This is a genomic window from Microcoleus sp. OTE_8_concoct_300 (assembly GCF_031383065.1).
GTDB lineage: Bacteria > Cyanobacteriota > Cyanobacteriia > Cyanobacteriales > Microcoleaceae > Microcoleus.
This window is the reverse complement of record NZ_JANMZH010000496.1, coordinates 1-50,755: the sequence shown is the minus strand read 5'-3', so window position 1 is coordinate 50,755 and position 50,755 is coordinate 1. Positions and strand designations below refer to the sequence as shown.

The window sequence follows — 50,755 nt, the reverse complement described above, 5'->3', positions numbered from 1 at the left end:
ATGCTGGTAACTCATTGTCAGATTTTTGATTTTTACAAATTATATATGTATGACTTTTTTGTGGAAAACCCTGAATTAATACCAACTTAATCATGATTAGTGAAGCCAGATTAGTTTGCAACTGATTTAGGATTGCTATAGCAATTGGGTAGCCAAATGACCAGAGAAAGATTAAGCGTTCATATTGCAGTGAGTCGGTTAGAGAAATTGCGGAGAATTGCCAAGCAAGAAGAAAAACAATGACTCAACTTATAGAAAACTGGATTGACAAACTCAAAGAGAAAAAGCCGTCCTAGAAGGACGGGGCTTTAAACCCAGCTTTTTGGTAAAGAAGTCCTTAAAGGCTGTCGCCGCCAAAAAAAGCTTTTTGCTGTTCGGGTCGCTTGGTCTCCACAATCTCAGCAATGGTGTGTAAGAAGCGCCACACCCCAGGATCAATGTAATAGCGGAAGCTGAAATCAATACTACCCAAATCCCCAACGCATCTGAGGCAAAATTTTAGATAAAGAAAGCCCAGCTCGCTCTCACCATGCCAAAGCAACAAATTCTTGAGATGGGCTGTCGCTTAAGGATGAGTTTAGGGGATCGATCGCCCATCTAAACTAATAAGTTTTGTACAAAACCCGGCCTGTGACTTGGAGAACTATCAGTTTTGCACCTGCATGACAGCCAAAAAGATTGTGCTAGAATCCTCAATACATAGTCGTAGGTTGGGCACAGGCCGAGAAGAGCAATCTTCTTGCAGTCTAGGGGAGGTTGTAGGTCAGCCACCATTTGGGTCTTCCCAGTTGAAAGCCATCCTGCAACGGCAGCCTAGAATCTGCAACCGCTTTTCCAGTGCGGCAGAGCGGTTGGGAGTGTCACGCTAGAATAAGCAGTACGAGTAGGGACACGGCATTGCCCTGTCCCTACGAGAACAAAAACGCTCGTTGTGCGAGCGTGACCTCGAAACGGGCACTTAGCAGCAGGTGATGGGAATAAATCATGTTTGAACGCTTCACAGAAAAAGCAATAAAAGTAATCATGTTGGCCCAGGAAGAAGCTCGCCGCCTGGGTCACAACTTCGTAGGGACAGAACAGATCCTCCTGGGTCTGATCGGTGAAGGAACCGGGGTTGCAGCTAAAGTCCTCAAATCAATGGGGGTCAACCTCAAAGACGCTCGGATTGAAGTGGAAAAAATCATCGGGCGCGGTTCGGGCTTCGTAGCAGTAGAAATTCCGTTCACCCCCCGCGCCAAGCGGGTTCTAGAACTATCCCTAGAAGAAGCTCGCCAACTCGGACACAACTACATCGGCACCGAACACCTGCTGCTGGGCCTGATCCGGGAAGGTGAAGGAGTAGCGGCTAGAGTCTTAGAAAATCTGGGAGTAGACTTGTCGAAAGTCCGTACCCAAGTGATTCGGATGCTGGGAGAAACCGCAGAAGTCGCAGCCACTGGCGGCGGCGCTCGCACCAAAACCCCCACCCTCGATGAATTTGGAGCCAACCTCACTCAAATGGCGGTCGATGGCAAACTAGACCCAGTAGTCGGACGCCAAAAAGAAATCGAACGGGTAATTCAAATCCTGGGTCGCCGCACCAAAAATAACCCGGTGCTCATCGGCGAACCCGGAGTCGGCAAAACCGCGATCGCCGAAGGTCTGGCCCAGCGCATCGCTAACAACGACATCCCAGATATCCTTGAAGAAAAGCGCGTTGTTACCCTCGACATCGGCTTGCTGGTTGCGGGGACGAAATACCGGGGCGAATTTGAAGAACGCCTCAAAAAAATCATGGACGAAATCCGCACTGCGGGTAACGTGATTTTGGTGATTGACGAAGTGCACACTTTGATCGGTGCAGGTGCGGCTGAAGGGGCGATCGACGCGGCCAACATTCTCAAGCCGGCTTTGGCAAGAGGCGAGCTCCAGTGTATCGGCGCTACCACCCTCGACGAGTACCGCAAGCACATCGAGCGCGATGCAGCCCTAGAACGGCGCTTCCAGCCCGTCATGGTCGGCGAACCCACTGTTGACGAGACGATCGAGATTCTCTTCGGTCTGCGGGAACGCTACGAACAGCACCACAAGCTGAAAATCTTGGACACGGCATTGGAAGCTGCCGCCAAACTCTCACATCGGTACATCTCCGATCGCTTCCTCCCAGACAAAGCAATTGACTTGGTAGACGAAGCTGGTTCTAGAGTCCGCTTGATCAACTCGCAACTGCCCCCCGCAGCCAAAGAACTTGACAAGGAACTCCGCCAAGTCCTCAAAGATAAAGACGAAGCGGTGCGTTCTCAAGACTTTGACAAAGCCGGCGAATTGCGCGATCGGGAAATGACCATCAAAGCCGAAATTCGCGCTATTTCCCAAGCTAAAAAAACCGACTCGGCCCGCACCGGCGAAACAGACCCATCGCCAGTAGTCACAGAAGAAGATATCGCTCAAATCGTGGCAAGCTGGACGGGCGTCCCGGTAAACAAACTGACCGAATCCGAATCCGAAAAGCTGCTGCACATGGAAGATACCTTGCACCAGCGCTTGATCGGGCAGGAAGAAGCAGTGAAAGCCGTTTCCCGCGCCATCCGTCGCGCTCGCGTTGGCTTGAAAAATCCCAATCGCCCGATCGCCAGTTTCATCTTCTCCGGGCCCACAGGCGTTGGCAAAACCGAACTCACCAAAGCCCTAGCCGGCTACTTCTTCGGTTCCGAAGACGCGATGATTCGGCTGGATATGTCGGAATACATGGAACGGCACACCGTCTCCAAACTCATCGGTTCTCCTCCAGGCTACGTCGGGTACAACGAAGGCGGCCAACTCACAGAAGCAGTCCGCCGCCGTCCTTACACCGTCGTGCTGTTTGACGAAATCGAAAAAGCCCACCCCGATGTCTTCAATATGCTGCTGCAAATATTGGAAGACGGCCGCCTAACAGATGCCAAAGGTCGCACCGTGGACTTCAAAAACACGCTGCTGATTATGACCTCAAACATCGGTTCTAAGGTGATTGAAAAAGGCGGCGGCGGCCTCGGCTTCGAGTTCAGCGAAAACCAAACCGATGCCAATTACAACCGCATTCGCTCCTTGGTTAACGAAGAACTCAAAAACTACTTCCGCCCCGAATTCCTCAACCGCCTAGACGAAATTATCGTCTTCCGCCAGTTGAACAGGGAAGAAGTGAAGGAAATCGCCGTGATTATGCTCAAAGAAGTGTTCGGCCGCTTGACAGAACAGGGCATCACCCTGGAAGTGACCGAAAAATTCAAAGAACGGCTGGTAGAAGAAGGCTACAACCCCAGCTACGGAGCCAGACCCCTGCGCCGCGCCATCATGCGGTTGTTGGAAGACAGTTTGGCTGAGGAAATCCTTTCTGGCCGCGTCAAAGACGGCGACACCGCTGTTGTGGATGTGGGCGAGGACGGAATTATCAAGGTAGTGCAAGGTCAAAAGCGGGAATTGCTGCCCCAAGGCGCTGAGTAAGAGTGAGTGGCGTGCGATCGCGAGTAAAGTTTTGAAATAACCAATCTCGCGATCGCCAATAATTCAAAATCCTCACGTAAAAAAGGTAGAGAATTTAAATTCTCTGCCTTTTTTATGAGGTAATATCAAGAGTAGACTTATTGCATAAATCTTTGATCGATCGGGCAACCGCAGATGTATTTCAAGATAGGAAAGCGAATGCCTGCACTTCAAGTCTAGTAATTAACAGCGACATACTTCAATGGTAAGCTTTACTGCATTTAAATTGTATATTTTGGGCGGGTTCGCGTGCCTTGCCCGCTCAGGGTTTGATTACTTCTTGAGATGCAATTTAAATGCTGAGCGAGCTTAATCAGAAAATTAGTGGCAACTATTATATAGCGAGGAATTTCATGACATCTGAAAACAATAATTTGGGTACAAAAGTAGTAGAAAATCCGCCTGAAACCTGGTGGCAGAAAGCGTGGAAGTCGGGCTTTGAAAATCTTCAGATAGTGATTATTGCTTTGAGTTTAGCAATAGTTATTCGAGCGTTGATCGCCGAACCGCGCTACATACCCTCAGATTCTATGGTACCAACTCTCCACGTGGGCGATCGCGTCGTAGTCGAAAAAATCTCCTACTACCTGCAACCTCCAAAAACTGGCGACATCGTAGTATTTGCCCCGCCTGAAAAGTTGCAAGAACAAGGCTTTACCCAAGACCAAGCATTCATCAAGCGGATAATTGGCTTACCGGGTCAAACCGTCGCTGTTAAAAAAGGTTTAGTTTATCTCAACGACAAACCCCTCGTCGAAAAATATATTGCCGAACCTCCTAAATACGAGTGGGGGCCTTATCCCGTCCCAGAAAATGAATACTTTGTGATGGGAGACAACCGCAACAACAGCAACGACTCGAGCAGGTGGGGATTTTTACCTAAGCAGAATATCATCGGCCGTGCGGTAGTGCGGTTTTGGCCTCTAGAACGCATCGGGGAAGTTTAAAGTCAGTTGACAGTTGACAGTTGACTGTTGACAGTTGACAGTTGACTGTTGACTGTTGTCATCGCCAGCCCAATGCCCAATGCCCATGCCTTATCCTGTACGGAAATTTCTACTTATTCTTGTGCCTTAAGGGGTAGGGACTTCCTCCGACAACTGATAAAATGGTACAAAAAGCAGCGGGATTTCTCGCCTAGATCAAAATTAGTAGAATATTAAAAAATTAGGAAAGCTATGGGATTTTTTGATTCAGAAATTGTTCAACAAGAAGCCAAGCTGTTGTTTGAAGACTATCAATCTCTCATCAAACTAGGCGGCAATTACGGAAAATTTGATCGCGAAGGCAAGAAAATGTTCATCGCTCAGATGGAATCAATGATGGAGCGCTACCGTATTTTTATGAAGCGCTTCGAGCTGTCTGAGGACTTCATGGCTCAGATGACTGTAGAGCAGTTAAAAACACAGCTCAATCAATTTGGCATCACGCCCCAGCAGATGTTTGAGCAAATGAACTCAACGCTGGAGCGGATGAAATCTGAGCTGGAAAAACAAGCATAAGTTCAACTGTTGACAGTTGACAGTTGACAGTTGACTGACTACGAATGACTGATAATTAGGGCTTGCTGAATAACGAGAAAAAAGTGACGCTAATTGGGTTTGTGAGCGCTACTTGGGTGGTAAGCGTGCCAGAAAAACTGCTAAAATAGCTCAAAAGCCGTGCATCCCCCTTGGCGATCATGTACCGAAAAGTGGAACAAGCCCCAAGCCCTGCAGAAGACTTTGACCTCCCCTTCGGGGGAAAGTTGGCAGCAGATAACCGTTGGGTGCAACTAGCCCAGCTAATTCCTTGGTCAGAATTTGAAGCAGAATATGCTCAAAACTTCGAGACAGAAGTCGGTCCCCCAGCTAAATCGTTTCGGCTGGCGTTAGGGTCATTAATCATTAAAGAAAAGCTGGGAATTAGTGATAGAGAAACCGTCGAGCAAATCCGAGAGAACCCTTACCTGCAATACTTTATAGGTCAGTTATCTTACAGCAATGAAGTGCCATTTGACCCGTCTTTATTAGTTCACTTCCGGCAAAGAATCAGCGCCGAACTCGTTAACAAAGTCAATGGAGAAGTCGTGAGAAGATTGCGAGAAATCGGCAGCGCCGACGGCGAAAAAAAAAATCAATCAGCAGAAATTGAGCCGCCGAAAAATCAAGGAAAATTAATCATAGATGCCACTTGTGCCCCAGCCGATATTAGTTATCCGACCGACTTAAAACTCTTAAATCAAGCCAGACAACACACGGAAAAAATTGTAGATGTCCTCTATGAACCACTGAAAGAGAAAATTCTTAAAAAACCCAGAACCTACCGTCAGATTGCTCGAAAAGACTACTTAAAAGTCGCTAAACAACGACGACCTTCCCGGCAACAGAAAAGAAAAGCGATTAAAAAACAACTCCAGTATCTCAAAAAAAACCTATCTCATATCGCACAGCTAATCGAGTCAGGAGCGACCCTAGAAAGCCTCAGTAAAAAGCAATATAAGATGTTGCTCGTGGTGTCCGAAGTCTATCGGCAACAGTTGGAGTTATTTAAAAATAATAAACAAAGTATTGAACACCGAATTGTAAGTTTAAGTCAACCCCAGATCCGTCCCATAGTCAGGGGAAAAGCCGGACAACCCGTAGAGTTTGGCGCAAAACTCTCAGCGAGCAGCTTTGAGGGATATGTATTTTTAGACCGGATAAGTTGGGATAACTTTAACGAATCAGGAGACTTCAAGGCTCAAGTAGAAGCCTATCGCAACTTGACCGGCTCTTATCCAGAATCTGTTCATGTCGATCGCATTTATCGGACGAGAGAGAACCGAGCTTGGTGTAAAGAAAGAGGGATTAGAATCAGTGGCCCTCATGACGGAAGACCGCCAGCAAATGTCAGTCCAGAAAAAAAGAAGCAAGCATTAGAAGATGAGAAAATTCGCAGTTCGATTGAGGGAAAGTTCGGTCAAGGAAAGCGAAGATTTAGCCTCGCTCTCGTAATGGCTAAACTTCCAAATACTTCTCGAACTGCCATTGCTATTACTTTTTTAGTCATGAATCTTTCTACCGGACTCAAACGGTTTTTGTGTGTGTTTTTGTGTCTATTTGCGAAAACAACACTTGTTTCCAGGCTAGTCATTATCAAAAACTATCACTCTACTTACGAGAGCCAACAAAAACTTATTCGAGCGTCGGCTTGAATCAATCATCAATCCTTCTCTGGGTCTTCCATTATTTATTCAGCAAACCCTAATTAAGGCCGCTCAAAAGCAGTTGAGAGTTGAGAGTTGACAGTTGACTAATGACTAATGACTAAGGACTGATGACTGATGACTAAGGACTAATGACTAAGGACTGATGACTAAGGACTAATGACTAAGGACTGATAATTAAGGCCGCTCAAAAGCTGAAGCAGGTTTGAAATTTTCTGCGGGAACTCCCTGCAAAGCTTGGCTCATAAAATCGCGCCAAACAGGGGCGACAATCCCACCGCCAGTAGCACCGTAGCTCATCGGTCTATAATTGTCGTTGCCCATCCAAACAGCCACGGACAACTGCGGCACGTAACCCACAAACCAGATATCCCGTTCTGAGGAAGTTGTACCAGTTTTCCCAGCAGCAGGCCGCCCAAGTTGAGCCGCCCTGGCTGTTCCGCTGTTAATTACCCCTTGCAGGGCGCTGTTGACAGATGCCGCCGCCCAGGAATTGAGAACTAATTTGGGTTTGGGCGTATTGTCGAGCAAGACGTTGCCGCTGCTGTCAGTGACTTGCACGATAAACGTGGTGTCAGAATGCCAGCCGTTGTTGGCGAAGGTAGCAAAAGCTCCGGCCATTTCTAAAGGAGTTAGGTCAACGGCACCCAAGGGCAAAGAAATCACCGGTTCCATGGGACTTCTGATGCCGAGTACCCGACAAATCTCAATCACTTTATTCAATCCGACTTCTTGCCCCAGCTTGATGGCGGGAATGTTCAGAGATACTTCCAAAGCTCTGCGGATGCTGACGGCACCGGAGAAGCCGCCGCCGTAGTTTTGAGGGTAGTAGTAGCCGTCGCCGTCGCGGTAGCCGACAGGGGAGTCGTAGACAACTGAATCCGGGGTGTATTTGCCGCTAGCAAAGGCAGCGTAGTAGACAAAAGGCTTAAAAGAAGATCCGGGCTGGCGGCGTGCTTGAATGGCGCGGTTGAACTGACTCTTTTCGTAATCGACGCCGCCAACCATTGCTTTGACGAAGTGGGTGCGGGGATCGACGGCGGCTAGGGCAATTTGACCTTCCTCGCGATCGTAAAACAGCCCTTGGTAGTAAAGCCTTTCGTGCCACGCTTTGACGGTTTCTTCGGCTATGCGCTGCATTTTGAGGTCGATCGTGGTTTGAACGCGCATTCCTCCCTTAACCACAGCATCTCGCCCGAAACGTCTCGTCAGTTCCTGGACTACGGCTTGCGTTACGTAAGGAACTTGAGAGCCGCCAAAAGAGGTAATTTTGCCTAGCTTAATTTTTTCCCCTCGGGCGGCAGTCTCTTGGGCCGGCGTAATCCATTTGAGCTCCTTCATCCGCTTTAAAACGATTTCCTGCCGATCTTTTGCCAACTTGTAATTGACGAAAGGACTGTATTCTTCGGGGGCAGAAATTAAGCCGGCCAGCATGGCTGCTTCTGAAAGAGTCAAATTATTTGCTGACTTGTTGAAATAGCTTCGAGAGGCTGTCTCTACGCCGTACAAGTTGTGACCTAAGTAGATTTGATTCAGGTATAGTTGCAAAATTTGGTCTTTGTTGAGAATTTGCTCCAAGCGGATAGACATTACCGCTTCAGCTACCTTGCGACTAAATTTTGACTGAGGAGAAAGAAACAGGTTCTTGACTAGCTGCATAGTCATAGTCGAGCCGCCTTCAACGGTTCTACCTTTCTCTAGGTTGACTATGAGAGCTCGGGCTATCCCGCCGGGGTTGATGCCTTTGTGGGTAAAGAAGTTGCTATCTTCGATCGCCAGAACGGCTCGTTTCAGGTTCGGGGAGATTTGGTCAAGGGGTACGACATCCCGGTTGGCTTCGTCGTGGATGCTGGCTAGGGGCTTGCCGTTGATGTCGTAAATGTGGGTAGTTTCTGTAGGAGAGTAGGTTTGCAAGATCCGAACATCTGGCAAATTGCGGAAGCTGATCGCTAAGCCAACCAGTCCGCCAGCGACTACGGAACTGGCAAGCATTGTCATGCTGAGTATGGTTCCGGCGGTCACTTTACTGACTGACTGAACAAACTCGAATACGGGGGCTGAGTTTTCCGTGTTTTTGCGGACTGCGTTGGTTGACACGTGGATTTCACTTCCTCACTCGATTTGGGGTGTAAGACTTTTAATTTTAGATGCGAACCCTAGAGATTGTCAGCTAATGAAAGCCGGTCAGCTTTGGGATTATAGTAGCTTGTTGACGTACTCCCCGGCATAAATGCACATGGATTCTCAAAGGATGTTACAAGGCAGACTGAAGCCGTGCCTCTCCACCGCAACTTCGCTGCTTCGTTGACTCTTAACTAGACTGTTAAGAGTCCCCGTCAGACCGTCTCCACAGGCAATTTGAGCCACGCTGCGTCCCAGCGCAGAGATTCCTTGAAAAGCGGATCACTTGTGCGGCCGCTACGTCTCGATGAGTCGTGTAACCGCATTCAGGGCAGGAATGAACTCTGTCCTTTAATTCTTTTTTTCCGCTATGCGTATCGCATTGAGGACAAACTTGCGAGGTGTAATCTTTGTTCACCCTGTCAAAGTAAACGCCACGCTTCCAACACACCCATTGCAGGATTGAAACAAATTGCCCGAATCCAGCATCTAAGATATGTTTACCCAGCATTCCTTTCGCCCCGACTCGAAAGTCGATATCTTCGACAAACATCATCCCAGCATCTTCACAAAGCGAGTGTGCTAGTTTGAAATGCCAGTCTTTTCGAGTATCGGCAATGCGTTGATGCAATCGTGCAATTTGCCGATTTAATTTGTGCCGATTGCTGGAGCCTTTTTGCTTTTGCTTCAATCTGCGTTGCAGCAATGTCAGCTTGCGGTGCAGCGAATCTAAGAATCGAGGACGTTCAATCAACGCACCATTGGAGGTGGCAACAAACTTGTCTAGACCTAAATCCAATCCTACGGGATAACCCGATGGTAAAACATCGGGCACATTCACGTCACATTCTAGTGTCAATATCACAAAATACCCGGAAGCCTTGCGAACAATCCGAGCTTGTTTAACTAAAAAACCGTCGGGAATCTTGCGTGACTTGACATACTCTAACCACCCCAACTGCGGCAACTTGATTTGATTGTCCTTCAGGAATTGAGCTTTACCCAGTTGCGGGTAAACGAATGACCGAATTTTGTACCGATTTTTGAATCGGGGAAACCCCATTCCCTTGCGCTTCATATCAATGAATGCTGTTTCAAGTTTTCTCAGGACTTGTTGCAGCACTTGGGCGTTAACAGTTTTCAGTTCTGGATACTGCTCTTTGGCAAGTGTTAAAGACTTGGCTTGAGCATTGTAGTTTGGGTAGAGTTCATTAGCTGGAATGATGTACTCAGAGATGATTGAACAAGCATTCACCGGACACTTGCGAGAATTAATCCAGTATGAGCGCTCACGCAGAGCAAAATTCCACACTTTTCGGCACAAGTCTAGGGTGTGTTCTATTAGCCGAATCTGCTCATTTGTGGGCATTGCTTTGTACTCGTAAGTCAGGGTTAACAGGGTTCAATCACCTCCTTCTACAAAATTTTACATTATCTTGTAGGATTATTTTAAAAGCGGTGACTGGGATCTTAAAAGCTGCTGCTGCGTTTCATCCCCGGCTGGAAAGACCGGGGTTCTCACGGCTTCGCGCTATAGTTATGTTTTTATGCGTCAACCACCAGTGAGTGTAACTAATTCTGCTGCACTTTGGCAAAATACGATGGACGATCGCTCCCCGATGATAACTCCTAACCTTTCAGCGCTTTACCGCGGCGTCAGCGAGATTTTTCCCGATCGACCTGCTTCTAGCAACCCTGACGAAAATTTAGCCCAACTGCTGGCAAAAGTCGATCGACCGTTGCGCGTCAAACTCGGAATTGACCCGACAGGCAGTGACATTCACTTGGGACACAGCATTTGCATCCGCAAGCTCCGAGCTTTTCAGGATGCCGGTCACACAGCGGTACTAGTCATCGGAGATTTTACCGCAAGAATTGGCGACCCGACAGGGAAATCTGAGATGCGCAGCCAGTTGACGGCCGAACAAGTGGCGGAAAATGCCAAGACTTATTTAGACCAAGTGCGTCCGATTCTAGATTTTGACACACCCGGGCGTTTGTCCATTCGCTATAACTCCGAGTGGTTGTCGAAATTGGATTTGGCGAAGATTTTGGAACTGCTGGGGACGATGACGGTGCAGCAGATGCTCGCTAAAGAGGGATTTGATAACAGGATGCAGCAGGAAAATCCAATTTATCTGCATGAGTTTCTGTATCCGCTAATGCAGGGTTACGATTCGGTGGCTTTGGAAGCGGATGTTGAGTTGGGGGGAACTGACCAAAAGTTTAATCTTGCGGTGGGGAGAGATTTGCAGCGGCATTTTGGGATGAAACCGCAGTTTGGTTTGCTGATGCCGATTTTGATCGGAACTGACGGGGTGCAGAAGATGTCGAAGTCTTTGAACAATTATGTGGGTTTGTCGGAAGACCCGCTGACGATGTATTCTAAGTTGGAGAAAATTGCTGATAGTTCGATCGCCCAGTATTTTGAACTATTGACAGATTTGCCGCTTGATGAATTGCCAGAAAATCCGCGAGAAAAACAGAAACTTTTGGCTGTGGAGGTGGTGCGCCAGTATCGGGGGAAGGAAGCAGCCGATCACGCACAACAAGATGCAATTGCGCTGGTTAAAGGTGCTGCGGGACAAGCGGATGCTGTGGCGGAGTTTTCTTTGGCAAACGTCCAGTTTCCGGCTAAGTTGTTTTATATTCTGAGTGCTAGCGGGCTTTGTAAAAGTAGCGGTGATGCGCGGAAGTTGATGCAGGGCGGTGGGGTGAAGTTGGAGGGCGATCGGGTTTCTGATGTTAATCTTACTTTTGAATCACCTGCTGATTTATGGGGTAAGGTTTTGCAGGTTGGGAAGAATAAGTTTGTGCGATTGGTGTCTTGAATCTCTTTTTTAACCGCAGATGAATACTGAAGATGAACGCTGATGAACGCTGATAATCGAATTATTGTTGCTTTGGATGTTTCGAGTCAAGAAGAGGCGATCGTCCTTGTGGACAAACTCCCGCAAGTATCTTTCTGGAAAGTCGGTTTGGAACTGTTTTTGAGCTCTGGCCCGGGGATTTTGGAAATTTTAAAACAGCGGGAAAAGCGGATTTTTCTCGATTTGAAGTTTCACGATATCCCGAATACTGTGGCTGGTGCTTGTCGTGCTGCTGCTAAGTACAATGTGGATTTATTGACGATCCATTCTACTTGTGGTAAAGATGCTTTGAAAGCGGCACAGTTGGCTTTGACTGAAGGGGCCGCGGCTGTCGATCGACCGACTCCTAAGTTGATTGCAATTACCCTGTTAACGAGTTTGAATTCGCGACAGTTGGCTTTTGAGTTAAAAATACCTTTGGAGTTGCCAGAATATGCTTTGCACATGGCATTGTTGGCTAAGGAAACGGGTTTAGCTGGTGCTGTTTGTTCTCCGCAAGAAGTGGAACAGTTAAGAATGAGTTGCGGAAAGGATTTTCTGTTAGTTTGTCCCGGTGTGCGTCCGACCTGGGCTGATGGGGGCGATCAAAAACGATCGATGACTCCAAAGGCCGCTTTAAAAGCTGGTGCGGATTATCTGGTGATTGGGCGGCCAATTACTGCTGCGCCCGATCCAGTGGCGGCTTTTACCCGTATTTGTGAAGAGTTGGAGTAACAATACAAATGTTGTTTTTTACCGCCGATAAAAGCCGATGAACGCCAAGGGAATTTTATCTGCGTTCATCTGTGTTTATCTGCTGATATCTGCGGTTGCAACTCCGACTTGGGCAGTTAATTTTGTGACAAATCCTGCTAACAGTATAAATCCCAGTCGGTATGATTTGTTAGTGCGATCGCCCTGTCCCGCTGATTTAGAAGCTTTGGTCGATCGTCTGTTGCAAGATTTGCCGAGTTATGCTAACCGCGTAATTGTGCGATCGCACTTTTCTCCTAAAACTTCTACACCGCCCGGTTACGCGCTGCCTCAAATAATTTTAGCCGGTCGCCCGGAGTTTGAACCGTTACCTTTAAATTCTGGGGATGCAATTCCTGAGAATGCTAGTCAAGTTTTCATTACTACTTTGGAACGGCAGTATCGCGGGGGAAAACCAGTCGAAATTGAGCAATATCATTGGTTATTTTTCACTAAAACGGAGAACGGGTGGGTGTTGGCAAAAATCGTTTCTCGGTTTGGTACTGCGGCGGATATTCGTCCTTTATTAGGTCAAGATAGTGAAAGCGAAATTGCTGAGGCTATTCGTTTGTGGTTGCGCGATTGTCATGCAAAAAATAAGTTGTCTCGCCACTAAATTGTATTTTTGGGCGGGCGAGACGCCCACCCCACATGAAATATTTTTTATTGTGGAACAGGCATCTTGCCTGTTCCTGACAGATAATAATTTTATTGTGGAACAGGCATCTTGCCTGTTCCTGACAGAGGTATCAGAAAATCCACGAATTTTCGGTTGAGGGATTTACCGTGGGGGCGGGTTTACGAGATTATCTGTTTTAGGCAATTATTGTTCGTGAAACCCGCCCATACAAAGCACAAACAAAAAATATTATAATTGCTCTTTGAATTCGTCTAGTTTAGCCTTGATTAGTTGCATATCTTGCCACATAAACCATTTCGGAGTTTCCGGTTCGCGGGAGGGGTTTCGCAGCAAGTACGACGGGTGAAAAATTGGCATACACAAACGATTTTCCCATTCAATCCATTGACCTCTAATTTTACTAATGGGCCGCTTGTCGCTTAGCAAACCTTTCAGGGCTGTAGCACCGGTTAATAAAATAATTTTGGGGTCTAAGATGCGAATTTGTTCGAGCAAGTAAGGTTTGCAAGCTTCGATTTCTTTTGCTGTCGGAGGGCGGTTGTTGGGAGGGCGACATTTGATGACGTTGGCAATGAATACGTCGGTTTCTGCACTCAATCCCACGGATTCTAAAATCTTATCTAACAGTTTGCCCGATCGCCCGACGAAGGGCAATCCGGTTTCGTCTTCGTTTTGTCCGGGCGCTTCTCCCACAATCAAAATTGAGGCTTGAGGATTGCCGCGCCCGATGACGGCGTGAGTGCGGCTGTTGCCCAATTCGCAGCGGTAGCAGCGGTTGCAGTGCTCGCCGATTTGTTCCATATTTTGATAAGTGCCCGGAGGAATGGGAATTTTGGCATTTGCTGGTATTGAGTCAGTTTGGAAAGTGGCACTTTGATTGTTGTCAAAAAGGCTCAGTTGCAAGTCGCTGGACATAAATTTTACAATTAGGGAGATTTTTTTGAGTCTAGAGTTTATAGTTTAGATCGGGTTTGGTGATTTGAGATTGGCTAGAAGCTTGTATGCGAGGCTGTCGATTCCCTACGGGATAGCTACGCACGCGCGCCCAATCTCCAATTAACACTCGCACAATCTCCAATTGTTTGGTTGAGCTCGTACAGGCAAAAATATGTTCTCTAACCCGTTTTTTGACGATCGCGCCGATGCTGGCGAAAAACTGGCCGAGGCAGTTGTGGGCGAGCTCGGCAAGTTGCATTTAACGGCACAGGAGGCTGTGAAACCGATTGTTTACGCCTTGCCGCGCGGGGGTTTGCCCGTTGCTGTGCCGATTGCGCGCCGCTTGGGCTGTCCTTTGGATGTGGTTGTCGCTAAGAAAATTACTCGCCCAGATAATTTAGAATTGGCGATCGGGGCTGCAACGGCTGACGGTCACGTCCTCTGGGAAAAGCAAAAGCAGCAGAATTGGCGCTTGCAAAAATCAGCATTGCCCGTGGCCCAAAATAATGCTCAATCTCTGCTGGCAGATTTGTCTCCGGGACGCCCAAATATCAGCGCGGCGGGGGCTTTGGCGATTTTGGTAGATGATGGCATTGCTACGGGGATGACGATGGCTGTGGCGGCTAAGGCTTTGCAGTCGCAGCAACCGGCGGCTTTGTGGATTTGCGCGCCAGTCGCCCCGGCAGATTTGATGGGATTTTTGGCGGGAATGGGCGATAAGGCGATCGTTCTGGAGACTCCTCACCCTTTTTACAGTGTCAGCCACTTTTACGGGCAATTTCCGCAGGTTGAGACGGCGGAGGCTTTAAGGTGTTTGCAGCAACAAACTCAATGGCGATCGTAGGTTAAGCTAGAAGGCTAAATCCAAAAGCTCGATCGCTAAAACATGAGACCTTGGCAATATTGGTTGGACACTTTGATTCTGTCTACTCAGCAGGATCCGCCTCGCTTTGTTGAGTTGGTGATGTTGACTTTGGCGATGATTTTGCTCGGGCTGTGGAGTGTAACATTGCAGTGGCAGTATTTAACGCTGTCTTTGAGTTATATAATTGGTTTGTCTTTTTCAATTTGGGTGCGGGAATGCCTCGACCCGCGGTCTCAATTTCAGCTAACTCACCTGACTGCTTTGTTGTTATTAATATTAATTATCAGTTTTTATAGTTTTGCTGAACTGATTAGATAGTTAAGGCAGTTTTGATTTGTAGAGGCTGGTTTTACAATGTCATTGCGAAGGTGGTGAAGCAATTGGATAAGTTATAGCAATCCTCAGCGGGTTGTGAACTAGATTTTTTTTTGAACGAACCGCGAAGACGCGAAGGAAGAGAAGAGAAGATCGAGAGTTCACAAATCATTAGCCATCATCCTAAATTCTCATGGGATTGATGTAAAATTATGCGGTTGCCTGCAGGATCGAAGGCATAGATTTCTAGACCGTGAGAAGCTTTGATAATTTCTCCGCTGGGCGGATAACCTAAAGCCCAAATTCGGGCGATCGCAGTTTCGATATCGCTGACTTCTAAACACAAACTCATGCCTGTTTTTCCTCGATTGGCAAATTCCGATTTGTGGGAATCTTTGGGTTTGAATATGCCGAGTCTTAAGCCGGGAAGTTGAAATTCAGCATAAGTATTGGGAATGTATGGGTTTGGTTCTATGTCGAGAAATTTTGTGTAAAATTTAACTAGAACTTCTTTATCAAGGTCTGCTAAAGTCACTAGGGCGGCGCTGTATTGGAAACTCATATAATAAATTGGTAATTGGGAATTAGTAAGGGGGAATTGGTAATATTATACAACATTCACTGCGATATCAAAACTTCGGAGCTAAAAGGGAGTGACTGTGCAAGTCTTGGTATAATCAATTGCTCGCCCTGCAATCCCTTTACTATTCAAAGTGAGATGAATCCAAAAGGAAATCAAGAGAACCAGAATCTTAGAAGACTCAGAGTCACTGCAACAACCCCAGCTTCTAGGTTGATTGAGAATCCAGAATCTAGATTTCCGCGTGCAGTTGCTATGGCGATAGATGATGCTCAAGAGGTTATGAACGATCTCTATCGGGAAGAGGCAGAGTACGGAGATGGAAGTTGTGCTTTTATGGTGATGAAGGAACAATTTGAAGGTAGAGTGGACAAGCCACCAATGTCCCTAAAAAAAGGCACTCTCCACGATACAAAGTGCATTGAATATATTTCAGCATTACAAAGCAAACTGCAAATTTTGCATTCTGCTCCTGAGGAGCCTAAAGAAAGGATTGCTAGAGAAATTCAAAAAATGGAAGAGGCGCTACAATGGGCTAAAGACTACTGCAACGGCAACGATCCGGTGATTCCCCGATGGGCAAAATCTTGGAAAGATCAGTTAGGAAAATAATCAATGGATATTATTAAGCTAGAGAACACTTACAAAACACCGTATCAGGGCAGGAACTGGCGGGATACAAAGCATGAGCTTCCTATCAAGCCAAAGGACACTCTGAGTTTCTGTGACTTAAGAAATTGCAGTCTAGAAGGACTCGACTTATCAATGGTAGAGTTCTTTGGTTGCCGTCTGAATGGTACCTTATTTAAAGGTGCAAAGTTGGATCGAGCGCGATTTATTGGCTGTTTTTCTTCGGATGATTATGATTATCCGCCAACGGATTTTAGGGGTGCTATTAGCCAAGATGTGTCTGTAGTAGATTCTCACCTTCACTACCAAGCAGACGAATTTCTAGGAGATTTTAATTATCTTAACGATAATTTTTGGATGGGAAAAAGTCCAGAGGCCAAGTGGCCTGATGTTGTGGCTGCTGCTGCTGCTACCGAAACACTTTCCGATCGCAATGATGTCAGATATAATGCTGCGGTCAAATTAGGAGTTTTAGATAATCCTGTTGTTGCTCCCATACTGGGTTGTCTCCTCGCTGACGATGAGTGGGATGTGCGATCGATTGCCCTCGAAACATTAGGAAATCTAAGGCATCAGGAATTCCCGCAGGGTGACAATATTTTATTGCAGTGGATGTTCTTACGTCTCGGAGATCGACATTCGATTGTACGGGAGAAAGCGAGAAACCTTGTTGAGATTCTATCACCACCAAACGATGTATTGCTTGCTTCTATTAACCGGATGAGGTCGTCGGAGTCTGAGGAAAGAATTTCGGGCGTACTTGCTGCTATTGAGTTGTGCAGGCTAGACGAACAGTATTCGAGGTTACTGGAGCCCCAAATTATTGAGAGTCTCTTGTTGGATGAAGCACCTGCTGTTCGGCAAAAATCTTCCTATCTTCGAGAAGTTTTAGACGATTGTTAGAAACTTTAACCGCAATCTGCTGTAAATTTATACCTCCTTAAAATCCTCCAATTCGTCCGACTATTTGGATTTTACCTTGTGGAGAGCCTTTGAGAATCACAGCTTCGCCGCTTTGCGGTACAATATCAGTAATCGCGGTAATATTTACTTGATGAGTTACCATAATAATCGCGCCTTTTCTGTTGCGGTTGTCAACAATTAATTTGCGAATGGCTGCTGTTTGTCTGGCTTCTTTGCTGCTGTCGCTAAAGAACGAGTTCAACGCTGGTAACGGTTCGACTTTGCCTAAATTTATCAATTTTGCTGTTTCCAAACACCGACACCACTGACTGGATAAAACTCTGGCAACTTTGATGTTGCGGTTGCGAAATTCAACTCCAATTTGCTTGGCTTGGGTTCTTCCCTGTGCAGATAAATTGCGCTGGGTGGAACAGTCACCCAACTTAAAGTTAGCAGGATCGCCGGTGCCTGGGGCGATCGCGTGTCGCATTGCTACCACTAACCCCGTCTCATCCCGCTGCAACAATTGCCACCCTGCTTGAGTTTGCGCCTTGGTTGCTGCGTCAGAACTTGCAGTTGCAGTAATTAAGCCGATCGACAATACTAAAGCTAGCGAGCCGAAAAACCATTGACCGTTGAGGTAAATCCGCGCAGCCATTGTTGCAGAATTTAGAAATTAACTTATCATATTATAATACAACAAATATTGCTCTATGGAACTGACAAATTTTATTGCTCTGTCTGTCATTGTTGCCCTCGTACTGGGGATTGGGTTGGGAACAATGACTTGGGCTTACTTCGGCAAGGGCAGCATTTCTGTACTCTTTAAAGAACCAATTTTAAGTTCCCCAGAATTTCCAGCTACTGACAGGGGCACCAAAGCTTCCGTTTATTTCCAACAAGGAATTGAGGCTTATCAGTCGGGAAATTACCGCAAAGCTAAAGATAAATTTACCAGCGCTTTAGAACTCATTTCAACTTTGGCAGAAGCTTACCACAATCGCGCCTTGGCTTTTGCGAATTTGCGATCGGATGACGAGGCTGTTGCAGATTTGATCCGTGCCAGCGAATTATACCAACAGCAGGGGACTGGATTGGCGATCGACACGATTAAACAAAATCTTGCAGCCTTGAAGCAGCGCAAGTTAGAACGAGAAAAACAAAAAGCAGTAGCGACCTAAATTATTAGGTTGAGCCCGTGGAACTAAACCCAAGCCTAGAGTTTTGGTCGTAAAAATCCGGTTTCTTTAATGTCTTGCAACCAAGAAACCGGGTTTGTTTACATAATTTTATTAAAGTTGAACATCAAGATTTAACATTGTCCCGAACAGCTAATTTTTTCTGGTAGCTTCTATCTGGTCGATTTTAGAAATCAGCATTTCTCGGCTAGATGCCACAACTCGATAATTAGTAATTGGATCGTAAGCTTCCCACTCTTGAGTCACTTCGCTGTCTTGCCACAAAAACCATTCCCGATAAATTTCGCCGTCATCAATGTCGCCGCACAAGGGAAGCCAATCATCTCCTCCCAAGCTATCAAAGTCTCCTCCTACTAAGTCAATCCAAGCTGCAACAATACAAGATTCAATAGCACTATTATCAAAAGTAACTGCGTTAGAATTGAGAGAAGTTTCGGGAAAGCAAAGTGTGGATTTCATAAGCTGTACCTGAATGTTATGTTATTAATTTATAAAAAAATCCTCAACAGCAGTGACAGCAGAATGCCACTATCCTAACCTCCACAGTTCCCACAATAAAAAAACCTTGACCCCCAAAGCGCTCAAGTGTCTCTGCTGTATAGCTTGAGAGCGCTTTGAGTCAAGTCGCGGCAGAGGCCCAATTGAGCCAATTTGCCAACTGGCACAGCAGAAAGCCCGATCGACAGATATTGCTGGCGAAGGATCTCGCGCATTAAGCAGCGAAGACAGCGCGACTGCCAATTGTATACTTGGTAAGTTGGCGAGTTTCAGTACAGTTTTTGTGATAAAATTAGCAGCAACCGGACTTTCGTACCGACAGCTCGGTTTTGTCAAAAGCTTTCCAGGGGTGGTGCGATCGCCAGTTTTGATTTATTGTTAATTTTGCGAAGTCCCGATCGACTGTTAGGGAAAAAAAATTATGCAAGCAACCAACCAAGAAAAAATTATCGATCTGACAATCCACTATACCAACGGCAAACAGCAACACTTCCAGTTCATTGCGCCAGAGGGAACAGTAGGAGAGCAAGCAACTTTAGGCACTCGCCTGCACAAAATGTTGACGGCAGACCCGATAATTCTCGAATTGGCAGATAAACTGGTAGTTATCCCAGTTCACAACATACAAAGTATTGAAATATCGCCGATTCCTACCAAATTGCCAGAGGGTGTCCTTCACCCAATGCGAGAAATCAAGAAATAGCTAAGGTATTCTGCATTTCAATTCAACTGAAAAGGCGGACAGGATGCTCACCATACGAAAAATTTTAATAAACAGAAAGGTACAAAGTAAAAGCGGGACAACTTATTGCAGCTAACAGATTGAAATCACCAAAAAAGTTGTTGCTGGCAGTGAAATCAGTTACGAAAAAAAAAGCAATTATTGTAGACAATATCCCAACCCTGATCTCATCACTCATTCCCAATCTAAAATCTAAAATCTAAAATAGTATGACGATATAGCGGTTCTCAAGCATGGTGAGGTATGCCCTATGCCCTATGCCCTATGCCCTATGCCCTATGCCCTATGCCTTATGCCAGATAGTACCTCCCGTTACTGAGAAACGCTATAAATCTCGCGTGAGTGAGGGGAATAATTGCAGGTTGCGCCGACTTTAACTTACCAGAAAAAATGCTAGAACTCCACTGTCACACTACTTATTCCGACGGCACTCTCACCCCTGCCGAACTCGTAGCCGCCGCCGCGTCTTCGGGGGTTCGCGCCTTGGCTGTAACCGATCACGATACGATGTCGGGTTGGGATGAAGCCTTCGTCGCTGCTGCTTTGCACGGTATCGAAATAGTCCCCGGAGTCGAACTCAGTACAGTTCACAACGGCCGATCGCTGCACATTTTAGGTTTTTATCCCGATGCAAATAAGTTGCGAGTTCCTTTGGACGATCGCCTGCAAGGAAGGTTTCGCCGATCGCAGGAAATGGTCGAAAAATTAGCAGCAATGGGATACGCGATCGAACTGCCAAAAACATCCCCAGGAATGGCACCGGGACGGCCTCACATTGCCTCTGCGCTGGTAAAAGCCGGTCACGCCAAATCATCGCGGGAAGCATTCGATCGCTGGCTGGGAGATGACGGCCCCGCTTATGTGCATTACGAGAAATTCTCGATCGTCGAAGGCATTGATTTATTGCGAAGTTGCGGTGCAGTACCAGTTTGGGCTCACCCTTATTTATTTCGCGGCGGCGCAGTTGAGGAAGTCTTAAAAGAATTAGTAGATGCTGGTTTAATGGGAGTTGAAGTATACCATCCCAGCCACAGTTCTAGCCAAATCCAAAAGTTGAAAGATTTGTGTCTTCATTACGGTTTGCTGGCAACTGGTGGCAGCGATTATCACGGCCCCGATCCTGAAAGGAAACCAGCAGATAGCACCCAATTAAATATGCTGCATTTGCCGTTAAAATTACTGGAACCGATTAAAGTTGCTGCGGCGAGTTTGAAATAGTTGTTTAGGAAAAATTTTGCACTATTCTTAAGAACGGGCAAGATGCCCGTTCCACAAAAGATAAATTTTCTTGTGGAACAGGCATCTTGCCTGTTCATAAAAGCCTAATTGAGAATGGTGCAATATCTAAGTTATGACACATTTTGCGGATGTATACAGTTGTCAAAAAAAGGAATCCTTCGCTTTTTGAGTGAGGGATTTGCACTAAGTAACTCATCAGGAGAAGACCGAGGTCAAGCAGAATATAAATTAATATGAAGTTAAAGGCAATTGCAGCCGAGTTGATTTTACAATGTTACTAAAGCAACTTGCCAAACGGAGCTTATTATGAGTACAGAAGACAGAGCTAAGGCGATCGGCAAAAATTTAGAAGGCAAAGCTCAGGAAATTTTCGGTAATATCACGGGCAATAAAAAAGACCAGGCTGAAGGCAAAGCGAAACAAGCGGAATCCGCCGCCCGCCACGCAGCAGAAGATGTGAAAGATACGGTGAAAAATATCACGGATAAGGCCAAAAGGTCGATCGACAAATTGTAAGCTGTCGGTCATCTAGATTTTATTTGTGGGGCGGGTGAGACTCCCACCCCACAAAAGTTTCATCAGGCATTGAATGTTAAATTTAGAGGGGGGTAGGCCGATCAAAGGTTGTGTCCTCAATTGGGTTCGATATGATTAATTTTTGGAAGGTGCATAAAACTGGGTGACTCCTGCGATCGCCCTTCAAAACTTACCTTAAGGCAAACTTACAAGAGTGATTAAAGCCAACCCTATTAAACTTATTCCTTATTAAGAGGTATGAATGGATTCTATTAGAGTGGAAAGATTACGTTGCCTCGGTGACACTGGCTATATTCAGTTAAAGCCTATAACTGTTCTTCTTGGACAAAATAGTTCAGGCAAGAGTAGTTTTCTGCGTATTCTTCCTCTATTGAGACAAAGCGTAGAATCTCGAACAACTGGGCCAATACTTTGGTTTGGTCGCCTAGTTGACTTCGGTAATTTTAAAGATGCTCATCAAACAGGAGCAGAAGACAATATCAATATTGAATTTTCTTTTAACTTGAAGCTAGAATCAACAAACTTAACCTATCATATACCTTTTTCCTACTTTCTTTTTTATGGAGAAGCAAAGATTTTAAACAGTTTTGATAAGATAAAGTTAACTCTCCAGGTATCAGAACATAAAGAGAAAAAAACTACAAGAACAAGTAGAATTATTTTGCAGCTTGAGGATTCAAAAATCCAGTTAGATTTTGGTGAGGATGATTCTCTAACGAATTTTTTGGTTAATAATTCATTTAACGTCTTAAATTTTGGTAAATATGTTGCCATGCAATTTGATAGGAGTTTGCTTCTGCCAACTATTACTGAAAGTGAGCAAAAAAAAGAATATGAATTTGAAAAATTCTCCCCACTATATCCTGATATTATTAGATCTCGTTTTCGCTTCAGAGCTTTATTTCAAGCTTTGATAGACAAAACTAAGGAGACGGCTCATCATGCAACTAAGTTAGAGACTATTATTCAAATGGCACTCTCCTTTGGTCTAAGCAACTCAGAAAATATGCTCGAAGATATTCAAAAAAATCGTTTTGCCGGCAAATACTGGAAGGATAAAACAAAGGATTGGACTGTTGACAGAAAGGAATTTAAAGAGCTAAGGGATCTTATTATCGCAAATGCAATACCTTTTATTCTTGAAAAATGTAATGAGACGCTAGCGAACTTCTCCAAGAATATTAGCTATATTGGACCAGTACGAGCTACAGCACAGCGGTATTACCGAACTCAAGATTTAGCTGTTGATGAAGTGGATTACCAGGGTAATAATCTTGCAATGTTTTTGCGTAATCTAACTCGTCCAGAAATGGAAAGCTTTTCGGCTTGGACTTTAGATAACTTTGGATTTAAGCCATCAATTAAATCGAGTGAAGGTCATATTTCAGTAACAATATGTTCCAAGGATTCGGATAAAGACCTTAATATTGCTGATACTGGGTTTGGTTTTTCTCAAATTCTTCCTGTTATTACTCAATTATGGTCACTAAGTTCCAAAGAAAACCTACAGTCAACCTCTCGTCGAGTAAACAGAGGAACAATAACATACGCTATCGAGCAACCTGAGTTACATCTTCATCCCCGTCTGCAAGGGAATTTAACAGATGCCTTGGTTAAGTCAATCAAAACAGCTAAGGAGAAAAACATTGATCTACGTTTAATGATTGAAACTCATAGTGAAGTATTGGTAAATCGCCTAGGACAATTAATTGCTGAAGGTGAAATTTCTGAGGATGAAATCAACATTGTTTTATTTGAGCCATCCGATCAACAGGGAGAAGTAACCATAAGAAATGCCCAATTCGATTCAAAGGGGTATCTTTTAAACTGGCCACTAGGTTTTTTTGAAATGGAACTTGTATAAATGCTAATTTCGATTCATAGCTCTGTAGTAGATGATGGAGATGAAAATACTTGGGATGATGATACTGTTTTGGCTTTAGAGAATCTGGCAATTGCTCGTCGTGAAGGTAAGCATTCAGTAATAGCTGAGAGAGAAACTTTAAAAAAGATTGCTCTCTGCTCTCGTTTATCTCCAATTGCAAGGAATGTTTACAAACACTTATCTAACCAGGCTACACAAAATTTTATATCCTATCCTTCTGTGGTAAAGAGGTATATTGAAGTTAATCCTTGTCTTGAACCGCAAGTGGTTGAGAATTCAGGTCAGAAAATTATTAAAGTACCTCCACGTTTTTTTAAGGATTCAGAGTCAGTACAGAAAACCATACTCTTGGGTGAAAATCTTGATGACGCTGTTTTCTACGAAACTATAGCAAAAGTTTATCTTAGATGGAAAAAAATCAATGCACAAATAGAATGCGACGGTAGAGGCGGCGGTGGTAGTACAATTTCTAGGGAGTATATTAATATTCAAACACTAAACAGAAGGTTTTGCCTTTGTATTGTAGATAGCGATAAAATTGCTCCTAATGGAAACCTTGGCCCCACAGCATCTAAGCTGCTTAATAGCGATGATCCAAATCGTAGAAAAACACAAATTTTTATTCTTGATTGCCGTGAAAGTGAAAACTTAATACCTAACTCAATTTTATCTAAACTGTATTCACGAAAGCAGGAAAGACTTGAAGCCTTAACAATTATTGAAAGTATTAGTCTAGAGGTTAGGTGTTTTTTAGATATAAAAAACGGAACTTATCTGAATAAAATCATTGGTGAAAAAAATGATCAAATTAAGAAGTTTTGGTCACCCAAAATTCCTCAAATTCCCAATATATCAGACCGTATAAATAATTCGTGTCAAGCTAACTGGCAATGCAGTAGTAATAGTGGAGAATGTCAATGTAAAATATCACTTGGCTTTGGAGATAAGATGCTCAGCAATACCGTTGAATATCTTAAAGACAACAGTCCTCATGAGATTGCAAGAATAGTCGATCCTAAGCCTTCTGATTGGGAACAGATTGGACAGGTTGTTATGGATTGGTGCATTGCTGAAAGTCCTATTCGTGCTTGATAAGGTGTCATTACCTTTTTATTTATAAAGGCGAAGCGCCTACACCTGCGCTTAAAAATCGGGTTCCGCAGCCAAAAGCTCGATCGCCAAATCCATCTGTTCCTTCCCCCGCGCCAAAAAGCTTTCGCACTCCTGCAAACACTCCACAGCCACCGCAAACTGCTCGAAAACCTCTTCTAGAGGCAACTCTCCCGATTCCACCCGATCGATAATTGCTTCAATTCGATCGACCGTTTCCTCATAATTCCAGTCAGACTGGCGCAACTGCGAATCAATCATAACTTTTATTCCGCATCCAATACTTCTACAATCTTAACTTTCAGCACGCCCCGACTCAACCTCACAGTCAATTCCTCTCCCAATTCCAAACCGTCAGTTGTGCGGACGATCGTACCGTCACTTTGGATTACCGCCGCATAACCCCTTTGCAAAACCGCCGCCGGATTCAGTGCGGATAACTTTTCTTGCAATACCTCCAGTTTACCAGTTGCTTGCCGCAAAGTTCGGGATGTCGCAGGCAAACGTTTTAATCGATTTTGTAACAGTTGCAAATGCTCTTCTTCTGTCTGAAATCTTGCGCGCACAGCGTTTGCTAAATTGACCATTCGCTGCTTGTGTTCAAAGTAAAGATCTGCTAAAATTGGTACAGCTTGAACCGCCGCCGCAGTCGGAGTGTGGGCTCGTTTATCTGCTACTAAATCCGCGAGAGTTTCATCTCTTTCGTGTCCGATGCCTGTAATAATTGGAATCGCACAATTCGCGATCGCCCTGACAACTCTCTCATCATTAAAACAAGCCAAATCTTCCGCAGAACCGCCGCCCCGCCCTAAAATGATCACATCAGCCCTACCGTCCAATTCTACCCGGGCGATCGCCCTAGCAATCGCAGCAGCAGCCAATTCTCCCTGCACTCCTGTCGGCGACAGCAACACCCGCAAACCCGGATATCTTTGGGCTAGAGTCCGCTGAATGTCTCCCCAAGCAGCGCCAGTATCGGATGTCACCACGGCCACAATTTGCGGGTGTGCGGGAATCGGGCGCTTTCTGGCGGGATCGAAGAAACCCTCAGCATCCAAGCGCGATCGCAATTGCTGCAACCGCAAAGCCTGCAATCCTGCCCCAGCCGGTAGCGATTGCACAACAGTCAACTGGTACTCGCCGCGATTTTTGTAAACCCGGATGCTTCCCAAAACCAGCAACTGTTCCCCTTTTGCTGGCATTTGCACCAATTTTTGCCGCTGAGAATTCCACACCACGCACCGAATAGCAGCGCTTTTGTCGGTGTCGCACAGAGTGAAAAAGCAGCCGCTGGGGTGGTGCGAAACGTTGGACACCTCGCCTGTCAGCCAAATTGATTGCAGGTTGCGATCGCCCTCCAACAAGTCTTGCAGGTATGATGTTAGTCCGGCAACAGATAAAGCTGTATCGGGAAGAATTGAAGTCATCCAATTTTAGATTTTAGATTTTAGATTTTAGATTTAGGCTACTATCAATACTTCGGACAGTGGGTGATTGCCAACCGTAAAATAAGGGTTTCAGACTAGGATCTAAAAATAGTCCGGACTATTGTACTATATCTAAGGTAATTTATTTGTAGGCCGAGCGGGCGATCGTAAATTAACTGCAAACAAACTCATGATATCAGAGACAACGACTTCGATGAATGTGCTGCGCCAAGAGGCTGCGGCGATCGGCATTACTGAGGCAGAAGCCAGAAAATATGGTGACCTCCGACATAAAAGAACTTGGTCTTTGGCGATCGAACATCACCTCTCAATGCAAGATTTTGCCGATCGAATAGAACCATCCTTCACAACTTCCGAACCCGACTCGGACAGCGCACTCAACCACTCTCCAACTGCGGAGTCAAAAGACTATGGTATTCAGCTAACTGCGAACCTAGGCGAATCTAGAGTAACAAGGGAGAACCAAACAGCATCTCTTGCTTCCTTTCAACAGCCAGCAGAAGAAATCGGGCGATCGCCCAACAAATCCATCCAGCGCATCAAGCAAAATCGAAGTTTTGAACAAGTAGTTCACAACCACATTAAAGCCTTAAAAACTGCATCTAGTGCTCGCACAAATCAACCGCATTCATCTCTCGGCAATTGGGTTTGTCCCGAGTGCGGCCCCCAAGGCGAAATTAGCTGTCACCTGTGCGAGGGTACGGGCAATATCAGCGACATTGCAGCTATTGGATGGACGCTAGCTTATATGGAAATGTTGGGCTGTTCTGCTCGCGAAATCGAACCGCTACGGAAATTTTCGCCTTCGCTGAATATTCTGGAATTGAATTTTAAAGTTTGTGTTTCTATCAAAGAAAGTAGCGAAGTTTTAGCCAGGACGGAAAAATGGGTAAGATTGCAGGAACAAGGAATGCAGGACGCTGATTTTGACACGGATACAGGAATTAATTCTCAATGGTGATTCAGAAGTGAGAATAAAAAAAACTATCAGTGTATCCGTGACTTTCTTGTCGTGCTGTTGGGCATTAGTATCAATAAAACTTCAAAATTCACTCATTCACACCTAAAAATTACTCCAAATCAAGTATTAATTCCAGTTTTTTCAAAGCAACTTCTAAATCATCATTAACAACCTGAAAATCAAATTCCCCTGCAGCTTCAATTTCCTCTTTAGCCCGCAGCAACCGACGAGCGATCGCACTTTCGGAATCTTGACCCCGACTCCGCAGCCGCCGCTCCAATTCTTCCCAAGAAGGAGGTAAAATAAAAATTCGCAGCGCCTCTGGAAAATTATCCCTAATTTGCCTAGCCCCTTCCAACTCAATTTCGAGGATTACCCATTTTCCCTCACCAATTCCTAGCTTGAGACCAAAATAAGGAGTACCGTAAAAATTACCGGCAAACTCAGCCCATTCCGCCAACTCTCCAGCCTCAACCATTTGTTCAAAGCGGCTGCGGCTGACAAAATAGTAGTGCTGTCCCTCAATTTCTCCCTCACGGGGCTCACGAGTTGTCACCGATACCGAAAGATACAATTTGGGATGGCGATTGAGGAGCGATCGTACTAGGGTGCCTTTCCCCACGCCGCTAGGCCCCGTCAGAACAATTAATTTACCGAATTTCATTTTTAGAAGAGAAACGTGTAATAATTCAAGTTTTCGCTTACTCTAAACTGTAAGCGCTCAATTTGCAACTGACAAACCTCAATCATCCCGACTTTGACCGTCTTTGCTGATCACAAAACGATTAGCAACCGTTTCCGGCTGAATCGCCGAGAGGATGACGTGACTCGAATCTGTAATAATTACCGCTCTCGTGCGGCGGCCGTAAGTAGCGTCAACCAGTTGTCCCCGCTCCCGTGCATCAGTAATTATACGCTTAATTGGCGCTGACTCGGGACTGACAATGGCAATCACTCGGTTAGCAGACACAATGTTACCAAAACCGATATTAATTAATTGAATATCCATGAAAATCTTAATCTATGGGTGAACGACTCATACCAATTTAATGTGAAGTTGCACATATCTCGATCCCCCTAAATTCCCCTGATAGTCGGGGGACGAAAGATCGGAATCTTGTCCCCCCCTCCGGCGGGGGGCTAGGGGGGATCGGATTCTACGGGGCCTCATAAAAAGTTGGTATCACTATCAATCCTTACTTTTTATCATATATACAAAGATTTTTTCTGACCATCCTAAAATTAATCTCAACTAAGTTTTTTAGTTTGTATCTAAATTTTTTACCCTTTTGACATCGAGTACCCCGCTTTTTAACAAAAATTAAAAAAATCCTCGCTGTTGTCGCTCTCTATTAAAGATTCGGTAAAATACGCGATTTTTAGTCGCTAATAAAAGCATTAGCTGTATCGAGACAAAAGCCGATAAATGTTGCGAAATATAAAGTTAAGGGCTGGGGGAGGGAAAGTTAACTATAATCAGTGATAAATGAAAGCAAATATTCGCGGCGTAGCAGTTTCTCCTCACAATATTGACACTGATGCTGCTTTGATGAGCCTTCAACCTAAACTAAAAGCTGCTGGCGATCGCACTTTCTCCCCAGTTTTACACATAAAGATTGGGGTTGTGCCAAACTAGAGATGTTTCTTGTATGATGTTCTACAATAAAATTGGTTTGTAGTGAAAAATGCAAGTCCTATTAATATTAATAAAAAAAGTGTTGCTACAATTATCAATTTTATAACTATTAGACCTCTTGCAAAAATCCTTTTCATCAATTTATGGGACGGGCTCTTCGGCCCATCCCACAAGAGTTATTTTTTGTTGTGGGATGGGCTGAAGAGCCCGTCCTATTTATTTTTGCAAGAGGTCTATTATCAAAAATTTCCGAGTCCCGCGCCGGACACGGCATTGCTGTTTCCCTACAGACGGTCACAGGATTATATCTAGCAATAGTTTTGGGAATTAGTATAAAAATCTGAGCACTTTAGTCCTGACTACAAACATTTTGAATTGAGCAAAAGTTACCCAAAAAGTAGTTTTACGCATGATATGAATTCCGGTTAAATTGGAATGATTAAACCGCAGAGGACACAGAGAACACAGAGTCAGAGAACAGAGAGATGAATAATTCCGATGCTACCTACCGGATTTGATATGAATTATAGCGGTAAGACTCCATGCACACCGCACCCTACACATACAGGATATGGGTAAATCCTGTTCAACAAAAAACTGGGATTAATGCCGATAAATTCACCCGCATTAATCCGCAGTTATTCCACACTTAATTAAGCCGCAACTAAACCGCTGTGCCTCAACAAAGCTTTAGTGCTCGGTTCGCGTCCCCGGAAAGTTTTAAACACTTCCATCGGGTGCAAACTGCCACCTAATCCTAACACTGTATCTCGGAAGCGCTTGCCTGTAGATGCGATCGCACTTTCATCTTCCAAACCCGCTTCCTCAAAAGCCGCAAAAGCATCAGCGCTGAGCACTTCCGCCCATTTATAACTGTAATACCCCGCCGCATAGCCGCCCGCAAAAATGTGTCCGAAAGCGCACAAAAATGCGTCTTCTTCCAGAGGAGGCAAAACTGTCGTAGTTTTAGCGATGCGGTTGCGGACATCTGCCACAGTTTCGCTGCCGCCCGAGCGATAGCGGTGGTGCAATTCGATGTCAACGCTGCTAAAATGTACTTGCCTGAGCATGACGGTGCCGCTCATGTAGTGGCGCGCTGCTAGCAGTTTTTGGTAATAGTGTTCCGGCAAAGTTTCCCCGGTTTCGTAATGCTTTGCCATCCCGAACAAAGTCGCGCGGTCGTAACACCAATTTTCCATAAATTGACTGGGCAATTCCACCGCATCCCACTCAACATTATTGATGCCCGAAGCCCCCGGATAGTCTACCGTTGTCAGCATATGCTGCAAACCGTGACCGAATTCGTGAAACAAAGTTTCGACTTCCCCAAAAGTCATTAAACTCGGTTTGCCGTCAACAGGAGGACTTTGGTTGCACACCAAATAAGCCACTGGCAACCGCGTGGTTGTCTTGGACGCTTCCACAAATTTAGCGCGCACCACGCACTCGTCCATCCAAGCACCGCCGCGCTTTTCCTCGGGGCGGCTGTAGGGGTCTAAATAGAAATTGGCGATCGCATTTCCTGCTTCATCATCTATTTGGAAATAGCGCACATCTTTGTGCCAGACTGGAGTTTGACCGTCCGCCGCAGTTACTGTCACACCGAACAGCCTCTTTACTAATCCAAATAACCCCTCTAATACCTGCGGCAAAGCAAAGTAAGGGCGCAATTCTTCAGCACTAAAAGCAAACTTTTCTTCCCGTCGCCGTTCCGACCAAAAACCTACATCCCAGTGCTTCAAATCCCCAGCTTCCGGCGCGCCTTTTTCGGCAGCAAAAGCTTTCAAATCTTCTAAATCTTTGACAGCAGCACTGTAACTAGCTAAGCGCAATTCTTCTAACAAAGCTTCCACTGCTGCAACGTCGGGAGCCATTTTGCTCGCCAAGCTCAATTCGGCATAACTGCTAAACCCGAGCAAAGCAGCTTTTTCCTGGCGCAAAGCTAAAATGCTCGCGGTCAACGGCCAGTTATTCAATTCTCCGCTACTTGCTCTGCCGATAAAAGCTTTGTACAACTTTTCGCGCAAGTCGCGGCGGGTGCTATGCTGCATGAAAGGGCCGTAACTCGGAAAGTCTAAAGTAATCCGCCAAGGGCCGTTTTCGGCATCCGCATTTTCTTCGCCGGCGCTGCGAGCGGCTTGAGCTGCTAAACTCAACAAACTCGGCGGCAAACCGTCAATTTCGTCTTTGTTTGTGAGGGTGAGGCTGAATGCTTTGGTAGCGTCGAGGACGTGATTGGAAAATTGGGTAGTAATTTCGGCTAATTCTAATTGAATGGCATTAAAACGCTCTTTTTGCTCGCCTTCTAAACCGACGCCGGAGAGTTGGGCGTCTCGGAGAGCGGCTTCGACAATTCGCTGTTGAGCTGGCTCTAAGCTGTCCCAATTTTCGCTGGCCCGCAGCGCTTTAAAAGCTTCATAAACCGGTTTGCTTTGACTGAGCTTGCTCCAAAATTTTACTACTTCCGGCTGCACTGTTTCCTGAGCCGATCGCAGTTCCGGGCTATTTTTCACGCCCATCAAATGTCCGACAATGCTCCAGCTCCAATTTAAACGCTCTCCGAGCCGCTGCAAGGGTTCTACTAAGCCGCTCCAAGTCGGCTCTACAGACGATTCTAAGGCAGCTAGCGAGGCTTCTAGTTCGGTCAGCACTTGGGTTATGGCGGGGACTACGTGTTGTGGTTCGATCGCGTCAAAGGTCGGCAATCCTTGACCGATTAGTAACGGGTTATCAGCAAGAGTGACAGTTGCAGTCATTTAATTTTCTTGTAACAGGTTGAAGACAGGTGAATTAGAGAGATTAGCTTTTAATCTTTTAACACAGTTGTCGAAAAACTTGGGAGCGTCCCATTTTTGCAAATATATCCTAAAAAATTGGGATGCTCCCAAAAAGTAGGACTCGAGCGGGCGAGAGTCGGAGAGTGTCTGAGTGTCGGAGTGTGGGAGAGTGGAAAAATCTTCCTAATGACAACTGACAACTGACAACTGACAACTGACAACTGACTAATAACTACTGACGAGTCTCTTGTGTGTGCTGCAACTCCTTGACAACCGTGATTAAGCGCTTGAGGTGAGGTTTGACAACTTCTTGCTGCTCGTGTTCCAAACGGTGGATTTGAGCTTGGACGAGCGACAAATCCGCAGTCGATTGGTGCGCGGGAGCTTGCAGTTGGCTTTGCAAATTGGCCATGACTTTCTGGATTTCCAAAAATCGAGTATTTACTGCTTCCCAGTCGTCTCGGGTGAGAGAAGTTTCTGTCAAGCCTTTCGTCGCGCTTTGCAGTTTCTCTATAGCGTGTTCCACAGCTTCGAGAGTCGCCGATTGACCAACCGATAAATCTTGCACTTGTTCGCTCACCTGCTGGCGGACATCGAGCACAGCAGACGCCACGATTTCTTGCAAAGAAGCTACCGACTCTCCTAAACTCAGCAATTGCCGCTGGATGTCTAGAGAATCCTCTAAGCCTTCTGCCTTAGGCAGTGCAGCCATTTCCTGGCGCAGCGCTGCAATATCTCCAGACAACTGCTTGCGTAATTTAACAATTACCGTCACCGCCGTTTTTTCGACCTTATTTACAGACTTTTGCACTTGGGCGATTTCCAAATTTTGATGAACCCGCATTTGCTGCTCGAACCGATACCGGTTAGCAACATTCAGCGACAAAGCCAAAGTCAGGGGAGCCACCCCGTAAAAAGCTTGACCCGACACAGCCACCGCCAGGGAACCCACACCAGAGGCCGCCAGAGAGGCGTACTCTGCCAGCTCCAGCCAGTGCCTTTGAGGAAAACTTGGCCTCAACTGGTTTCCAACAGAGGGTTTTGGCTTCCGCCCGGCTCTTTGGGTCATAGTATTTTCTCGTTTTTGGTAAGGTTGCGAGACTGGGTGGAGCATCGATTTGTATCCTTTTTTCAGTTATATGTTTTAGATTATTTCTTGGCACTCTTCTATTTTTACCTTAGTCAGCAAGTTAAGAATCACTGACATATTATTATGTATTTGGGCTCCCCCTGCGATCGCCCCTAATTCCGGCTGTTAAAAGGTTCGCCCCAACGCGCCCTCTATTTTACAGGATGCGGGCGCGATCGGGTTCGGGCGATCGACTTTCGCCGCTGCTGTGCCCAACCGAACCATGCCTAATACCATTTTAGATTTGAGATTTGAGATTAAAAATTTAAAAAATGCGACCTAGTGATGGATCTCGTCGTTTGGAGCTTGTCGGTAGTTGCATTTTTGTTCCCCCATTGGTATAATTTACTCTTTCTGAATTGCCCGAATCAAGTTTACTGCGAAAATTGACCAATGAACTCAGAAAAACCCGGAATTGCCGATCGGCTAAAGTCTATTTTCAGTATCGCCATCTTTATCATTCTCGTACTAGGAGTAGGCTTTTTAAGCGTTAATTTTATTTTAGCTCTCTATGCAAAATTTTCTTAAAATTAGTCCTGGACGCATGGTGTCCAGAAACCGGTTTTTTTTACGATAAGACGCGTTGCAGCCCGCAGATTCGGTAAAAAACCCGGTTTCTTTGGTATTTATGCGTCCAGGACTATTTTGGTTATAACTGAGATGTTGCACCATTCTCAATTAGCCTTTTATGAACAGGCAAGATGCCTGTTCCACAAGAAAATTTATCTTTTGTGGAACAGGCATCTTGCCTGTTGCTGACAATGGTGCAATATCTCAGTTATAACCCTTTGATATATTGCTTCAGTACAGGTGGCAAAGTGTAAAGACTTTCATGTTTTTCGATCAAGCAGCGCCGCGATAGAGATTGCAATGCGTTTAGCAAATCGGATGATGATATTTGTGATTTTTGTAGCAATTTGGCGACGTTGACTGGCTGGTTTTCGGTCGCCAACAATGACATGACTTGTTTTTCTAGTTCGGAAGTGCGATCGTACTGCTGCAGTAAAACATCTTTCACATCTTCGGGTAACAATATGGTATCATCTATTAATAACTCTGTCGCGCCGATTCCCAACTCTTGAATCAAAGTCGCCACGCTTTTTAACCATAACGGGTTGCCTTGGTAGCGGTGAATGAGTGCTTCGCAGTTATCAATTTCTGTTAATCCTTTATCTCTGAGGATTTCTCCGGCGGCTGCGGTGTCTAAACCAGTGAGTTGTAAGGTACGAATGGGAGTATTTTCGCTGGTGAGTTGAGGAACTTCTTTCGGCGGTTCCCAACCGATTAGCAGAAAGCAACAAGGATGGGATAATTTTTCTATTTGTTTGAATAGGGAGCGATATTCTTCGTAGTCGGGTTTATACTTTCCTGCCAATTCGCCGCTACAGAAAAGGTTGTGAATGTCATCTAAGACTATTAAACAGCGATGCTTTTGTAAATATTTAATCAGCGGTAAGCGTTTCGGGTTTGTTGGGGATGAATCTTGTTTTTCTGACTGGGAAAAAAGCTGTATTAGGTTAGATTGAAATTTATCGATGGTGGGGAATTCGTCTAGTGTGTACCAAACTGCGTACTCAAACTCGTGTTTGATTTGTTGTACGAGTTTTACTGCTAGGGATGTTTTGCCGATGCCGCTGATACCGGTGAGGGTGATGAGGCGGCAGTTGTGTTGTAGAATCCAGGTTGTGAGGGTTTGGAGTTCGAGGGTGCGATCGAAGAAATTACCCAACTCCGGCATTTCGCTTAAATCTTGATGTAGAGTTTTGGTTTGTTTTGAGTTAGCTGTTTCGTCATTATCTGGATGTGACGTTGATATATCTGGGGGGGTGTCTACCTTCTCCACAGGTATTAAAATTACCACTGATGTGTTGTTCGATGACGTTTTGTGTAAAGTTTGAAACATTAGAGACTTGAAACCTTTGAATTGCCGATTGAAAATTCTTTTTATTAACATCTTCTCCCAACTCTTCTGAAAGTAATTGCCATAGTTCTGAACCTACTTTCCTCACACTACTTTCCGAACAGTCAAAGTCTTTGGCTATGTGCTTGTATGTCTCATGTTCTAGAGTGCCTTTGAGTACCGCTTCCTGTAAATCGTCAAGGTGTTGACCCGTTTTCTCGAAGACTATGCGATCGGCAAGCTTTAAGGCTTCTTTTAGGCTCATTGGTCAGAAAAATGTGATTTTTTTGTATTATAGCTCACATTCAGGAACAGTTTAGTACATTTATCTACATTTTTGTACAAAAATAGATTTAACAGAGTGAACCTGTGGAATTTTTTTGACAAAAATGAACGTTTTTGTGCTAGACAAATATTTTATTTAAAAGGATAATGGAAGAAGTATTTAAGGGTTAATTTAAAGATTAAACGCTTGCCGTTTTATACCCTGTAATAGCGTCTTAAACAGCGGTTGCTATCTAATTAATAGTTAGACATCAGGGTGCAGCTTCCAGAGAGTTGAACTGTAAAAGAAAATCACCATGAAGCGAACATTTCTATGTTTGGCGGTCACAGGCGGTGTAATAGTTGCCTCATTTCACCACCCCGTCCTTTCTCAAACCATGCCAGAGACACCGGAAGGCTATTTTGCCTACAGAGGTACAGTTTATGCTAAGGCAGGCGGAACCATTTGTGGATTTACAAGTCCTGGACACCTTGAAATTTATAGGAAAGCAAAGGGTGGTAGAGATTTGAAAATTTCTGCCATTTCAAGCTATAAAAACGCTGGCATTTGTCCAGTGCCAAGAGCGTTCTTCGACTACAAAGACTCTGGCTTTTATAGCTTTGGCGATGGTCGATTCTGCGGCTTTGCTAATCCGGACATACAGAATGAGTACAGACAAAGGTTCAATGCACCCCTTGTAGGAAGAATCTCGTCAGATCCCAATCGTTCGATGAAGTATTTGGGTCAGTGCAAACCCCTTTAGTAAGAATTGCCTGACCAAAGCATTTTGAACTAAAAAGCTTTGTTACGCCCTCTTCAGCAAACAAGAGGGTATTATTTTGACAGTAGGCAACGCAGGTTATTGTTATGAGAACTCGCAGTCTTACAGCTATTGTCTATCAGGTAGTCATATCGTGATGAAGAAGGAAACTGAATAGGGAGAAATTGGTTGTGTTGTCCCTGTGCATCGAGAATTGAAAAGCGATCGCCCCAACCAAATAAAGAACGATCGCCCTGATGATTCTTTTCAAACAAGAGCGATCGCCCTTTTTTTTTCAGACGCTCGATCGTCTAATATAAAAGAGCGAGATCCCTTACTATTTTTTCACTTGTCGCAGTTTTTAATATCCCCAAAAAGTTACGATGCTTTACTTACCATCTTCATTCTTTTTTTTCTGCGTTTATCTGCTATTTTTTTGCCAATTTCTATTTCTCCAAAATCCACCCACATCACAGCCATTTTAAACTCCACACCCAAAGCTGCGCTAACTTCAAGAAGTTCTACAAAACTAGCACATTGATAATTCTTATCTTCACATTGCTTAATTCGCTCCGGGTCAATTCCTATAATTTCCGCTAGTTCTTGCTGGGTGATTTTGGCTGCCATCCGAGCTTTTATCAAAGCAAATGGCAACTCAGTTAAATTGTCAACTGTAATTTCAATTGACTGACTTTTGTCACAATTCATCAATCTTTCATATTCAGCTATTTCTGCTTCTAACTTATCCACATGACATTGCAAAGCACTTCGCCCTGCGTCCCATTTCAGAAAATCTTTTCTCTTCGCTTCCTCATCGCGCTCCATCGCCGCCATAGTTTTTTTAAACCTTTCTACCCATTCTTGACTGACTTCATACTCTAATTCATCTTTAATCATGGTTCCCACCTCATTAAATCTATAGCTATGATTCCTTTCTTCCTGTGTCTTCTATCCTTTTGAAAAAACTCAAAAGAATTATCGCCGTAATTACCTACTGGTTGATCGGCTGGAAAAACCTCGCCTCTATACAGAGCTTTTTGGGCATTCCGGTCGTAATGATTGAACAATCTAGGAGCATTAACTCTCAGATTATCCATGTCTACAGTTTCGCGATCGTAACAAGCATCAAAATCGTTAGGATCTGGTTCGCTGGTCACAAAACTACCATTAATATAAATAGTCCTACAGCCTGCTGCTTTTAACTGCGTCATTACCAGTTCCAATCCATCAATCATCCGCTCTCTTTTGTAATTCGTACCAAATTTTTTATTGAACTCCTCCCATTCACAGAAATGAACTCCTGGTGGTAGATTGCCGTTTTTATCGAATTCTGGAATCACTTTCTCACACTCATTCCACACATTAACGATTCGTCTCTTGATCTTACCATAGTTATCATTATAACTCAGCACTATCCAGACAACCGACTCGCTATAGGTGTAGAGGAACGAATTGGGCGATCGCCCCATCACGCATAAAGAGCGATCACTATGAGTTTTTTCAGATGACCGATCGCCTAAAATAAAAGAGCGATCGCATGAAACCAATGCAGCAATTATCTGTTGTCAATTGCATTACGGCTCCATCTCTGGCATTTCTCCACCCACAGCTACCAACCCCACACCGCAGCGAGTTGCCGCTTCCGCCAAGCGATTATCAAGAGTTGCGATCGGCAATTCCAATCGTAGTGCTAACTCCAAATAAGCTGCATCATAAGCAGCTAAACCTTCTTGTCTTCCTAGCACCAGAGTTGACGAGAGTGCGCTGCTATCTGTAGCTTCGTCAACTTGAATTAAAAGTGATTGTAATAAAGCAATAGCCATCTCAGATTGCTCGGTTGTCATGCGGTTGCGTCGCTCGGCAACCAGGAGAGTATTAGCAACTTCTAGGGACCAAATGCCAGGTACAAATGCTTCGCAATCTGGCATCATCGCGAGTATAGCATTGGCATAATCGTTATCTTCATCGACTAAGCACCAACTAATGGCTACAGAACAATCCAATACAAACTGCATTAAAACCTGCGCCCTTCTTCAATCATGGAACGGATTGAGCTTTGCTCCAAGGCAATTTCTTGCCGCAGTTGTAGCATTCTCGCAATTGCTGCTTGAATTGATTTTTTAGTAGTCAGTTTTCCCCAAGCGTTATACTTCGGTTTAATTTCCTCTGATGGTATAGTCTGTACAACTACTACCACTTCAACAGAAGTATCTTTAAACTCAGTGGGCATTTGGAGAAGCAATATGCCATCGGTTCCAATATGCGAGATCAGTTTCATTGTTTCCATGTCAGACTCCAGAAACTTTGAGCAATTCTAGTTTACCTCAAAACAGTTCACCAAAGCAAATACTAAACAGTGCAATGCTTGCATAGATAGCGATCGCCCTTTCTTGTTTTTGATGACCGATCGCCTAAAATGAAAAAGCGATCGCCCCTAACACCAAATACCAAACACTGCGATGATTGTACCGAGATCGATGCTTGAGTAAAAAAGAGCGATCGCCCCTCGCACCAACTACCAAACAGTACGATGATTGTACCAAGAGCGATCGCCCCTCGCAGCAAATACCTTCTGGCTGCTACAGTATAATGAGTGAACACGATCTAGTAAAAATTGCACAAAAATCATGACTATCGATCTAGAGATTTTTCAAACTGTCGTCAAGATGCCAGAATCTCTCAAACAAGAGATATTGCATTATGCAAAATATTTACTTGAGAAACACGCCAAAACTGAATCATCTCCAGAACAACTTGAACAACCTCATGGTTATGGTAGCTGGGCCGGTCAAATCGTCATGTCTGATGATTTCGATGCACCGCTAGAAGATTTAAAGGAATATATGTAACATCGCATTTTGGTAGCACAGACGATGAATCATTCGCTTGTTTTGATTAGTCGTGATGAGGCTTTTGATGCTTATCCAATTCAGCGGGTGTGGTGATAAACAAAGAAAAAAGTTTATACTTGCGATCGCCACTCGCACCAAATACCAAACACTGCGATGATTGTACCCAGAGCGATCGCCCCTCAAAACTCCTAGCCATCGACACTCGTTATAATCAAAGTATCAATCCTCCACCAGATGCCGCGATGACAATCAAAGAACTCCTCATCCAAGAAATCGATAGCACACCTGACGAACTACTTGCGGATATTCTCAGTTTGGTACGATCGCTAAAATCCACTCCAAACCCCCAACTTAATACCTACGAAAAACTGCTAGATCGTATCGACTACCTCGAAGCTATCATCGGCATTCGCAAAGGACTCGAAAGCTTCGATCGAGGTGAAGGAATCCCAGTCGAGAGAGCCATGACAGCGCTACAGCAGCAGTTCAACATCCCCCCTCGTCTATGAGTTATCAAGTCCTAATCCAACCACCCGCCTTTCAAGAAATTGAAAACGCCTACCGTTGGATGTGCGATTATCTGAGTGCTGATGCCGCAAATCAGTGGTACTACGACCTCCAAGATGCGATCGCATCCTTGCAACAGTTTCCTTACCGTTGCTCAGTTGCACCCGAAGCTGCCATCATTGGTAGGGAAATTCGACAACTGTGGGTTGGTAAAGGAAGAACCTATCGAATTCTGTTTGTGGTGGAGGGCGATACCGTCGCAATAATACACATTCGTCACCGCCGTCAAGCCCCTCTAGGTACTGAACCGCCAGAGTAATCGCATGAAATAGTCAATCAAGGACGATCGCCCTTCACACCAAATACCAAACAGTACGATGATTGTACCCAAAGCGATCGCCCTTGACACCAAATACCAAATCGATGTCTGCGGTACAATAAAAGTAAACTCATAATTAATCTTTCAAAAATTAACATGATCAACCTAGAGTTACCCCAGTCCGATCCATTCACCAACCTCAAAGTGACGCTGCTGCTAGAATCACTCACATCCGGGGAAGTTGCCGCATCTGTCAGAGAGTTTCCCGACTGTCAAGTGAAAGCAGAAACACGAGAAGCGGCGATCGCACAAATTCAAGCTACCTTTTTAGAACGGCTCAAAAATATTGAAGCGATTTCATGGAACGTGCCGATTCAGGCTTCAGAACCAACCTGGATGAAATTTGCAGGTGTCTTTAAAGACGATTCCGATTTTGTGGCAATTATGGAATCAATTCGTGCCGAACGAACCTCAGATGATGAGTCAGAAGTCGATCCTTCCTATTACCTGTAGAGGTGGCTTTTTGTGTCTCGATATATTCTGGATACCGATTGCGTTTCACTGATTCTCTACAATCATCCCCATGTCACCGCTAACGCAACCAAGCATGGCTGTTGCTGTCACGATTGTCACAGTTCAAGAACTCTTCAATGGCTGGGTTGGCAGGATTAACGATCCGTCCCTGGTGCATAACTTACCTGGACTCTATTCTAAACTTTGGACAACTGTAAAATATCTCCAAACTATTGAGGTACTGGACTTTACACCGGAAGCTGATACTTGTCTCAAGAAACTGTTAAAAGATCACCCGCCCCTGCGGAAAAATCGCCTGCAAAAAGATATGCGGATTGCAGCCATTGCTTTATCCGTCGGTGCTACGGCGATCGCTCGCAACCAACGAGACTTTTGTCAAGTTCCTGGACTCTCGATCAAAGATTGGACGCTTGATTCCTAACTCCTAACTGCTGACTGCTGACTAATATCAAATCCGCCCTTCATCGGAATTATTCATCTCTCTGTTCTCGAACTCTGCGTTCTCTGCGTACTCTGCGGTTTAATCATTCCAATGCAACCGGAATTGATATAACTAATGCAAAAACTTGGGAACTTGATATTCGCGACTTTCGGCGATCGCAATTTGCAAATCACCCATTTGGCGATCCAACTCATCTATTGTGCTTTGCGGAACCGACTTCCACTGGTTTCTAGTTTCCCAGCGAATCAACATCACCACCTCATTTTTCACCGAATCCACCCAAATTTCTTTGCCCAAAAAACCAGGAAATTTCTTGAGTCCGGTCGTCCAAACTTCTTCATCTCGTTGAATAAACGCCTCCAACTTTTCCGGAGGTACTTTAAATCTCAGCCACTCAATTACCATATTATTTTTACCCTGTAAATCACTCGATTTTAGATTTTAGATTTTAGCATTGATTGTACAGCCGCACTCTGGGGGCTTAAACAATCCTGGACGCACAAAATGGCTGGACGCGCGAATTATAGCGGTAACGTGCGCCGAAGAGCGCCCTACATATATAAGTTCTGCCTCCAAGACTGTTAAACTAAAAGCTCAACTTTTTTGCTCTGGGCGACTTTGGGCGGGATCTTGTCTCCAGCTTTGGGTGAAGTCAATTAATCATTGCCGATCGCAATTGTAACGATCAACTCAGTTCCCTCTCCTGGACGCGAAACACAGTGCAACTTACCGCCGTGCTTTTCTACTATTAAATGCTGGGATATTGCTAGACCCAAACCTGTGCTCGTGTCCGGAGATTTAGTGGTAAATAAAGGGTCAAAGATGCAGCCGAGGACTTCTTCAGTCATCCCAGGGCCGTTGTCGCTAATGGCGATCGCAACTTCATTGTCCTCTACCACCGAGGTCCGAATCCGAATTTCGGGATTTAATCTCGAGCTGGCCCCAGACAACAAAGACTGATTTTGCATTTTACCATTCTTTTCGGAATTTCTCCCCCCTTCTTCCAAAGCATCGATCGCATTTGTCAACAAGTGCATGAACACTTGGTTTAAGTGTCCCGCATAGCAGCGGACTCGCGGCAAATCCCCGTATTCTTTAACTAGAGAAATCCCCGGCCGTCCCCCTTTAGCTTGCAGGCGATTTTGCAATATTAGCAAAGTGCTGTCCAAACCTTCGTGGATATCTGCAGGCTTCATTTGGGCTTCGTCGGTACGCGAGAACAAGCGGAGCGATCGCACGACATCCCGAATCCTTTCCGAACCGACTTTCATTGAATTTAGCAGTTTTGGCAAGTCTTGTGTAATAAATTCTAAGTCTAATTCCTCCATCACATATTTAATTTCCGGCACGGGATGGGGATAATACTTTTGGTAAAGGTCGATCAATCGCATTAGTTCTTGAATGTAGCCGGTGGCGTGGCTGACATTGCCGGAAATAAAACTAACTGGATTATTAATTTCGTGCGCTATTCCTGCTACCAACTGCCCCAGGGATGACATCTTTTCTGTTTGAATCAGTTGAGTTTGAGTTTGCTGCAAAATTAACAGCGTCTGCTCTAATCTAGCCGCTTGCTGCCGCAGCCGTTCTTCGGATTCTTGCAAAGCAAAAAGAGACTGTTTGCTTTCTGTAATGTCCAATCCCACAAATACCGCCGCCGTATTGTTATGGTATTTTTGAGCCACAATTAGATAAGTTTTATTTTCTCCTCTGATGCTCGCTGTTACTTCTTGAGAGGTCTTCTTTTTATTGCTGGCAAAGAAACCGTATACTAAATCGTTAAATTTGGGACTTGTATCTAAAAAACCTACTTTTTGCCCGCTAAATACTTCGGCAGGCATTTTGTAAGCGCTAGCTAAATGTCGGTTTACTCCCAAGTAGCGCAAATCGGAACTTACCCAAGAAACTAATCCCGGCACGGCGTCCAAAACGGCTTGAAGTTGCTCTTTCGCCTCTAAAAGCGCTAATTCTGCTACTTGGCGAGCCGAAATGTCGCGGGCGATCGCGCAGCGGTATTCGCAGCCGCCGTATTCTAAATAATTGACTTTAACTTCGACGGGAAAACTGGCGCCGTCTTTGGTTTTGTAACTCGTTTCAAAAGTGAGGTTGCTTTGCTGCTTTAGTTGATCCCAGTGTTCGGACCAATCCGATGCTGGTAACTGCGAATCGATGTCGCTAACCCTCAGGTTTAGCAGTTCCGATTCCGAGTAGCCGAAAAGATGGCAAGCGGCTTTGTTGGCGTAGCAAATTTGACCGTCGGAGGTAGTAAAAAAGATTGTATCAGCAGCATTTTCGAGGGCAATTTGAGTTAGTTGCGGTATTGTTTCTAACTGCTTGCTTTTAACCTCGGACTGAAATTTATTATAGCCATTTGTTTGAGCGAGATCACAGGCTATCTCAGAGGCAAACAGGATCAAACCGCCGATCGCACCTTCGCTATTTTTCCAAGGCTGAAATATCCATTTTACCGACTCGCCCAAAGAGGCGCCTGCGATTTTTCCTGATACAGATGCGATCGATGGCCCTGCCACAAACTCGCTGTATTCCAAAACTCCGGCTAAACAAGCCTGGGCATTTTGCTCCCAATATTCCGGGAGATTCGGGAACAGTTCCCAATGAGACCGGCCGATCGCCGATTGGCAGCCGATACCCCAATCGGTTTCCCAGCGACGAGAAACTGACAGATAGCGCATTTCACAATCTACCATTGCCACGGCCTCGGCGGAGCGCTCCACAAACCGCCGAAGTCGGTCTTTACTCTCGGACACGGCTGCTTCTGTGGGTTGTTGGGCGATCGCGACTGTCCCGTCGGCGTACCTTCCCAGTCCCTGACTTTTTTGCTGAACTGGCTTAGTTTGCACGGTTTGGGATTTCCTCCATAGCTGTCAAGTTTAAAAAATTCTGTTTGAGACCAAAAATGCTGTGTTCCCCTGATTTCCCCTCTTGGACGATACCCTTACAGGGTATCACCCCTCAGTCATATCATTTTTGATGTCTCTATGTCTATCTGTCTACAGGCATTGGTGTCAACTTAATGCCAAATCTAGTGCCAGACTGCTGTTTAACGATTAGGCATAGATCACCCGGGCGAGCTCCGAATAGTCGGATCGGACTGGAGTGCTCTGTGCCGTTCCCCAACTATTGGGGGGCGCAAGAGGGGGAGCGAAACTCGGCAAAAAACGAGAGATACAAAGGATTTTAGGCGATTATTGACACCAATGGTCTATAGGTACTCAAGCAATTTTTCCCCAAACTTTGAGATTCAGAAGATTTCCTGGTGATTGTTCGGTATTTGATACTTCCAAAAAGAATGCAACTGTAGGCTTGTGATCCAAACCTTGAGCTTCCTCACTCATTACCAATTCTTTAATTGAAAATCAAAAATCGAACATGGTATGAGATAGTGTAGTCAGTGCGATCACGCAGATAGCTTGATAATTCAAGAGATGGCTCAAACAAATTTGTGCGTAAATTCACTGGTAAAATCCACTCTCCCTTTGCGTAACATTGCAGGATCTAATCTTTCAGTAGTGTTGCAAGTCATCAAAACTACGAGCTTTTGTCCAAATTGAATCCCGTGTTCGTCTATGACGCTTTGATACAAAGTGCCATCCAGCAAACTCAAAATGTGTTCAGTTTTGTTACTGCGTTGGCCCTCTGCGGTCGATCGATCTTGAGCCAAATTATCAGCCTCATTGATAATAATACAAATCCGCTCTAAATAACTCGGTGGCACAAAATTTTCCACAGCATCGTGGTCTAAGATAAAAATTACATAACCCAGCGGCACTAAAATTTCCTTTGCTACCGCTTGCGTCCAAGCAGTTTTGCCCGTCCCCGGTTCGCCACTGACCAAAACAGCCAACTGATGTTGATCCAGAATTGCCTGCTGAACTGTATCGGTAAAACTTTGAACCTCTGCAGAAAACGTCCGAATTGGGAACTGGCTGTGAACCTGTCCGACGCGGCTTTTGTACCCGCCCAGAATCACCGCTAAATTGTAAGTTGCCTTGCTAACGAGCGGCGCCATATCTTGGGAAATCAGAGTGTAGCAGCGTCTTCCCCTGTCGTAGCTGTCAATTTGTAGCCAGCAGCCTAATCGGGCCCAATAAGCATAAACAGTACCCAAAACTTCCAAGCGTTCCCAGCTAATAAATCGCTCCGGGGCATAAGAAAAATGTCGCTCCATAAAACACTGGGTAATCGCATCCGGTTTTCCCAGCAAATCCAGAACTTTGAAAACAGTAATCTCTTGGAGTTTGTTGAGAACGTAGTCGATGGGAATGCTAGCGCGGCTGACCAATTGTACGATCGGCGTTTCGGTAGCTAAAATGTCTTTGTAGCGGTAATCCGGGTACACTGGCTGCGGAGTAATGTAATCCCAAAACTCATCAATTTCGTAGCGAGTATTTTCCGAGAATACATTTAAAATATTTGCCCACCAGGTATATTGGTGTCGTCCCATTGCGTCGGCAATGTCGCTAGCTGCACCTAAAGTTTTTTGAGCTAGTTCTAAGGGGTCGCTAGACGCTAAGTGTAGCAGGTGATCCCAATCAAATTGACGGTAAAAAGGTCGCCACCCAGAGCCGAGCAGCCCTCGATTTTGAGGATTGTTTTGATTGAAATTGTTGGATCGCTCGCCCATATCTTCTGCACTCATTTTGCAAAACTCCTACTTGCTCTTAATTTTAAAACATTTTGGGTACAATTTATACAAAACACCGGAAATTTCTCAACTTATTTTGAGATAATTGGGTGGCACAAAATCTACTAGCCAAACTTTGTTAGCCGAGCAGTAAAATGTATAGCCGTTGCTTTGCATTGCTGCGGCATCTACAGTAAAGACGGCCGGGATGCCATGTCTTGCACCTACTTGGCGCGCGGTCTGGATATTCACCGACAAATGAACATGATGCCGCGACATTTTCCTAATTCCTTGACTGAGAATAGACTCGACGGCAGTGCTACCTGTGCCGTGATATAAAATATCCGGGGGAACAGCGGGTTCTAACTGCAAGTCTACCTCTACACTGTGTCCTTGGTTCGCACGAATTAGAGTGCCTGTGGAGTCGAGTGAAAAGCGCTGCTTGTCGTTTTGCGCGACTACTTTTTTGAGTTCTGCAAGCTGAACTGGAAAGTTATTTTTTTGGCACGCATCGAGGAGTTCACTAACAGGAACCCAGCCACCTGGAGCGAGTTCAATGCCGATGCGCGAGGGCGCGTGGCGCAGGTGTCTGCTGAGATATCTGCTGATTTTTATTAATCGAGAATCGTTCATAATTTTACTTTATTTATTGAGCTTGTAAATCACATTTTACAAAAGGTCACTCGCGGTTTATTTCCTGGGCTGGGGGCGGGTTTATTGAATCTGTTTGCACTGCCAGAGGGCGCTTTAGTGAACCCGCCCCTAAAGGTTTGTTGAAAATTATTTATATCGCAAAAAATGAAGGCTTTTACGCGCGAATTCTAGCGGTAAGGTGCGCCATTAAAAACCTACATAATTAGGTTCTGCGTCCTGGCATGAAAACAGTTCCCTGTGCGATTTTTCACGAGCTTTATCTTTTGATAATTATCAAAAACTCTGCATTCTGCCGAATGCCTTCTACCTGGGGATAACTCCGCCAAAAATAGCAAAATTTAGATAGCGCCAGTGACATCCTGCGTCGGCAAAACCAGCTTCTGCAAGCCACTTTGTCTGCTCTTCCACAGAGGAGGGAATATCTTCTTCTAGATATTTTTGAAACCAGGCTGCATCGTCTTCTCCGTTAGCTTTCATGTACTGCCGCCACAACTGTTCGTATTGCTCAGTCAGCCGGGGAGTAGCACCTGTGACAATATCTCGAATTAGCAAGATTCCCCCTGGATTCATCGAGTGAAAAATTTTGTGAAATAGCTGCTGTTTACCTGCGCTGTCGAGGTGGTGGATTGCCAACCCTGAAACTACCAAATCGTAACCGCTGCCGAAATCATCTTCGGCAAAGTTTCCTTGCTGCAATGTCAGCCGTTCTCGGAAAGCGGACAAGTTAGTTTTGCAAGTTTTCAGCATATTTTGGGTCATGTCAAAGGCTAGGGCTTTTGCTTGAGGAAATGCTGACAAAATCATTGCCGACAGTATGCCAGTTCCCGCACCTAAATCCAGAACTTTTATGTTAGCATTAGTTTCAGAAGGAATTAACTGCAATATTACATCGTGTTGCTCGCGATAGCGCGGAATGAGGCGAGGAATTAAGCCGTCATAATCAAATGCTCTTTGTTCAAATTGCTCGCGTACAGCGTCTAAATTCACAGACTATTTTCCTCAAATTGTTAATAGTTGAGTGCGTCAATGCAGTTTGGCGGCTCTCTCGTTTGATAGTATATTACATTTTATAATACAAAAAATATACAGACCTGTCAAGATGTAGAAGAAAATAATTTAACAGAAGTTGCCGACGATCGCAAGACACGGACTTTCTTCGCCCAAATCCGCCAATGATTTGGGAACTGTCTAGCCCTACACATATATCTGCTTGAGTGGATCTGAGGCAGAATGCCACAGACCCGAAAGCCGGGCCAAGAGGAAACTTTGTGCCAGATACGAGGAGTAATTGTGAGAAAAAAGTGGACGGTTATGATACCCGTTTAAAAGAATAATGCAACTGTAGGCCTGTGATCCACACCCGAAATTTCTCAGTAATTCCCCATAGTAAAATATAAAATATAAAACATAAAATGGTATTAGGCAGCAGCGGATCATCGGCTAGAGTTGAGAAAATCTGTCCTCAGATTGACAAAATTTAGCCAACTATAAATAAAAATTGAGGTGACTCCCGAGTGGATGTCCTGCCAAATTTTCAGGAACGATGAAGAGATACAAAATATTGCACCCGCCGATGCGGGAAACAAAATAGTGATAATGAATCAGGATGCGAGTAGATTAGCTGTCAGCCGTCAGGGGAAAATAGAAGCAATGGAAATCCAACAGCGGAGCAAGGATAAGCCCGATCGCCGAGGGCAAATTTCTATGAAAAAAGAACTAGATTCGTCGCTGCAAGAATGTTTAGATTTTCAAGGAGCGATCAACCGATCGGTACTTGCGGTGAGGACTGACGCGCGAGGAATTATCAACTACGTCACCGATCGAGTTTGCTCCATGTCCAACTATTCGCGGGGAGAACTGATCGGTCGCCACTTTGGCATCCTCCATTCGGAATATAAGTCTTCGGAATTAATCAAGAATATGCTGTCAACTGTTGCCAAAGGTGAAGTTTGGCAAGGAGACATTAAGAATAAAGCCAAGAATGGAAGTGATTATTGGGTGTACTCCGCAGTAGTTCCGCTGTTGGACTGCAAGGGAAAACCCTGTGAGTATTTCGCGATCGGATTCGACATCACCGATCGCAAAGCCGTTGAAGCAGCCCAAGCCGAAGCCAACCGGGCAAAAGACGAATTTCTCGCGATCGCCTCCCACGAACTGCGATCGCCCCTGAGCGCGATTTTGGGATGGGTGCAGCTAGCTCGATCGCGCAATTTCAACCAAGCCACCACCAACCGTGCTTTGGAAATCATCGAGCGCAACGCCAAATTACAAAACCGGCAAATAGACAATCTCCTCGACCTTTCGCGGCTGCTGCGGGGGAAAGTGTGCCTGAACATTGGCCGAGTTCACCTCCCATCTATCATAGAGTCTGCGATCGCCACCCTCGGCCCCGACGCTTCGGCCAAAAACATCCGCGTAGAAACACATTTTGACCCCGCCGTCAGCTACATTTTGGCAGATGCAGAACGCTTGCAGCAAGTAGTCTGGAACCTCCTTACCAACGCCATCAAATTCACCCCTGAATCGGCACCAAACCCAGTTCAAGTGCGGACTGAGCCTACTGCGCCGGGCGTCTTGATTCGGGTCAGCGATAGCGGTTGCGGGATCGACCCCAAATTTCTGCCCCACATTTTTGACTACTTCCGCCCTGCTGAGAGTTTCCAGACCAAGGAACAGCACCGGCTTGGGCTCGGGCTCTCAATTGTGCGCCATTTGGTGGAACTGCACGGGGGAACTGTTTGGGCTTCGAGTCCCGGCCTCGGTCAGGGGGCGACCTTTGGGGTGGTGCTACCGATTGCCAAGGAAAATGCAAAGGACGATCGCACTCCTGCGATCGTCCAAATGGAAAGCAGGCCCGGATCGGTTTCCAAACCCCTAGCGGGAAAGCAAGTCCTGGTGGTGGAAAGCAGCGTCGAGATCCGGCAATTTCTCAAAACTGGCCTCGAAGCATTTGGAGCCAAGGTAACAGCGGTGGGTAGCGCCAGCGAAGCGATGGCCGAGTTGCAACAGTCGCGGCCCGACGTGTTGGTGAGCGATATGACGGTTTCCGGAGCTGACGGCTGCGATTTGATCCGCCGCATCAGAGCAATGGAAAGGTTCGAGCACAGGGAACTGCTGCCGGCCGTGGCGCTGACGGGAGGCATCCAGGAAGAAGATTCGGTCGAAGCGCTGGAGGCGGGGTTTCAGAGGCATTTGTCGAAGCCGGTGGAAGCGACTCAGTTGGTGAGCGCGATCGCCCAATTGGCTGGACTGACTGGATTCGGCTCCGGAGAGTGGGAATCGGGAAATAGCCGGGCGATCGCACCCCAAGGCTCGCTGCCGGAAAATAACAGTTTTGAGGACAAAAATAATGGGGAACAATTAACAACTGACAGCCGAGAATTACCGCTGTTGCTGGTAGTAGAAGACAACAATTTTCTGCAGGCTTACCTCCAAACTTTATTAACTCCGTACTATCGCGTCGCCCTCGCGAGTGACGGGGTTGAAGGTTTAGAAAAAGCCAAAAGTTTGCAGCCAAATTTGATTGTGAGCGACCAAGTCATGCCCAGACAAAACGGACTGGATTTGCTCAAGGAGATTCGGAGTACGCCAGAATTGAGCTCGACTCCGGTAATCTTTTTGACAGCGCGATCGGGGATGGAATCTCGGATCGAAAGTTTGGATGCGGGTGCTGACGATTATATTGCAAAGCCTTTTGACGAGAGGGAATTGCTCGCGAGGGTGAGAAATTTGTTGCGATCGCACTCAGCCGAACAGCAGTTGGCGCTTCTCAACCGTCAGTTGCAGCAGCAGAAACAGCAGTTGGAAAGTGTGAATCGAGCCTTGCAGTATTTAGCAACTTACGACAGTTTGACTGAGGTAAAAAACCGCCACTCTTTTAATCAATACCTCGATACGGAATGGCGACGTTTGGCGAGGGAAGAAGCACCGCTGTCTTTGATTATGTGCGACATCGATTATTTCAAACTTTACAACGACACTTACGGTCACCAAGCGGGGGATGAATGTTTGCGGCAAGTGGCGGCGGTTATCCAGCATTCGGTAAAGCGAGCGGCCGATTTAGTAGCGCGTTACGGTGGAGAAGAATTTGTAGTAGTTTTGCCGAATACGGATATTGAAGGTGCCACTTGCGTAGCTGAAATGATCGCACAACAGGTGCGAGCTTTGCAAATAGTTCACGCTAAGTCTGCTGTCAGCGAATACGTGACGCTGAGTTTGGGTGTAGCTTGCTGCATTCCCGCGCCGAAGTCGCAGCCGGAGACGCTAATTGCGCTCGCCGACGAGTCGCTTTATCAGGCGAAAGCATCAGGGCGCGATCGGGTTTCGGTTGCCACATTTCAATGATAATAGTTATTAGTCCTTAGTTATTAGTTTTTTGTCAGTTCACTTCGAGCGAATTGGAAAAACTAAATATCTTACAAAAATAGGTTCGTAGTAAGGACTTCTGTCCTTAACTCCGACTTAATAAGCATTAAAGTCCTGACTAAAAAGTTAAATTATTTCCTATAGCACTAGAAGAGTTATAGGATGTCGTATCATGACAGTAACATTAGATCAACCCAAAGACCAAAGGCTAGTCCTATCCGAGATTAGCTGGCAACAATTCAAACTAATTCAGCAGGGTTTTTCTAACTCCCCCGGTATCCGACTATTTTATTATAACAGTGAGGTAGAAATCTTGTCGTCTCGCAAGAACACGAAATCTTCAGCAGAATGATTGCCAGCTTGTTGATCGACTACTTTGTTGAAAAAGACATCGAGTTTAACCCTTTGGGTAGCTTTACCCAAGAGAAGGGAGAGGAAGTCTCGGCTCAAGCTGACGAATCCTTTTTAATCGGTAAGTCAACAGGTATTACCCCGGATCTTTCCATCGAAGTAGTGTTTACCAGTGGGGGAAAGCGCAAACTAACTCGCTACCAAGCATTAGGAGTACCCGCAGTTTGGTTTTGGGAGGATGGAGTATTTGGCTTGTATCATATCAACTCCGCTAGCATCGTCGGGCGTAAAATCTCTTCAACAGTCAATACTCAACTATCATTCAGTTTTTCGACCCGCCCGTTCACAGTCAACAGTCAACAGTCAACAATAATTCCGGTGCAACCGGAATTGATATCATTTGCGATCGCACGGTTATGAAAAAATTGACCAAAGCGAAGTTCTGCCCGGTTTAGACATCAACCTGCTGTCTCGCTGCTTGCTTATGGCTTCTAGGGTTGAAGCGGTTAAGGAGTTTCGGCGCGAGATTTCTGGGGTTTAGAGTCCAAGTGGCTTGGGCGATCGCTCCCCTATTTATAAATATATAGGACTTACGCATTGACAAAATAACCAAACAGTGAATTGATAAATATAGGTCGTCTACTTTCTAGGTATCGGACAATGAGAAAAATAACTAAACCCTCTACGGCACAATGCAATATAGACCTTTACACCTTATTTTTG

At 45.3% G+C, this 50,755-nt stretch carries 52 protein-coding genes and 1 pseudogene; 28 read left to right on the top strand and 25 right to left on the bottom strand.

Annotated features, from left to right (window positions below; translation table 11 throughout):
- The first annotated feature begins 984 nt into the window (after positions 1 to 984).
- The 4 genes from ACUVJL_RS22720 (at position 985) to ACUVJL_RS22705 (ending at position 6,676) form a co-directional block, all read left to right on the top strand.
- Positions 985 to 3,462: an ATP-dependent Clp protease ATP-binding subunit gene (locus ACUVJL_RS22720; RefSeq protein WP_333123162.1), complete on the top strand. Its 2,478-nt coding sequence runs from the start codon at positions 985 to 987 to the stop codon at positions 3,460 to 3,462.
- Between the two features lie 392 nt (positions 3,463 to 3,854).
- On the top strand, positions 3,855 to 4,448 hold the full coding sequence (lepB, locus tag ACUVJL_RS22715) for a signal peptidase I (protein WP_445247908.1): 594 nt from the start codon (positions 3,855 to 3,857) through the stop codon (positions 4,446 to 4,448).
- Positions 4,449 to 4,679: 231 nt separating this feature from the next.
- Entirely contained in the window at positions 4,680 to 5,003 is a 324-nt protein-coding gene (locus tag ACUVJL_RS22710; RefSeq protein WP_445247907.1) for a DUF1825 family protein, read from the top strand.
- A 179-nt stretch (positions 5,004 to 5,182) separates the two neighbouring features.
- Positions 5,183 to 6,676: an IS5 family transposase gene (locus tag ACUVJL_RS22705; RefSeq protein WP_445247906.1), complete on the top strand. Its 1,494-nt coding sequence runs from the start codon at positions 5,183 to 5,185 to the stop codon at positions 6,674 to 6,676.
- A gap of 189 nt (positions 6,677 to 6,865) precedes the next feature.
- Here ACUVJL_RS22705 and ACUVJL_RS22700 read toward each other — a convergent pair whose 3' ends face one another.
- Entirely contained in the window at positions 6,866 to 8,785 is a 1,920-nt protein-coding gene (locus tag ACUVJL_RS22700) for a transglycosylase domain-containing protein (RefSeq protein ID WP_445247905.1), read from the bottom strand.
- Positions 8,786 to 9,011: 226 nt separating this feature from the next.
- The gene (locus ACUVJL_RS22695) at positions 9,012 to 10,178 is read right to left on the bottom strand and encodes an RNA-guided endonuclease InsQ/TnpB family protein (RefSeq protein ID WP_445247904.1); all 1,167 of its coding nucleotides are present in this window, start codon (positions 10,176 to 10,178) and stop codon (positions 9,012 to 9,014) included.
- A gap of 232 nt (positions 10,179 to 10,410) precedes the next feature.
- Between ACUVJL_RS22695 and tyrS the strand changes: the two genes are divergently transcribed.
- Genes tyrS through ACUVJL_RS22680 form a run of 3 tightly spaced genes read left to right on the top strand, consistent with a single transcriptional unit; the run spans position 10,411 to position 13,027 of the window.
- Positions 10,411 to 11,640, top strand: coding sequence for a tyrosine--tRNA ligase (gene tyrS / locus ACUVJL_RS22690; RefSeq protein ID WP_445247909.1), 1,230 nt, complete (start codon positions 10,411 to 10,413; stop codon positions 11,638 to 11,640).
- 42 nt (positions 11,641 to 11,682) lie between these two features.
- On the top strand, positions 11,683 to 12,393 hold the full coding sequence (gene pyrF / locus ACUVJL_RS22685; RefSeq protein ID WP_445247903.1) for an orotidine-5'-phosphate decarboxylase: 711 nt from the start codon (positions 11,683 to 11,685) through the stop codon (positions 12,391 to 12,393).
- A gap of 37 nt (positions 12,394 to 12,430) precedes the next feature.
- Positions 12,431 to 13,027, top strand: a complete 597-nt coding sequence (locus ACUVJL_RS22680) for a hypothetical protein (RefSeq protein ID WP_445247902.1) — start codon at positions 12,431 to 12,433, stop codon at positions 13,025 to 13,027.
- Between the two features lie 252 nt (positions 13,028 to 13,279).
- Here ACUVJL_RS22680 and ACUVJL_RS22675 read toward each other — a convergent pair whose 3' ends face one another.
- Positions 13,280 to 13,966 (bottom strand): uracil-DNA glycosylase, encoded by a 687-nt coding sequence (locus tag ACUVJL_RS22675; protein ID WP_333343692.1) that lies wholly within the window; start codon positions 13,964 to 13,966, stop codon positions 13,280 to 13,282.
- Between the two features lie 193 nt (positions 13,967 to 14,159).
- Between ACUVJL_RS22675 and ACUVJL_RS22670 the strand changes: the two genes are divergently transcribed.
- Together ACUVJL_RS22670 and ACUVJL_RS22665 are read left to right on the top strand one after the other, a co-directional pair.
- Positions 14,160 to 14,831 carry a phosphoribosyltransferase gene (locus ACUVJL_RS22670; protein ID WP_445247901.1) on the top strand — a complete coding sequence of 224 codons (672 nt, stop codon included), beginning with the start codon at positions 14,160 to 14,162 and terminating at the stop codon, positions 14,829 to 14,831.
- Positions 14,832 to 14,894: 63 nt separating this feature from the next.
- On the top strand, positions 14,895 to 15,170 hold the full coding sequence (locus ACUVJL_RS22665; protein WP_445247900.1) for a hypothetical protein: 276 nt from the start codon (positions 14,895 to 14,897) through the stop codon (positions 15,168 to 15,170).
- A gap of 175 nt (positions 15,171 to 15,345) precedes the next feature.
- On the opposite strand, the gene ACUVJL_RS22660 is transcribed toward ACUVJL_RS22665, so the two are convergent.
- Positions 15,346 to 15,729, bottom strand: coding sequence for a VOC family protein (locus tag ACUVJL_RS22660; RefSeq protein ID WP_445247899.1), 384 nt, complete (start codon positions 15,727 to 15,729; stop codon positions 15,346 to 15,348).
- A 156-nt stretch (positions 15,730 to 15,885) separates the two neighbouring features.
- Here ACUVJL_RS22660 and ACUVJL_RS22655 point away from each other — a divergent pair, with 156 nt between their 5' ends.
- Together ACUVJL_RS22655 and ACUVJL_RS22650 are read left to right on the top strand one after the other, a co-directional pair.
- The gene (locus ACUVJL_RS22655) at positions 15,886 to 16,359 is read left to right on the top strand and encodes a hypothetical protein (protein ID WP_445247898.1); all 474 of its coding nucleotides are present in this window, start codon (positions 15,886 to 15,888) and stop codon (positions 16,357 to 16,359) included.
- 3 nt (positions 16,360 to 16,362) lie between these two features.
- The gene (locus ACUVJL_RS22650; protein ID WP_445247897.1) at positions 16,363 to 17,280 is read left to right on the top strand and encodes a pentapeptide repeat-containing protein; all 918 of its coding nucleotides are present in this window, start codon (positions 16,363 to 16,365) and stop codon (positions 17,278 to 17,280) included.
- A 37-nt stretch (positions 17,281 to 17,317) separates the two neighbouring features.
- Here ACUVJL_RS22650 and ACUVJL_RS22645 read toward each other — a convergent pair whose 3' ends face one another.
- The gene (locus ACUVJL_RS22645) at positions 17,318 to 17,938 is read right to left on the bottom strand and encodes a histidine phosphatase family protein (protein WP_445247896.1); all 621 of its coding nucleotides are present in this window, start codon (positions 17,936 to 17,938) and stop codon (positions 17,318 to 17,320) included.
- Between the two features lie 55 nt (positions 17,939 to 17,993).
- On the opposite strand from ACUVJL_RS22645, the gene ACUVJL_RS22640 reads away from it, so the two are divergent.
- Positions 17,994 to 18,461, top strand: a complete 468-nt coding sequence (locus tag ACUVJL_RS22640; RefSeq protein WP_445247895.1) for a hypothetical protein — start codon at positions 17,994 to 17,996, stop codon at positions 18,459 to 18,461.
- Between the two features lie 150 nt (positions 18,462 to 18,611).
- On the opposite strand, the gene ACUVJL_RS22635 is transcribed toward ACUVJL_RS22640, so the two are convergent.
- Together ACUVJL_RS22635 and ACUVJL_RS22630 are read right to left on the bottom strand one after the other, a co-directional pair.
- Positions 18,612 to 18,938, bottom strand: coding sequence for a hypothetical protein (locus ACUVJL_RS22635; protein WP_445247894.1), 327 nt, complete (start codon positions 18,936 to 18,938; stop codon positions 18,612 to 18,614).
- A gap of 69 nt (positions 18,939 to 19,007) precedes the next feature.
- On the bottom strand, positions 19,008 to 19,313 hold the full coding sequence (locus ACUVJL_RS22630) for a hypothetical protein (protein ID WP_445247893.1): 306 nt from the start codon (positions 19,311 to 19,313) through the stop codon (positions 19,008 to 19,010).
- Between the two features lie 85 nt (positions 19,314 to 19,398).
- Between ACUVJL_RS22630 and ACUVJL_RS22625 the strand changes: the two genes are divergently transcribed.
- From ACUVJL_RS22625 to ACUVJL_RS22605, 5 genes are all read left to right on the top strand, one after another.
- Positions 19,399 to 19,680, top strand: coding sequence for a hypothetical protein (locus tag ACUVJL_RS22625; RefSeq protein ID WP_445247892.1), 282 nt, complete (start codon positions 19,399 to 19,401; stop codon positions 19,678 to 19,680).
- Between the two features lie 429 nt (positions 19,681 to 20,109).
- Positions 20,110 to 20,937, top strand: coding sequence for a PHP domain-containing protein (locus ACUVJL_RS22620; RefSeq protein ID WP_445247891.1), 828 nt, complete (start codon positions 20,110 to 20,112; stop codon positions 20,935 to 20,937).
- A 327-nt stretch (positions 20,938 to 21,264) separates the two neighbouring features.
- A complete protein-coding gene (locus ACUVJL_RS22615) occupies positions 21,265 to 21,474 on the top strand; it encodes a CsbD family protein (RefSeq protein WP_445247890.1) in 210 nt (69 codons plus the stop codon).
- A 262-nt stretch (positions 21,475 to 21,736) separates the two neighbouring features.
- Entirely contained in the window at positions 21,737 to 23,359 is a 1,623-nt protein-coding gene (locus tag ACUVJL_RS22610; RefSeq protein ID WP_445247889.1) for an AAA family ATPase, read from the top strand.
- A complete protein-coding gene (locus tag ACUVJL_RS22605; protein WP_445247888.1) occupies positions 23,360 to 24,472 on the top strand; it encodes a hypothetical protein in 1,113 nt (370 codons plus the stop codon).
- 51 nt (positions 24,473 to 24,523) lie between these two features.
- Here ACUVJL_RS22605 and xseB read toward each other — a convergent pair whose 3' ends face one another.
- The gene (gene xseB, locus ACUVJL_RS22600) at positions 24,524 to 24,751 is read right to left on the bottom strand and encodes an exodeoxyribonuclease VII small subunit (RefSeq protein WP_445247887.1); all 228 of its coding nucleotides are present in this window, start codon (positions 24,749 to 24,751) and stop codon (positions 24,524 to 24,526) included.
- Between the two features lie 5 nt (positions 24,752 to 24,756).
- The gene (xseA, locus tag ACUVJL_RS22595) at positions 24,757 to 25,917 is read right to left on the bottom strand and encodes an exodeoxyribonuclease VII large subunit (protein WP_445247886.1); all 1,161 of its coding nucleotides are present in this window, start codon (positions 25,915 to 25,917) and stop codon (positions 24,757 to 24,759) included.
- A 190-nt stretch (positions 25,918 to 26,107) separates the two neighbouring features.
- Here xseA and ACUVJL_RS22590 point away from each other — a divergent pair, with 190 nt between their 5' ends.
- Positions 26,108 to 26,899, top strand: a complete 792-nt coding sequence (locus tag ACUVJL_RS22590) for a hypothetical protein (protein WP_445247885.1) — start codon at positions 26,108 to 26,110, stop codon at positions 26,897 to 26,899.
- A gap of 109 nt (positions 26,900 to 27,008) precedes the next feature.
- On the opposite strand, the gene gmk is transcribed toward ACUVJL_RS22590, so the two are convergent.
- Entirely contained in the window at positions 27,009 to 27,563 is a 555-nt protein-coding gene (gmk, locus tag ACUVJL_RS22585; protein ID WP_445247884.1) for a guanylate kinase, read from the bottom strand.
- A gap of 78 nt (positions 27,564 to 27,641) precedes the next feature.
- A complete protein-coding gene (gene remA / locus ACUVJL_RS22580) occupies positions 27,642 to 27,908 on the bottom strand; it encodes an extracellular matrix/biofilm regulator RemA (RefSeq protein WP_190659785.1) in 267 nt (88 codons plus the stop codon).
- Between the two features lie 477 nt (positions 27,909 to 28,385).
- On the opposite strand from remA, the gene ACUVJL_RS22575 reads away from it, so the two are divergent.
- Positions 28,386 to 28,535, top strand: a complete 150-nt coding sequence (locus tag ACUVJL_RS22575; protein ID WP_445247883.1) for a hypothetical protein — start codon at positions 28,386 to 28,388, stop codon at positions 28,533 to 28,535.
- Between the two features lie 653 nt (positions 28,536 to 29,188).
- Here the strand turns inward: ACUVJL_RS22575 and ACUVJL_RS22570 are convergent.
- Together ACUVJL_RS22570 and ACUVJL_RS22565 are read right to left on the bottom strand one after the other, a co-directional pair.
- Entirely contained in the window at positions 29,189 to 31,291 is a 2,103-nt protein-coding gene (locus ACUVJL_RS22570) for a M3 family metallopeptidase (protein WP_445247882.1), read from the bottom strand.
- 253 nt (positions 31,292 to 31,544) lie between these two features.
- Positions 31,545 to 32,381, bottom strand: coding sequence for a hypothetical protein (locus ACUVJL_RS22565; RefSeq protein WP_445247881.1), 837 nt, complete (start codon positions 32,379 to 32,381; stop codon positions 31,545 to 31,547).
- 453 nt (positions 32,382 to 32,834) lie between these two features.
- Here ACUVJL_RS22565 and ACUVJL_RS22560 point away from each other — a divergent pair, with 453 nt between their 5' ends.
- The gene (locus ACUVJL_RS22560; RefSeq protein WP_332955997.1) at positions 32,835 to 32,969 is read left to right on the top strand and encodes a hypothetical protein; all 135 of its coding nucleotides are present in this window, start codon (positions 32,835 to 32,837) and stop codon (positions 32,967 to 32,969) included.
- A 250-nt stretch (positions 32,970 to 33,219) separates the two neighbouring features.
- Here ACUVJL_RS22560 and ACUVJL_RS22555 read toward each other — a convergent pair.
- Positions 33,220 to 34,606: pseudogene (locus tag ACUVJL_RS22555) on the bottom strand (NB-ARC domain-containing protein).
- A gap of 316 nt (positions 34,607 to 34,922) precedes the next feature.
- On the opposite strand from ACUVJL_RS22555, the gene ACUVJL_RS22550 reads away from it, so the two are divergent.
- Entirely contained in the window at positions 34,923 to 35,369 is a 447-nt protein-coding gene (locus ACUVJL_RS22550) for a hypothetical protein (RefSeq protein ID WP_445247880.1), read from the top strand.
- 375 nt (positions 35,370 to 35,744) lie between these two features.
- Here the strand turns inward: ACUVJL_RS22550 and ACUVJL_RS22545 are convergent, their stop codons facing one another.
- The 5 genes from ACUVJL_RS22545 to ACUVJL_RS22525 all read right to left on the bottom strand — a co-directional run bounded on the left by ACUVJL_RS22545 (position 35,745) and on the right by ACUVJL_RS22525 (position 37,967).
- Entirely contained in the window at positions 35,745 to 36,263 is a 519-nt protein-coding gene (locus tag ACUVJL_RS22545; protein WP_445247879.1) for a helix-turn-helix domain-containing protein, read from the bottom strand.
- Positions 36,260 to 36,913 (bottom strand): DUF6932 family protein, encoded by a 654-nt coding sequence (locus ACUVJL_RS22540; RefSeq protein ID WP_445247878.1) that lies wholly within the window; start codon positions 36,911 to 36,913, stop codon positions 36,260 to 36,262. Before ACUVJL_RS22540 ends, ACUVJL_RS22545 begins: the two co-directional genes overlap by 4 nt.
- A gap of 27 nt (positions 36,914 to 36,940) precedes the next feature.
- On the bottom strand, positions 36,941 to 37,381 hold the full coding sequence (locus tag ACUVJL_RS22535; protein ID WP_445247877.1) for a type II toxin-antitoxin system VapC family toxin: 441 nt from the start codon (positions 37,379 to 37,381) through the stop codon (positions 36,941 to 36,943).
- Positions 37,381 to 37,653, bottom strand: a complete 273-nt coding sequence (locus tag ACUVJL_RS22530; RefSeq protein ID WP_445247876.1) for a hypothetical protein — start codon at positions 37,651 to 37,653, stop codon at positions 37,381 to 37,383. The genes ACUVJL_RS22535 and ACUVJL_RS22530 overlap by 1 nt, the downstream gene beginning before the upstream one ends.
- Positions 37,654 to 37,715: 62 nt before the next feature.
- A complete protein-coding gene (locus tag ACUVJL_RS22525) occupies positions 37,716 to 37,967 on the bottom strand; it encodes a hypothetical protein (protein WP_445247875.1) in 252 nt (83 codons plus the stop codon).
- A 26-nt stretch (positions 37,968 to 37,993) separates the two neighbouring features.
- Between ACUVJL_RS22525 and vapB the strand changes: the two genes are divergently transcribed.
- The 5 genes from vapB (at position 37,994) to ACUVJL_RS22500 (ending at position 39,999) form a co-directional block, all read left to right on the top strand.
- Positions 37,994 to 38,215, top strand: coding sequence for a type II toxin-antitoxin system VapB family antitoxin (vapB, locus tag ACUVJL_RS22520; protein WP_445247874.1), 222 nt, complete (start codon positions 37,994 to 37,996; stop codon positions 38,213 to 38,215).
- Between the two features lie 92 nt (positions 38,216 to 38,307).
- Positions 38,308 to 38,727 carry a hypothetical protein gene (locus ACUVJL_RS22515; RefSeq protein WP_445247873.1) on the top strand — a complete coding sequence of 140 codons (420 nt, stop codon included), beginning with the start codon at positions 38,308 to 38,310 and terminating at the stop codon, positions 38,725 to 38,727.
- A complete protein-coding gene (locus ACUVJL_RS22510) occupies positions 38,724 to 39,044 on the top strand; it encodes a type II toxin-antitoxin system RelE/ParE family toxin (protein WP_445247872.1) in 321 nt (106 codons plus the stop codon). The genes ACUVJL_RS22515 and ACUVJL_RS22510 overlap by 4 nt, the downstream gene beginning before the upstream one ends.
- Positions 39,045 to 39,200: 156 nt before the next feature.
- Positions 39,201 to 39,557, top strand: coding sequence for a hypothetical protein (locus ACUVJL_RS22505; RefSeq protein ID WP_445247871.1), 357 nt, complete (start codon positions 39,201 to 39,203; stop codon positions 39,555 to 39,557).
- 70 nt (positions 39,558 to 39,627) lie between these two features.
- Positions 39,628 to 39,999 carry a type II toxin-antitoxin system VapC family toxin gene (locus ACUVJL_RS22500; protein ID WP_445247870.1) on the top strand — a complete coding sequence of 124 codons (372 nt, stop codon included), beginning with the start codon at positions 39,628 to 39,630 and terminating at the stop codon, positions 39,997 to 39,999.
- Positions 40,000 to 40,131: 132 nt separating this feature from the next.
- On the opposite strand, the gene ACUVJL_RS22495 is transcribed toward ACUVJL_RS22500, so the two are convergent.
- The 6 genes from ACUVJL_RS22495 to ACUVJL_RS22470 form a co-directional block, all read right to left on the bottom strand.
- Complete coding sequence (locus ACUVJL_RS22495) at positions 40,132 to 40,425, bottom strand: TIGR03792 family protein (protein ID WP_445247869.1); 294 nt, start codon at positions 40,423 to 40,425, stop codon at positions 40,132 to 40,134.
- A gap of 251 nt (positions 40,426 to 40,676) precedes the next feature.
- Positions 40,677 to 42,878 carry a PAS domain S-box protein gene (locus ACUVJL_RS22490; protein WP_445247868.1) on the bottom strand — a complete coding sequence of 734 codons (2,202 nt, stop codon included), beginning with the start codon at positions 42,876 to 42,878 and terminating at the stop codon, positions 40,677 to 40,679.
- A gap of 372 nt (positions 42,879 to 43,250) precedes the next feature.
- A complete protein-coding gene (locus ACUVJL_RS22485) occupies positions 43,251 to 43,373 on the bottom strand; it encodes a hypothetical protein (protein WP_445247867.1) in 123 nt (40 codons plus the stop codon).
- A 95-nt stretch (positions 43,374 to 43,468) separates the two neighbouring features.
- Complete coding sequence (locus ACUVJL_RS22480; protein WP_445247866.1) at positions 43,469 to 44,677, bottom strand: AAA family ATPase; 1,209 nt, start codon at positions 44,675 to 44,677, stop codon at positions 43,469 to 43,471.
- A gap of 72 nt (positions 44,678 to 44,749) precedes the next feature.
- On the bottom strand, positions 44,750 to 45,295 hold the full coding sequence (locus ACUVJL_RS22475; protein ID WP_445247865.1) for an RNA 2'-phosphotransferase: 546 nt from the start codon (positions 45,293 to 45,295) through the stop codon (positions 44,750 to 44,752).
- Between the two features lie 324 nt (positions 45,296 to 45,619).
- Positions 45,620 to 46,303 (bottom strand): class I SAM-dependent methyltransferase, encoded by a 684-nt coding sequence (locus tag ACUVJL_RS22470; protein ID WP_445247864.1) that lies wholly within the window; start codon positions 46,301 to 46,303, stop codon positions 45,620 to 45,622.
- A gap of 609 nt (positions 46,304 to 46,912) precedes the next feature.
- Between ACUVJL_RS22470 and ACUVJL_RS22465 the strand changes: the two genes are divergently transcribed.
- Together ACUVJL_RS22465 and ACUVJL_RS22460 are read left to right on the top strand one after the other, a co-directional pair.
- Positions 46,913 to 49,660 (top strand): diguanylate cyclase, encoded by a 2,748-nt coding sequence (locus ACUVJL_RS22465; protein ID WP_445247863.1) that lies wholly within the window; start codon positions 46,913 to 46,915, stop codon positions 49,658 to 49,660.
- Between the two features lie 369 nt (positions 49,661 to 50,029).
- On the top strand, positions 50,030 to 50,452 hold the full coding sequence (locus tag ACUVJL_RS22460; protein ID WP_445247862.1) for a hypothetical protein: 423 nt from the start codon (positions 50,030 to 50,032) through the stop codon (positions 50,450 to 50,452).
- Positions 50,453 to 50,755: the final 303 nt, after the last annotated feature.

What these genes read in the sequence shown, in the direction of transcription:
- ACUVJL_RS22590 (WP_445247885.1), top strand. Translation starts at nt 26,108, where the DNA reads ATGATATCAGAGACAACGACTTCGATGAATGTGCTGCGCCAAGAGGCT.
- remA (WP_190659785.1), bottom strand. Translation starts at nt 27,908, where the DNA reads ATGGATATTCAATTAATTAATATCGGTTTTGGTAACATTGTGTCTGCT.
- lepB (WP_445247908.1), top strand. Translation starts at nt 3,855, where the DNA reads ATGACATCTGAAAACAATAATTTGGGTACAAAAGTAGTAGAAAATCCG.
- ACUVJL_RS22710 (WP_445247907.1), top strand. Translation starts at nt 4,680, where the DNA reads ATGGGATTTTTTGATTCAGAAATTGTTCAACAAGAAGCCAAGCTGTTG.
- tyrS (WP_445247909.1), top strand. Translation starts at nt 10,411, where the DNA reads ATGGACGATCGCTCCCCGATGATAACTCCTAACCTTTCAGCGCTTTAC.
- ACUVJL_RS22500 (WP_445247870.1), top strand. Translation starts at nt 39,628, where the DNA reads ATGTCACCGCTAACGCAACCAAGCATGGCTGTTGCTGTCACGATTGTC.
- ACUVJL_RS22650 (WP_445247897.1), top strand. Translation starts at nt 16,363, where the DNA reads ATGGATATTATTAAGCTAGAGAACACTTACAAAACACCGTATCAGGGC.
- ACUVJL_RS22705 (WP_445247906.1), top strand. Translation starts at nt 5,183, where the DNA reads ATGTACCGAAAAGTGGAACAAGCCCCAAGCCCTGCAGAAGACTTTGAC.
- pyrF (WP_445247903.1), top strand. Translation starts at nt 11,683, where the DNA reads ATGAACGCTGATAATCGAATTATTGTTGCTTTGGATGTTTCGAGTCAA.
- ACUVJL_RS22645 (WP_445247896.1), bottom strand. Translation starts at nt 17,938, where the DNA reads ATGGCTGCGCGGATTTACCTCAACGGTCAATGGTTTTTCGGCTCGCTA.
- ACUVJL_RS22535 (WP_445247877.1), bottom strand. Translation starts at nt 37,381, where the DNA reads ATGCAGTTTGTATTGGATTGTTCTGTAGCCATTAGTTGGTGCTTAGTC.
- ACUVJL_RS22615 (WP_445247890.1), top strand. Translation starts at nt 21,265, where the DNA reads ATGAGTACAGAAGACAGAGCTAAGGCGATCGGCAAAAATTTAGAAGGC.
- ACUVJL_RS22670 (WP_445247901.1), top strand. Translation starts at nt 14,160, where the DNA reads ATGTTCTCTAACCCGTTTTTTGACGATCGCGCCGATGCTGGCGAAAAA.
- ACUVJL_RS22570 (WP_445247882.1), bottom strand. Translation starts at nt 31,291, where the DNA reads ATGACTGCAACTGTCACTCTTGCTGATAACCCGTTACTAATCGGTCAA.
- ACUVJL_RS22680 (WP_445247902.1), top strand. Translation starts at nt 12,431, where the DNA reads ATGAACGCCAAGGGAATTTTATCTGCGTTCATCTGTGTTTATCTGCTG.
- ACUVJL_RS22550 (WP_445247880.1), top strand. Translation starts at nt 34,923, where the DNA reads ATGAAGCGAACATTTCTATGTTTGGCGGTCACAGGCGGTGTAATAGTT.
- ACUVJL_RS22530 (WP_445247876.1), bottom strand. Translation starts at nt 37,653, where the DNA reads ATGGAAACAATGAAACTGATCTCGCATATTGGAACCGATGGCATATTG.
- ACUVJL_RS22675 (WP_333343692.1), bottom strand. Translation starts at nt 13,966, where the DNA reads ATGTCCAGCGACTTGCAACTGAGCCTTTTTGACAACAATCAAAGTGCC.
- ACUVJL_RS22605 (WP_445247888.1), top strand. Translation starts at nt 23,360, where the DNA reads ATGCTAATTTCGATTCATAGCTCTGTAGTAGATGATGGAGATGAAAAT.
- xseB (WP_445247887.1), bottom strand. Translation starts at nt 24,751, where the DNA reads ATGATTGATTCGCAGTTGCGCCAGTCTGACTGGAATTATGAGGAAACG.
- ACUVJL_RS22620 (WP_445247891.1), top strand. Translation starts at nt 20,110, where the DNA reads ATGCTAGAACTCCACTGTCACACTACTTATTCCGACGGCACTCTCACC.
- ACUVJL_RS22635 (WP_445247894.1), bottom strand. Translation starts at nt 18,938, where the DNA reads ATGAAATCCACACTTTGCTTTCCCGAAACTTCTCTCAATTCTAACGCA.
- ACUVJL_RS22510 (WP_445247872.1), top strand. Translation starts at nt 38,724, where the DNA reads ATGAGTTATCAAGTCCTAATCCAACCACCCGCCTTTCAAGAAATTGAA.
- ACUVJL_RS22505 (WP_445247871.1), top strand. Translation starts at nt 39,201, where the DNA reads ATGATCAACCTAGAGTTACCCCAGTCCGATCCATTCACCAACCTCAAA.
- xseA (WP_445247886.1), bottom strand. Translation starts at nt 25,917, where the DNA reads ATGACTTCAATTCTTCCCGATACAGCTTTATCTGTTGCCGGACTAACA.
- vapB (WP_445247874.1), top strand. Translation starts at nt 37,994, where the DNA reads ATGACTATCGATCTAGAGATTTTTCAAACTGTCGTCAAGATGCCAGAA.
- ACUVJL_RS22640 (WP_445247895.1), top strand. Translation starts at nt 17,994, where the DNA reads ATGGAACTGACAAATTTTATTGCTCTGTCTGTCATTGTTGCCCTCGTA.
- ACUVJL_RS22720 (WP_333123162.1), top strand. Translation starts at nt 985, where the DNA reads ATGTTTGAACGCTTCACAGAAAAAGCAATAAAAGTAATCATGTTGGCC.
- ACUVJL_RS22495 (WP_445247869.1), bottom strand. Translation starts at nt 40,425, where the DNA reads ATGGTAATTGAGTGGCTGAGATTTAAAGTACCTCCGGAAAAGTTGGAG.
- ACUVJL_RS22575 (WP_445247883.1), top strand. Translation starts at nt 28,386, where the DNA reads ATGAAAGCAAATATTCGCGGCGTAGCAGTTTCTCCTCACAATATTGAC.
- gmk (WP_445247884.1), bottom strand. Translation starts at nt 27,563, where the DNA reads ATGAAATTCGGTAAATTAATTGTTCTGACGGGGCCTAGCGGCGTGGGG.
- ACUVJL_RS22655 (WP_445247898.1), top strand. Translation starts at nt 15,886, where the DNA reads ATGAATCCAAAAGGAAATCAAGAGAACCAGAATCTTAGAAGACTCAGA.
- ACUVJL_RS22475 (WP_445247865.1), bottom strand. Translation starts at nt 45,295, where the DNA reads ATGAACGATTCTCGATTAATAAAAATCAGCAGATATCTCAGCAGACAC.
- ACUVJL_RS22695 (WP_445247904.1), bottom strand. Translation starts at nt 10,178, where the DNA reads ATGCCCACAAATGAGCAGATTCGGCTAATAGAACACACCCTAGACTTG.
- ACUVJL_RS22660 (WP_445247899.1), bottom strand. Translation starts at nt 15,729, where the DNA reads ATGAGTTTCCAATACAGCGCCGCCCTAGTGACTTTAGCAGACCTTGAT.
- ACUVJL_RS22460 (WP_445247862.1), top strand. Translation starts at nt 50,030, where the DNA reads ATGATTGCCAGCTTGTTGATCGACTACTTTGTTGAAAAAGACATCGAG.
- ACUVJL_RS22610 (WP_445247889.1), top strand. Translation starts at nt 21,737, where the DNA reads ATGGATTCTATTAGAGTGGAAAGATTACGTTGCCTCGGTGACACTGGC.
- ACUVJL_RS22565 (WP_445247881.1), bottom strand. Translation starts at nt 32,381, where the DNA reads ATGACCCAAAGAGCCGGGCGGAAGCCAAAACCCTCTGTTGGAAACCAG.
- ACUVJL_RS22485 (WP_445247867.1), bottom strand. Translation starts at nt 43,373, where the DNA reads ATGAGTGAGGAAGCTCAAGGTTTGGATCACAAGCCTACAGTTGCATTC.
- ACUVJL_RS22625 (WP_445247892.1), top strand. Translation starts at nt 19,399, where the DNA reads ATGCAAGCAACCAACCAAGAAAAAATTATCGATCTGACAATCCACTAT.
- ACUVJL_RS22480 (WP_445247866.1), bottom strand. Translation starts at nt 44,677, where the DNA reads ATGAGTGCAGAAGATATGGGCGAGCGATCCAACAATTTCAATCAAAAC.
- ACUVJL_RS22560 (WP_332955997.1), top strand. Translation starts at nt 32,835, where the DNA reads ATGAACTCAGAAAAACCCGGAATTGCCGATCGGCTAAAGTCTATTTTC.
- ACUVJL_RS22465 (WP_445247863.1), top strand. Translation starts at nt 46,913, where the DNA reads ATGAATCAGGATGCGAGTAGATTAGCTGTCAGCCGTCAGGGGAAAATA.
- ACUVJL_RS22545 (WP_445247879.1), bottom strand. Translation starts at nt 36,263, where the DNA reads ATGATTAAAGATGAATTAGAGTATGAAGTCAGTCAAGAATGGGTAGAA.